Below are 53369 nucleotides of genomic sequence, written 5' to 3'. Positions count from 1 at the left end.
TTGCTTGAGCACCCATTACGAGTGCCCACACAGATTGTCTTGCTAAATTGTTAAAGAGCATTTTCGGCATTACCGTTTTGCGTCGCAAAAGCGCTTAATGCCTAAGGCGGATTTTTCGAACTCTTAAAGAGCTTGATACTACCACCTCAATGTCGCTTAAGACCTTGTCTCAAGCGGGGTGCGAATAATACGCCCCTCATATTTTTTGTCAAGATATTTCTCAAAATAATTCACTTATTTTTTTGAAATCCATTATCAGAAGAAAAGCAAATCATTACCGTTATTCTGACTGACTTATCGCTGCTTCAAGTGTTTACCCCTGACAGCGGAGGCGCATTCTACGGAACAATTTAATAAGTGCAAGTATTTTTTATCAAAAAATGGAAAAAATACTTATTTAGTCTACTATTCGTTCTATAAGCCCTGAAAGTGAATCTTTTTTCGACAAGTTCATACAAAAACTTTAGGCTTATCTAGTTAAAATTAAGTCATATGGCTTCTAGATCGAAATTTATAAATTTGCAGGTTTTACATTTTTGCTTTTTGTTGAAATCGGTAACTTAGTGAAGCTAGTTTGTAAAAACTAAGGGAATTTAGTAGCTTGATAACTGTATAAGACATCTTAAAAAATAATAGTTAAAACATAATACATGTTTAGTTATTTTCATTTCGCTAATTTTGGCGTGTAACATTTTTCAGATTTTTCTGGTGGAGTAAATAATATAATGACAAAAATAAAGCAGACCCTAATTCTAGGTTCAACCCTAAGTATCACTTCCTTTATATTACTATTTATCAATACGAGTAACTTACTAATCGCTTTAAGCCCTACTCTTTGTATAGCGATCTTGCTGCTATTTATTACTACTCAAAGTAAGTCTGCTCAAACTAGTTCAAGTGAAGCATTCAACAAAGTCAGTGCAAGCGTTACGCTATACATTGGCAATCTGCCTTACAAAGCAAATGAAGACGCTATAAAAAATTATTTTGAGAAGGTATCTAAAGTGATATCTGTGCGACTAATGAAAGACAAAAGAACAGGAAGAAAAAAAGGCTTTGGCTTTATAGAAGTAGAAAAAAGCGCCGCGAAAGCTGTTATCACTCAGCTCAACGACTCAGTGTTTATGGAGCGTAATTTGATTGTTCGTCCAGCCAAAGATAAAGTGGCTTAACTGCATCTAGCAAACCTAAATATGGATTAAATAAATTTTTCGTTAAACGAATGGAATTTGTTAATTGCCTGCAATAAGTCAGGGACTTGCACATCTTCCATTTGGTTGACGATACCATTAATAATTTGCTTATACTCAGAACGGCTAGCAAACTTAGCTTCAGCGCTACCAACAAAATCGTGTAAGTTTGCTACGTATTCAGCAACTTTTCTAAGCGCTTTTAATTCATTTGTATCATTGGCAGCATCAACATGTTTTATTTCTTCGTATATTGGTATAGTTGAAGCTTGATGTTCTTTGTTGATTATTTGCTTAGCAATAGAAATTATTTCATTTTCACTCGCGCCTTTGTTTTTCGCTCGTTGAAAGATGGTTTCTATATCTTGAATATAGAACTGATTAACTAACTCGTCCGCTTTGTTCACAATGTCGGCAACATTATCAAGCTCTTGATTAGCATAACTTCCAGTTACACTAAACAACAAATTACTTTTCGCTGTATTATACATCGCGCTATCTGTTTGCACTTCTTCCAGTGTATGCTGCATAAACTTTATCGACACAGATGCATTTTCATGCGAGAGATTTATCTTGAGTTCATTTAATGATTGATCGGTTCCTAAGAAATCTGCTTTGTGCTTTAATGCGGATAAATGATATATATCTTTAGGCAAATCATTAATTTCGCGAATGAGTGAAGCTTCGAAAGTATCGAGTTGTTTTATTATTTGACCTTCTGTGTTTAGGCCAAGTTCCTCTTTCGCATTTTTAACGCCTATCGAGATACCTTTGATTACTTCTTCTTTAAAATAAGTCACATCCCCTGTCGCGTTATTACCACTAAACGCACTAAACATCGTACTCTTAACTTCATTTAATATGTTTTCGCTGATACGAGCAACATTAGCTAGTCCATGACTCGCATATTCAAATTTCTTGCTATTGCTGTTTGTGGGTAGAGGAAGAGTTTGCTTAGGACGATCAAGCGCGTCTTCTATTGATTGAGACAATACCTTTGCTACTACTGACTCATTTGCCGCCACACGCTCATATTTATCAAAAGATGGTTGATTTACAGCTGTATGCGGTAAAACTTGGCGATCATAGCCAAATTTTGGTAGCGAATCGGTATTTGCACTTTTTACAGGCACAAATCGATCAATTTCATGTGTAGTCATGCTACTTACCTCTCTATCCTCAACTAATGTATCGGACAGCCTTCACAAAATCTTTAATTAAATCTTGGTATTTTTTTTTTCGAAGCTACAATCCCCGCTCAACATTCGAAAGAGGTATGTGTATGGCGAGCATGAACGAGAACTACGAAACGCAACTAAATAAAAAACACGAGTACTTATGTGAATTACTATCGCCATACTACCAAAATGACGTAGCAGTATTTAAGTCTTCTCCCAGTGGTTATCGGATGCGCGCCGAGTTTCGAGTATGGCATGAAGGCGTAGACTTGTTTCACATCATGTTTGATAAAGGCACGAAAGAAAAATACCGCGTTGATAACTTGCCCGCTGCATACCCTTTGATAAATAGTGCTATGGAAGTAATTATTCCCTTGCTAAAAGACAACCAAACCCTGCGCAAAAAGCTTTTTCAAATCGATTATTTGGCAACGACTAGTAATGAAATACTGATTTCTCTTATTTATCACAAAGCGCTCAACGAGGAATGGGAAGAAGAAGCCAAAGTACTGAAAAATTTGCTATCTGCCAAATTAAACACTTCACTCAACCTTATCGGTCGAGCAAAAAAACAAAAAATAGTCTTAAATCAAGATTATGTTACTGAGCGTTTAACTGTATTTAATAAGGCTTACTCATTTGTTCAAGTAGAAAATAGCTTTACGCAACCAAATGCCTTGATAAACCAACACATGATCGAGTGGTCGATAGAGCAACTGCGTGATGTAGAGGGTGATTTACTGGAGCTGTATTGTGGAGCAGGAAACTTTTCAGTGCCTTTAAGCGGATATTGCTCAAAAGTGTTGGCAACAGAAATATCCAAGACATCCGTCAATGCAGCACAGGTAAACATTCGCGATAACCATGTTGAAAATTTAACCATAGCAAGACTTTCGAGTGAAGAATTTGTCGAAGCTTTTAAGGGGCTTAGGACTTTTCGGCGCTTGGAGGGTATCAACTTAAACGACTATCAGTTTTCTTCTGTTCTCGTCGATCCACCAAGAGCAGGTTTGGACGAACAGACAATTAAACTAATTGCACAATTCAACTATGTATTATACATATCTTGCAATCCCTTAACTTTAGCGCAAAACCTGAAGGACTTAAATAAAACGCATAAAGTAGAGAAGCTAGCACTTTTTGATCAGTTCCCGTTTACACCTCACATTGAAACAGGCGTACTATTAGCTAAGCGTTAATTCAGTAAACTCAGGCAGTCTATTTGCTTTTATGGTTGACATACGCAAATGAACCCAACTGTACAAATCGAAGTTGCACTTTGACTCTTTCAGAGATCATTGGAATTTTTTGAAGATCCGTATCAAGCGCTTTTGCGCCGGCACTGAAGACCAAATTCACCATGGCTTCAGCCTGTAAACTTGCTATATCCCTAGGAAGGGACAAATTATCGACGATGTAGTCAGTCAACTCTTGCGTAAAATGTTGAATTTCTCGCATGACAGCGGCACGGAAAGCACTTGAAGTGCCGGTATGCTCACGAAGTAGTAACCTAAAAATATTTTTATTTTCTACAATGTATTCCATGAAGGTATCCACAGAAATATTGATGACACTACCGCCCGATTCCAAGCGCTGCCTAGCCTGTCGCATAAGTTGCCGCAAAGTTAAACCAGATTCATCTACTAAAGTTAAACCTAATTCATTGATATCACTAAAATGCCGATAAAACGAAGTGGGAGCAATACCTGCTGCACGCGCAACTTCACGCAAACTAATGGCAGTTAGACTCCTGTTTTCGTCAAGAAGAGAAAAAGCAGCATCGACAATACGCTGGCGCGTTTGTAATTTTTGTTGTTGTCTATTCATCTTGATAGAAGCTACATGAGTACGCTGATTGCTGCAAATAAATCTTGCCTTTGGAGTACCTAAAAGTATAATTAGCGTACAGTTGTACGCTGAAATTTTTAAGTGATATAAAGTGAAGAATACCGTGAAAAAACCACCAATTATCCCTCTCAACATAGCCGTATTTGCGATCACAACTGCAGTGACAATATTCGCAATGCCGCTTTGGATATATTTTAAAGGCATTGATCTAGCCGAAATCGCTACTGCAGTTTTTCTAGTATTCTTTACGGGGATGTCTATAACTGCTGGGTACCACAGACTATGGTCTCACAAAACTTATGACGCCCACTGGAGCGTGCGCTTGAGTTTAGCAATAGGCGGAGCAATGGCCGTTCAAAATAGTATTTTACACTGGTCAAGTGACCATAGGGTTCACCACCGCCATGTTGATATTAATGACAAAGACCCTTACTCCGCCAAACGCGGGTTTTGGTTTTCGCATATTGGGTGGATGTTAAGGGAATATCAAGCAGAGAGATATTCTGATTATTCCAATTGCCGTGACTTGCAAAAAGACAAAATAGTAATGTGGCAGCACAACTATTATGTTCCAATCGTACTCATGTCAAATTTTGGGATAACTGGCCTATTTGGTTGGTTAAATGGTGACATCATTGGCATGATACTGGTTGCGGGTTTTGCGCGCTTAGTCATTGTGCATCATGTGACATTTTTTATTAATTCTTTGGCGCATATATGGGGAAAAAGACCGTATACAGATACAAATACTGCTCGAGATAATGGCATACTAGCACTGTTTACTTTTGGAGAGGGTTATCACAACTATCACCATATTTTTGAGTATGATTACAGAAACGGCATCCGTTGGTGGCAATACGATCCAACTAAATGGTTGATAAGAAGCCTATCGTTGTTTGGCTTAACTAAGAATTTGCGTCGCACACCAGAAGAAAGAATAGAAAAAGCAAGGTTGCAAATGCAGTTGAAACACGCAAAATCAAAACTGCTTGACCTACCAAACGCGGAAGAGTTAATCGCTAGAATGCAAAAAGAGTACGACCTTCTAGTTCAAAAAATGGCTGAGTATTATTCTGCTAGGAAAAAATATGTTGCGAACAAAAAGGATAAGCTAAAAGCGTCTTACGATAAATTTGACATCGATTTCACTTACAAGGAACTCAAACAAAGCTTCAATTTGCAAAAAGAAAAGTGGCAGCAGATATATGTATTTCATATGACACCACTAGAATCATAAAAATAAGCGCTCTCTCAAAGCAAAAAAGCCTTCCAAATGGAAGGCTTTATATTTGTTGTAACCAAAGTTAGAAAATTAGTTTTTAATTTTCGTTAACTTAGCCAAACTCTCAGAAGTCTTATCTCGGTGCGCAATTACAGTAATATTTAAGGTCTTAGGATCCATTAATAAAGTAGCCATTACATAATCATTGGCACTTACTGTCTCATTCCAGAATGACTTCTGTGAATGATTAAAATTGTCACTTTTCTCAATCTTCGTACTGATACACTTAGCATTTACTTCAAATGTTTTTTTGTCCATGCAAGAAAAACTATTCTTGGCGTCAGTCGTGTTATCAGCAGCAATGACAGAGAATGTCGATAAGGCTAGCAGTATTGTTGCAAGTTTTCTCATAGACGTCTCCTCATAATCAACTTGTTGTAAAGTATACGTACATATAACTATAAAATCAACCAAAAACATAGTTATATTTCATTTATATGACAGCTGATTGAAAATATTATGAATTAATTGTGTTTTTGCCAGCAAAAATATGCAAATTCTTCAAAAATCACATTTATCACCATACAATTTGTTTATCGGCAAAAGAGCTATAAACATTTATTTGCAAAAAATAGGAAATTTTTAGCTTCAGAAGGTATTAAGTCAAATAACTTGGAACCCTAAATCGTTTTATCGAAATTGTAGGGGTAAAATGCTGACTGGGTTGTAGTTAGCTCAGTATGGTCGGTTAAAACCGAAGTTTTTTCATAGATGAAAAACTAAAGTGTAAAAGGATATGCATGCAGCTTTCTTAATGCTTCTCGAGCATATTAGGCACAAAACAATCCCGCCGTACTAACTAACCTGAACTCGGGATAACTATTGAGAAAAAAGGACGGTTAGATACCGTCCCCGTCGCCAAATTCATGCAGACCACATTCGCGTTTTAAGCCAAAAAAGCGAGTATCTTGTTCAGACATACCATCTTGAAGCGTTGTGGTTGAGTGCCAGTCACCAATAGAGACATAGCCTTTATCCCACAGAGGGTTATAAGGTAATTTATGTTTAGTCATGTATTGATGTAACTGTTTGTTTGATTGATCTACAATCGGGTGAACTTTAAATTGTTTTGCCTGCTTCTTAACAACATCCAATTCCATACGAGAATCAGATTGAGACCGCCGCAAGCCAGCAAACCAAGTACCGACTGACAATTCAGAGAGCGCTCGTTTCATTGGCTCAACTTTATTCATCGTATTGTACTTTTCGAGGCCCTCTACACCTTTTTCCCACAGTTGGCCGTATTTTGCTTCTTGCCAAGCAGGACTCTCTGCCGCCCGATATACTTTTAAATTCAAGTTAAACCGCGCGGTTAGTTCTTCAATAAATAGATAAGTTTCAGAAAACAAATAGCCAGTATCAGTCAATACTACAGGTATGTTTGGCGCAACTTCGTTCATCAAATGAAGCATAACTGCCGATTGAGCACCAAAGCTTGAAGATACGATATGCGTTGCGGGCAAATTTTTCATTGCCCACTCCACTCTTTCATGCACGGTCGCTGAATTTAATCGCTGATTAATTTCTAGCAAACGATTGGAATCTATATCGATATCGATCACTTCTAGCGTCGAAACCTGAGCTGCATTACTCATAAAAATCCTCAGCCGAATTCACGACTGGCTTAATAATACCTGCTCTAATAACAAAATCACCAAACGCTTCGTCATCATTGCGTTCTTTAGCCCATTGACCAACTAAGCCATCTACCACTTGCATGATTTCTACATCACTAATGTTTTCGCGATACATGCGAGGAATTCGGGTGCCTTCCCTATTCCCACCAATATGCAAATTGTACTTATTCGGCCCTTTACCGACTAAACCAATCTCAGCAAGCATAGCTCGCCCACATCCATTGGGACAACCGGTAATTCTATAGATGATACTTTCATCAGTCATCCCGTGTTTTGCTAAAATAGCTTCAAGCTCTGTTACCGCTTCAGGTAAATAACGCTCTGATTCTGCCATTGCCAATGGACAGGTTGGTAAGGAAACACATGCCATAGAATCTAAACGCTGTTTAGATACTGACTGCATTAAGCCATGTTTAATCGCAAGAGATTCGATGACTTCCTTTTGATTTTCAGGTACACCCGCTACGATAAGATTTTGATTTGCAGTTAAACGGAAATCACCTTTGTGTATCTTGGCGATTTCGCGTACACCTGTTTTTAAAGGTTTGCCGGGAAAATCTAATATACGGCCATTTTCGATAAATAGGGTCAAGTGATGTTTCCCATCGATGCCCTTTACCCAACCAAATCGGTCGCCACGCTCGGTAAACTCATAGGCTTTGCTAGCTTCAAACTTAAGTTCTGCACGACGCTCCACTTCGGCTTTAAATGTGTCTAAGCCAACGCGCTCAATGGTATATTTTGTTTTCGCATTTTTGCGATTTACCCGATTTCCCCAATCACGTTGTGTTGACACTACAGCAGCAGCGACATCAAGCGTTTTATCCAGCGAAATAAACCCTAGATCGTCGGCTTTTCTGGGAAAAGTCGAAGTGTCGCCATGGGTCATAGCCAAGCCACCACCGACCAAAACATTAAAACCTATAAGTTTGTCTCCGTCGGCAATTGCCACAAAGTTCAAATCATTTGCATGCACATCGACATCATTTAAAGGAGGAATAACTACGGTGGTTTTAAACTTTCTAGGTAAGTAGTTGTCACCCAATATCGGCTCTTCTTCTTGAGTGGAGTCTACTTTTTCTCCATCTAACCAAATCTCAGCATAGGCATTTGTCTTAGGTAACAAATGCTCGCTAATTTTTGCAGCCCATTCCCACGCCTCTTTATGAACTGAAGATTCTATGGGGTTACTGGTGCATAGTACGTTTCTGTTCACATCACCTGCTGTCGCAATAGAATCAATACCCGTTTTGTTGAGCGTTTGATGCATGTTTTTGATGTGCGGCTTTAACACACCATGAAACTGAAATGTCTGTCTCGTCGTTAGTCTGACGCTACCATACAAGGTGTTTTCTTCAGCAAATTTTTCGATAACTAACCATTGCTCCGGTGTGATAACGCCGCCGGGCAAGCGAGCGCGGAGCATTACATTGTGTAAAGGCTCAAGCTTTTGCTTGGTGCGCTCTGCTCTTATGTCTCTGTCATCTTGTTGATACATGCCGTGAAAGCGAATTAACTGAAAGTTATCAGCAGTAAATCCACCCGTAAGATCATCACTGAGATCCGCTTCGATTGTACCGCGAAGGTGCTGACTTTCGCGTTTTAATCTTTCGTTGTCAGAAAGTTTACCTTCTACAATTAGCTTACCTTTTTCGCTCATTAGTATACATCCTTCTGATAACGCTTAGCTTTACGCATTCCAACTAAATATTCTTTTGCTTCTTTTTCAGAACGCTTACCATGTGTTTGGATAAGTTCAATCAATGCTAGTTCTACATCTTTAGCCATTTTTAACGCGTCACCACATATGTATACGTGCGCCCCTGACTCCAACCACTCAAAAACTTCCTGACCATGTTGTTTAATACGATCTTGAACATAAATTTTTTCTTCTTGATCGCGAGAAAATGCCAGACTAATTTTTGTCAGCAGACCCGACTTTTTATACCCTTGCCACTCTGTTTGATACAGAAAATCTTGCGTAAAGTTGGGGTTACCAAAGAACAACCAATTTTTACCTTCGGCTTCTCTAGCATCGCGTTCCTGCATAAAAGCCCTAAAAGGCGCGATACCGGTTCCGGGGCCAATCATGATTACCGGTGTGTTGTCATCACTTGGCAGTCTAAAATTGTCATTATTTTCAACAAAGACCTTAACTTCAGCCCCTTCCTCAAGTCGAGTTGATAAAAAGCCTGAAGCGCCTCCTTGATGTTGGTATCCAAAAGCATCATATGCTACATGTGCAACCGTTAAATGTACTTCATCTTCAACCTCAGATTGAGACGATGCAATAGAATACAAACGTGGAGTTATAGCACGCATAGCATCTACCAAAGTTTGCGCACTGACTTTAGCTGGATATTTTTCAACGATATCAACAATTTGATGCTCGTCTAAAAATTTGCGCAAGGTTGCTTTGTCTGCTAATAAGCTGGCGAGTTCCTCATTGCCTGTGGCAGCTTGATATGCTTGAACAAAACCCGGATAGGTTAAAGTCAACTCTAGCCTTTCCGACAACGCAACAGAAAGTGGCATAGACTCATTGGCAACTGTGACTTCGTCATCTGCTTTAGTTTGCGTAGCAGCCATTATTTTGTCTACGACCGCACTATCATTTACAAACCAAACACCCAATGCATCGCCTGCTTGATATTGGATACCAGAATCTTCTAGCGATATTTCTATGTGACGAATATCTTTGACAGAGTCACGCCCAGTTATTTTTAAGCTTTCAGAAAGGGTAGCGGCGAAAGGATTTTGTTTAGTATATTGGCTTGATTGAGATGCTTGGCTAACAGCCTGAGTGGCAACTTGAGTAGCAGCACTAGAACTAGCCACTAGTGCTTCAAGCTTAACACTGAGCTGTTCAGTCCATGCAGCGATTGCACTTTCGTAGTCTACGTCACAATCCAAACGCTCGCTTAATGGCGTCGCACCCAATTTGTTCAGCCGTGTGTCAAAGTCTTTTCCAGTTTGGCAGAAAAACTCGTAGCTACTATCACCAAGTCCGACAACAGCATATTTTAAGTTGTTTAACTTAGGGGCTTTTTTACTGGCTAAAAATTCGTGAAGCTCCATTGCGTCGTCCGGTGCATCGCCTTCTCCATGCGTACTTACGAATACAATGAGATATGCCTCATCTTTAATTTTACGAGGCTTATAATCCGCCATGTTAACCAAGCTGACGTCAAGCCCTTTTGCTTTTAGTTGGTCAGCGTAATCACTTGCAGCATGTTTAGCATTCCCGGTTTGTGATCCATACAACACAGTAATTGATGCGGCTGGTGCATTATCGGCTATTGCAGGAGAGGTGACAGACACATTACCTTGAGCCATGCCAGCCAAAAATCCGCTAGTCCAAATCAATTGCTCTCGTGAAAGCTCAGAAACTGCTTGTGTAATTTTGTTTAACTGTTGCTCTTGCAAAGGAACAAAAGCACTCGATGAGTTATTCGTAGACATCAAAATATCGCTAATCTTATTTCATGCTAGGAGATTATCGATTTTTGTTGATAACGTAAAAGAATTAAAAATGATTTTTTATACAAATTAATGATGAAAGTTATCTTTTATCGTATGAAGTTTGATTACGATGGGAATGGATAGAATTAATACAAAGTTATCTCTACCCTTCTAAGAGAACGTCGCTTAGGCAAAAATGCCTAAGCTGTATTTTTCACAATTTGGCACAAGTTTTTTTTAGAAATGGACTTCAATTCCTGCAAAAGCACCATCAAACTCAAGATCTGCGAATATGCCGTCAATGTCTTCAATATCTAGAGCAGTCGATCGGTAACCCGCTTGTAATGTTAAATCAATGGCTAAAGACTCTACAAAACTATAGGTCAGCGCAACTTGATAATCGCTAATACTACTGTCATCAATAGATAAAAAACTGCCTTCTGCATAAACACCTAAACCCGTACCCGGCACGCCAAATGCCAACCGACCGTAAGCCATAGGTACAAATCCATCAAAATCTTCAATGGCACTGCGCTGCGTTTCACTATCGACGACAACAAACTCACCATCAACTTGTTTTGCATTTATACCAATATCAATGCTGGCAATATCATTATCCAAAATTTCGTAATACAAGATGTAGTCAGTTGTACTTAGATCAATATCTGTTTCTAGTAATGTATTTGCTGAGTAGACTTCATCACCAAATGTGAAGGTACTCGTCAGGCTTGTCCCCCCTTCGGTACTGTACTCTGTTTGTATCACTTTGATATTGGGTATAACTGGAATTAAATGCTCTAGAGCAAGGTAAAAACTGCTGTTTGTCTCGTCTTCAAAGCCAAATTGCGCTAGATTCTCATCGCGTGAAAACCCACCTTCAACGCCCATATTCCAGCCTTGTGCCCCCGCATAAACCCCTAATACTGTGTCAGCGCTTGAATTGCTAGACACTCCAATTAAGCCCAACATAGAGGAGAGCATAAGCAGTTTTTTCATGGTATTAACCTTGGTTGAGTAGTTCAGATAATTCGATGAGTGCGGCATTTGCTCTAGAAATGTAGTTCGCCATCACAAGAGAGTGGTTAGCGACCAAACCGAACCCGTCTCCATTTAAGATCATGGGGCTGAACACTGTCTCTTGCGTCGCCTCAAGCTCACGAATAATTTGTCGTAAACTAATAATAGCATTCTTTTTTAATAATACATCGGCAAAATCGTGTTCAATCGCAGCCAAAAAATGCAACAAAGCCCAACACGCTCCTCTGGCTTCATAAAAGTTGTTATCTAGCTTGAACCAGCTGGTTTTGTTTTCGACCGATGAGGGCTGCGGTGTTGAAGATGAGGCACTGGGGTCACCCGCTAGTTCAGTATTTAGCGACTCTGTACCCACACTCGCACTTAATTTCTGAGATAAACTACCCAGTCGTTTTTCTACTTGTTTTAAATAGTCTCTTAAATTGTCAGCTCTGGCATAAAATTGGCTGTTGGATTGCCCCACATTCGACAAACTATCTCTGTACGCGCGAAGAGATTGGAGTGCGTCGCTATATTCACCTTCAGTTGAAGGCAAAATCCATCGACTACTATCAAAATTTAGCTTAGGTTGAGCTTTTGCTAAGTCCTCATTCTCGAGTGATTGGCTCTGTGAACGACTAAAGTCTTTTCTCATGGCTAAAGCGAGATCTCTACTCATCTCTAGTACGCCAAATTCCCAACTTGGCATGTTGTCCATGACGATACCGGGTGGAGTAAGGTCATTAGTGATATAGCCGCCAGGCTTATTCAACATTGTATCAATGACATGGATTAACGCAGTGGTCGTCGTGTAACCCACCACGACTGATTGATGGTTTGTATGCGCTTCAGTGCGCGCTTTTTCACTCACATCACTTAAATCTGGCTCGAAACTCCACCACCAGCCAAGTAATGTAAGTAGCAATACAAACACACCGATTGCAATGGAAATATTTTTGCCATTTAGCAACGTCCGCATACACCCTCTCTAACTATTCGTAAGCCTATCCAGTGTACCTTTGTTAATATCTATATCGCAACAATAAGATAGCGAGGACATAAGCTAAACCAACCGCAAAGGGCACAAATAAAAACGTTGCCACTGCTCCGGCTCGAACCCACCAAGGGTTTACTTGTATTTCTTTGGCTAATCCAGCACACACACCCGCCACCTTTGCATTGTGAGGATCGCGGTAAAACTTATTGTTGTTAATGACCTTGTTCATATTGCCTACCTTTTTTCACTCAATATCTGCAGGCGTTAACCTGAGATATATACTTAACCATCCGTTTTTATTAACTTAAAATGGGTTAACAGCATAATGATTGCTGCTGACCCGACGTAGAACAACACAGGCGACAAAACAAGCCCGAGTAAATCCAGATTAACTAACATAACGCTATTCCTTTTTCAGCAGAGTTCAAACTGAATTAGTCGTCTGAATTTTGATTTTGGTTTAGATCTTCGTTCTGTTTGTTTTTGCGAACATTAGCAGTAATGTCTTTTATCGTAACTTTGCCAAGCTTGGTTGACTTTGTTTCCATCGCTGAATAGCTGGCCGACAATAAGTCTCTTTGTAAGCTTATTTTCATTTCTCGGTTAACTTCAGCAAGTGAACTTTTGACCAAACCAGTTAAGGCATTTTCGATAGGTGACTGCCCAGCATGAGCAGTAGTGGTAACAGTCATAGCAGCAACAAAAGTAGTAACAAGTAGTTTAAATTTAACGTTCATTTTAGTATTCCTATAAGTAAGTGTTAGTCATTGTGTAGGGGTTGCTGACTACTTTTTGAACCCGAACATCTGCTTACATCAGCATTACTTAACTCATAGCGAACAGTGTGCCAAACTTTTAATAAAATATTTTTACTATAAATATCAAAAGCTTAAAAATTATTCTCGCAGTACTTTGCTTGTTTTTAAAGTGAACAAAAAGAACATTGGTCAAATAAGCCATTTATAAATAGGAATTTTGACCAAAATATAGTTATTTATTTAAACTGTTTTGAACAGCCTCAAAAGCCATCTCTAGTAAGTAGGGATTTTCCCGTTCCTTGGGCGCATGTTGACTCAAAAATCGACGCCACACTTTTCCTCCTGGCTGCCCTTGAAACAAACCAAGTGTATGCCTTGCAATATGCCATGCTTTACTGCCATTTGAAATTTGTTCTCGCATGTAGTCGGTCATTTGCTCAAGCACCTCTTGCCGACTAATTACATTTTCCGATGAGTGGTAAATGACTTGGTCGACCTCTGACAATAAATAGGGATTGGTATACACTTCGCGCCCCAACATAACGCCGTCAACTAGCGCTAAGTGCCCTTGTGCTTCTTTCAGGCTTTTAATGCCACCGTTTATGGATATTTGTATATCAGGAAACTGCGCTTTTAAACGATATACTCGTTCATAATTTAATGGTGGGACTTCTCGGTTTTCTTTTGGACTCAAACCTTGTAACCAAGCTTTTCTTGCATGCACAATAAAATGCTCACACCCAGCCGCAACGATAGGCTCAACAAAGTTTGTTAAGCCTTCATCATCATCCATATCATCAATACCGATTCGACACTTAACAGTTATCGGGATATCAACACTATCTTTCATTGCGCTTACGCACTCAGCGACAACTTTCGGCTCTGCCATTAAACATGCGCCAAAACTACCATTTTTTACTCGATCTGAGGGGCAACCAACATTGATGTTTAGTTCATTGTACCCTCTTTGTTGAGCAATAATCGCGCAGCGCGCCATATCTTCGGGCTTACTGCCCCCCAGTTGCAGAACGAGAGGGTGCTCATGTGGATGAAAAGACAAGTAGTCGCCTTTGCCAAAAATAATGGCACCAGTCGTCACCATCTCTGTGTATAAAACCGCTTTTTTTGACAGTAAACGCAAAAAATAACGACAGTGTCTATCTGTCCAATCGAGCATTGGAGCGACAGAAAAACGATGATCAAGAGTAGAAATACTTGGACTCAATGGAAACCTTGCAATACGGGCTAAAATAGCAAAAACCGTATTGTATCATTTACCGATACTAACATAAGGGTTGAATTCAACTAATAACTGCAAAACAGTCGTTCTGGAATGTAAAAATAGACTACGAACCGGCAAAAAATCATACAAAATATAACCAAATCCTAGACAACACAGACACCTGTCTGTTATTTATACAGGGAAATACAAATAATCCTATGTGAAATATAGGTTTAATCTCAATCTGAATAGGCCAAAGAAGTAATGAATACATATACTCTACTATTTTTGGTTTGTACGAATTTGATTGCAGGATGCTCGGGCGGAAGCGCTGATTCACCTCCAACTCAAGTAAATGAAGTTCCGCCATCACCTCCTCCTGCGTCATCTTCAAGCGATAGCGGAAAAGTCACAGTTACCAGATTGAGTAGTGAACCATCTATTGTCCAAGCCAATTTTTGGCCCAGCGAAACCTTTGTTTTTAAGGGAAGTAAAGAAGCAAGACAAACAATAACTTCAGCCTTCACAAATGCAACATATACCTACCATGTTTACTTGCCCTCCCAATACAGCCAACAAAGTGATAAAGCGTTTCCCATGCTGCTTTTTACGGATGGAGAATGGTATGCCGAATTTCAATTTCGGGTGCTTGATTATGAACAAAGACAAATTATCGCCGTTGGCATCGAACATGGAGGTAGACGGGCAATTGATTACATTTTGCCCGGAGCGAGGTCATATCATTTATTCTTGACCGAAGAACTCATTCCGACGATTGAAGCCCAATATCGAATTTTAACTGATCACATCACTCTCAAAGGAGATTCAGGTGGAGGTAGCCAGACCTTGATCTCGATGCTCTTAGACGATCAGTCACCCCCAATATTTAGACACCATCTCGCCTTTGATCCCTACATTGCAGGTATCGGAAACATAAACACCCTCATTCAAGAGCGAGACACCCAATTTATGAATAAATCCTTGGTTGTAACGGGGATGCGCAAAGGTTTCCATCAGACTGTGGAACCATTTGTACAAAATTTAAAAAACAGCAGTCTGCAAAATTTGGATGTTTACCATGCTGTTTATGATCTTGAACACCAAGACGCTACTTGGTCTTCCTTTTCAAACGCCTTAGCAATTATATACGACGATTAACAAAGGGGTTATTTGCGCTTATCTATTCGTTTGCGCAGATACTCAATAATGTCCGCTGATTCATAAAGCCAGACGTCTCCCTCAGCTTGTTTGATACGCAAACAAGGCACTTGTCGCTTACCGCCTTGCTCGATTAATTCAGCTTGCCTGTTTGGCTCAGCAGAAATATTATGTTTGTTTATGCTAATTCCCTGTCCGCGCATAAACGACATGACAAAAAGACAATAGGGACAAGTGCTTCGGTGATACAAAGACAAGTCCTGAAAGGCAATCGTTGCTTTGGCAGATTCACGACTACTGCCAAAAAAACTAAAAAATAGATTACTTACCGCACTCAATATAGCCATTGAAAAATAAACTTACTACTACTCACAATAAGTCAATAGACCTGCCAGAAGGCAATATTCTTTCAAGCATGCCCTGTATTGCGAAATTAGAGGCTGCATTTGTATGTATGCTAGAATCCCGTTAACAGCACTATCGGGATGAGAGCGAAGAGTGCAAAGCATTCCGGTATGCCTCGAATGCAGGGATTGCAGAAGTCACAATACTCGCCGCAAGCACAATTGCCAATACAAGCAAAGTCTCAATACTCAATAAATTTGCACTCAAAAATAAACCATAATTTGACGCCAACCAATCATTGAGGACTACCAAAAGCAAGCTGATTAAGCCAACAGAGGCGATGATCGCCAACAATACCAATATCAACGCCTCAGCTAATACCAATGTAAAAATAGTTGCCGCGCCCGCTCCCAGTACTCTTAAGACTGCAATCTCATTTTTGCGTTGTTGCATGGATGCCAACAACATAGTCGATAGACCAAACAGCGAGGATATCAATACTAAAACACTAATAAAGCGTAGTAGGTTTTCAACCGTTCCCATCATTTGCCAAAGCTCACTCAGAGCAATCCCAGGTAATATAGCCATTAAGCGGTCATGCTTGTAGTTATTAATATCACGTTGTAATTTGAAGGTCGCAAATTTTGACGTTAGCCCAAGCATAACAGCCGTTACACTGTCTGGATTCAGAGGCAAGGCATGTGGGTCTTTTAACAATAGTTGTTGTTGCGAAGCGGGTAAATGGATGGCTTCAATAGCCTCTAAACTAATGTGCACCGTCTTATCAACGGGAGTCCCAGTGGCCGCCAATACACCAGTAATCGTAAACGGCGTCTTATCATGATTCACAAAACTAGTGCTACCAATGCCATGCGCGATGACGACTTGATCACCTAATTTGTAATTGAGCTTTTCTGCAACATCGGCACCAATGACCACATCGAATAAATGAGTAAATGCTTTGCCTTCTTCAAATGCTAAGCCTTGTTTGTTTCCGTACTTAAAATGCGCAAAGTATTGTTCATTTGTTCCCATTACGCGGTAGCCACGATGAGAGTCTCCCAAAGAGATCGGAATCGCCCATTCTACGAGTTTATTGTTTTTCAAAGTCTCATAACTTTCAAACTTAATATTGTTGGTTGGGCTGCCCATTCTAAACACTGAATAAAGAAGCAAGTTTAGCTGCCCACTTGGTGCCCCAGCAATAATATCGACGCCAGACACGGTTCGATTAAAACTGTTTTTGGCTTGCTGACGAACGTGTTCAACACTGAGTAAAACACTGATACTGATAAGTAGAGACAAAAAAGTCAAAAACACTGATTTGCGCCTACTACCCAAACTACTCCACGCAAGTGATACTAACATTCCGTCACGCCCTCACTACTTCTCAAACTCTTTATGTCCACAAACGTTTCAAAAAACCGGCGTAAATACAAATCATGACTAACAAAAACCAAAGTGGTCGAAGATGCATCACATATTTCGATGAGCAATTCCATAAATGCATCTCTTGCAGAAGCATCAAGTGCTGACGTTGGCTCGTCTACAAAGAGTAATTCAGGCCGATTTATCAATGCTCTGGCAATCGCCACGCGTTGTTGCTGACCGACGCTGAGTGTCCCAGCGGCCTGTTTCAATATTGTTTTCGGGAGCTGCAGTTTATCTAACAACTGTTCCGCGAAGGCTTGCACATTACCTTGCTTTTCATTAGCAAAATAAGCCGCCAACTGAATGTTTTTTAGCACACTCAAGTAAGGAATAAGATTGAACTGTTGAAATACAACTCCAATATGTTGTGCGCGAAACTTATCCCGTTGTCTAGCAGTTAAGCTTGAAAACGCTTGCCCCAGTAATTCGATACTGCCAGATTCAGGAGTCAATACGCCCGCAAGTAAGTTAAGTAATGTCGTTTTGCCAGAACCAGACTCCCCATGTAAAAACACACGCTCTGCGCTCGCCAGTTGCCACTGTTCAATAAAAAAAGCTGATTGTTCCCTAGCTTCATACCTGTGCACGACTCTATCAATATTTATCGCCAAATTAGCGTTAATGGCATCTGCTGCCGACTTCATTTTGTTGACTCCATTTTAATATCAAAAGCCACGGTGTGATTATACTTGGCAGTCCCCCTCAGTTTTGTCGCAAAAACGCTACGAGTATGTCCATATACGCTTTGATTTTTCATCCATGAAAAATAAATTTTGCGACAAAACTGAGGGGGACTGCCAAGTATAATCACACCGTGTATCAAAAGCGCGGGCTCCATAACCTCTAATATACTTTCAAAACCTGATATGTTATAACTCTACGCAACATATTTATTTAATCTATACTTGAAACGGAACAATGGCGATTCATTTTAACAGCAGATTTATACAGAGCGCATTCGTAATTGTGACTACAATACTTGCTTTTTCGAGCTTTGCTAAGAACGCATCAACTAGTGATTATCAAGAATTAGAGTGGATTGCGTTAATGCCACCTGATGATCTGCAAGCACTGTTAAACCCGCCAGAACATTTACTCGACATTCAGGATGGCTCTGCCTTAGATTCGGTCGATGCTTTGGTTAAACAAGAATTTGAAGACGAGAAATCAAAACGCTTTCAACAAGCTTTAGTGTCAACAGAGGTCGTCGAAACATACAAAGATAAAGCAATCCGAATCCCTGGTTTTGTCGTTCCACTTGAATCAAACGAAGCACAACGGGTAATTGAATTCTTTATAGTGCCTTACTTCGGAGCATGCTTACACATGCCACCTCCACCACCAAACCAGATCATACACGTCAAGCACGAAGAAGGCATTGAACTGGAGAGCATTCAAGATGCATTTTGGTTTGAAGGAACCTTGTCTATTGAAACCGTTGAAAACGACTTAGGTACGTCGGCATATCAGCTTAGCTTAGATAACTTATTACCGTTTAGGGGCTAACACAATGAAATCTCAACTTAACAAATTATTGATGCTGCTGCCAATGATACTTGTCACAGCCATACCCGCATCGGCTTGTGAATTCCATTATGGCGCCCCCCTTGGACAACTGCCTCAGTTTCACCCACTAGCACGACAAAATTTTACAAAAGATGCTTTTGAGGTTGTATCTTTAGAACATGTCAAAAAAACAGAGGTCAACGCTGGTGAGCAAGCGACTGTGAAAATAGCGTATAAAGTACCTACGAGTTATCGCAATGTGAACATCAGCTTTTCTGGTAGTGATGAAACGGTGGAATTTATCAGTGAGCCTCGTATTTCTGTCGACAACACGGCTGATACCTATTATTTGACCTATACTGTCGATAGACCGGGAACATTCAAAATCGCCGTTCAAATATACGGTTTCCGAGGGCAAACGCCATTTTCGACCACTCAGGTCATCGAGGTTTTAGCGAGTTAACCCTCTTATTTTGCTCAGGGAAAAGGTTAAATACACACTAAGCATTGTTGCTTGTGCTTTTGTTGGGGTCGGCTTAGGCTTTCTAATACTTAAAATATGGCCTACCGTAAAACACCTTACCTACACAAAGAGCTATGTATATCAAAGTGCGGATAGCGCCTTGTTGGAGAGGTTCAAATCCCTCAATATTCATGAATTACGTTGGCAGGATTTAATTCCCGAAACAGAAAGAGAATTATTGCGTCAGTATCAACAAAAAGACACAAGTTCTTTTGAAGATCAAATGATGCAATCCATTCGTGCGAGTATTGACAAAAAATACATAAACGCCATGCTTTCAACAAACACTGTCGATATTTGGCATGGTCGCGCTGTTTCGATATCGGGTTTTATTGTACCTATAGAAACAAATGAAAACCGTGCTATTACGCATTTTTTTGTTGTCCCTTACTATGGTGCTTGTATCCACTTTCCTCCACCGCCGCCGAACCAAATAATATATGCGCAAGTGGAAGATGGAATCAATATAGGTGAAATAGACAATCCGTTTACCTTTGTTGGGACCTTGAGCGAAGAGCTATTTGAAGATCCTATCGCCACCTCAGCGTATGTCTTAGACGTCGTGAGTATAGAGACGTTTTATGGGCAACCAGACGATTTCAGACAACATTGACGCTCAACAAAAAGCTTAATCTTGCGCTTGTATGCAACAATTCAACAATTCGCTTTCCCAAGCGGAAGCGACACTGTCAGCAATGATTTCGATGCGACTTTCTACGCAATCATCAAGTTCGATTTCCATGAGTTCATCATCTACGAGATTATAGCTAAATACCCCGTCATTGGTTATGACTATACCTTTAAGACGCTCAACATTAAGTGACTGAAACCACACAAGCAAGCGATGTCTATCAAAGACATGTTCAGCCGAAAAACGCCATCCCATACTTTCAAAACCTTCACCTTGATTTTTTGCAGACAAATAACCTGACTCGGGTAACACTGTATCACTTGCCAGCTCACTTTGCTTATCATGATGATGGTGTGCATGCCTTTTTTTGCGCAGATTTGCGGCAACCTGAGACTGTCCATCCAGCAATGAAGGCATTATTACACCTTGTTGAGTAAACACTACTTCAACAGCCTCTCCTCGTCGTTGCTTAATATAGTCAACAAGAGATGACGCATCATTATCTTCATAGAGATCTGCTTTGTTTCCAACGATAAGGTCAGCAATATCAATTTGCTGATTAAACGTGTCGTGATTTGTGTAACGCGTATCGCTAAGTTTTCTCGCATCAACAAGCGTAATATTTTTTTGGATATCCAGCACGTCTTGATAATGACTCGCAGACAACGATTCTAAGACTTCTCTGGGATGCCCCAAACCAGTGGGCTCTATGAGCAAGCGGCTAGGTCTAGATTGTGCCAATAGCTGATTGAGGGCAATTTGCATCGGCAAACCAGCCGCACAACACATACAACCTCCCGGTACCTCCCTCACGAATATACCAGTAGCCTTACGATGTTGACCTTCTAACAAGTCCCCGTCGATGCCAATTTCACCAAACTCATTGACTAATATCGCCCAGCGTTCACCCGCTGGTTTTGCCTTTAAGAGTGACAGTATAGTACTGGTTTTACCTACACCTAAAAAGCCACTAAAAATGTTAGTCGGAATGGCTCGCAATTTCATATTTACAAGCTGGCGGTTGGTTTTGCCTTTGTTAATTCACTCGAACCTTGTCCAGATTCTGTGATCCACTCTAGCTTGACAGCGCTAAGCGAAGGCATAGATTCGAATACCCCCAAAGCGATTTCACTGACTGGGGAGTCACAAGTAAAACGATATTCGACTTCTACATCATTGTGTTCTTCGTGATGATTATCATGATCGCTGTCGTGTTTGTCGTGCTCCTTGTCGTGACCATGTCCCTCATCATGCTTATGTGCATGATGATGTTTGTGCGCATTATCTTCACTATGATCTTGTGTATTTTCCAAGGAATGTTCACTGCTGACTAGGCGACAATCACCATTGAGTGACAGGACATCCTGATTACGTGCCAAGCGATGTGCGATTTTTTTTACTTTAGATTTTTGTGCCTTGGTTTCAGCTTCATGTTCAAAACCCAAGGCATCAGCGGCAGGCAACGAAAGATGAACGTGCCAATGACTACCCTCTTGTGCAATTTGCAGTTGACCTTGCCCATGCACATGCTCTTGCGCAAGTACTACATGAGTCGATGCTATCGCTAACAATCCTGCAGTTTTGATACCCAAGTTTTTCATAAAGACGCCTCTGTCATTCCGTTCTTATTGTTATAGTTTGTGGCTAAGACTTTTTAAGAAATTAGGCACAAAAATATCGTCAAACCCAGAAAAGATACAATATAACATTTCTTCGATTAAATGAAGTGTGTTAGCAAACAAGCAAATATTTGGGTAACTCGTCGATAGATAGGGGCTTAGGTAAACATGCTTTGACATATGGGAATGCCATACATTGATTGTAGTCATCATCACGTATGGACGAAGTCAACATTACAATCACGGTGGAATCAGGAATGCCCAATTTGCCATATCTTTCAAGAAATTCTATGCCGTTCATTCTCGGCATGTTGATATCTAAAAAAATACAATCAGGCACACAATCGCCTCCCAAAAGCATATTGATGGCTTCTTCTCCGTCGTAGGCCTTGTGAATTTTAGCACTAGGATCGTACTCAGCAATGGTATGAGCTGACAAAAATTGGTCAGCTTCACTGTCATCAACTATCAGTATAGATAAAGCCACGACTATTCATCTCCAGTGGACTGCGGTATGGTTAGACGAAAACATGCGCCTTTAGTTTGCTGAATGTATTCCACATCGCCCCCCAAAACATGGGCGCTTTTCTTAATCAAATACAAACCCAACCCTGAACCAAAAGCTATTTTGGGATGAAAGCGATTAAACATTTCAAAAAGCTTATGCTGTTGTTCTTTCGGAATACCTAAACCATTATCCGACACATCAATGATAACATGCTCGCTGTCAACCTTAGCTCGAATATTTATATATGCGTTTTCGACTTTAGGATCATGGTATTTGATGGCGTTAGAAATCAGGTTTTCGAGGATCATTCGAAAACGAGATTGCTTAACAATTACATGTTTAACAGTGTTTATGTCGAGCTGTTTTTCCACTCGGTCAAAGCCTTCCAATTGACACATACTCTCAAAAACTTGCTTGATGGTCATTTGCACATCTAGTCGTTGTTCATTTTCTTCAGCATTTTCCATCTCCGTTAACTTGAGAATATCTTGGATCAAGATTTCCAACTTACTGAGTGAATTTTCAATATGTCCAAGGCACTCAAGGGCTTTTCCATTGTTTCCTGCATCGATACTATTTTTTGCAATTCTGATTAAACCAAGAGAAGAAACAATCGGTGACCTGAGATCGTGAGAAGTGCGATATGCAAACTCCTCTAGTTCTATATTTGCGTTTAAGAGCTTTTTCTCTGCCTGTTTGCGCTCAGTTATATCAGAGATAAAAATGAAAAAATGCCCGTCTATATCTTCGCCAATCTGACTTATCGAGACCGAAAAGTATTTCTCTGTCGGTGACAAAATATGTTGATCAAATTCATGATTATCGGTCGATTGATAACAATAGAGTTGACGTTCACTGTCATAGTAGCGCTCCTTTAGAGAGGGCAATAATTCGGCAATATCTTTATCCACTAAATTGGCATATTTGAAGTTGAAAAAATCCGAAGCTGCACTATTTACCTTAATGATTTTACCACTGTCATCAAACACGATAATGCCATTGTGTGTTCTATCAAAAATTTCTTCTAGCTGGCTTTTGACTTGGGTATAACGTTGAAGGGTATTGTCTAACTCAACAGATTGTCTATTCAGTTCTTCTTCTCTTTTTGAGGCCGCACTCACGTCATTAATATAAATGATACATCCTTTGTTTTTACTGCCTTCCATAAGTGGTTTTATCACGACAGATTGTACAATATGGTACGGCGGGCGTGTCGCCAAAGACTTTTTAAATAAGGGAAACGTTGCTTTTAGTAGCTTATAAGACAGAATCGACGGAAAATTGAGGTTGACGGCTTTATCCACAGCTTTCTGAATACGCGTATTGTCCAGAGAGGGAAATACATCTAACCATGGTTTATTTTCGATGTTTTGAAAATCGATCAAGGAGGTATCGGATACAAAACGATTCCAAAACACTATTCTTTGCTTACTATCCAGCATAATTACGCCAGATTCTACTAAGTCTAGTATTTGAAGCGCATCATCAAATTGCATACGCACTGCCTCTATAAGCCCATACGCTTTGAAATAACATCGTATAACTTTTCCAAGTTACTTTTTGGTTGGAAAAACATCAACTGCGCTTTACTGTCTTTGTCGACAACGGTAAAACTAATCGTTAAGAATAAGATCATGTCTTCTGCATCACCAAACATGGTGCTTTGCGTCTCCAAGCTGGTGAATTTACCGTATTCGCACTCTGGAAGCTGAGTAATCAAATTCAGCCCTAATACTTGTGACAAAGCATAAATGACACCTGAAACCGCAACATTCGTTAAATCGAGTAACATTTCTTGCTCAGTTGCTGCAAACTTTATCAAATGCGCTTCGTTTTCTTCTAGTAAAGCATTCAACAGTTTCAAGCTTTCTGATTCACTAAAATAAAGTAAGGCTTCGCCGCTAATATCTCCCGCAAAAGCTTGGCGCACAAATATAGAGATACCTTGCGTGTCTTGATACTCACTTCTTTTTATTAATTCTGATTTTGGCACCATATTGACTTCTGGAACATGAAGTTGAATCTGGCTATTTGATATTTCAGCGAGCTCATCAATAACGTGACCCAGCCCTAAGTTCAAGGATTCCGCGAGAACGTCTAAAGATAATGCTTCTTTTTGACTATCCATCTTATAGCTCCCCACTTTTGGCAGAAAAAAACAAGCGCAACCTTTCCACAAAAGGCTCAACATCAGTGGGACTCAGTGCCTTATTGATATAGTTTAGGTCAATATCATCTGCCTTGCTCTGCAGTTCACTCGACTTATTGCCTGTCACTAGGGCAATTTGATTCACATCAACACCTTGTTCGATGAGTGTTTCCGCCGTTTCCAATCCGTTCGGTTCCCCCATATTTACGTCAAGTAAATACCAATCGACTTGCAGGCCTTCAGCAAATTTATCCAAGACTTCCTGTCCTGATTTCGCTTCAATATATTCAGCATTATCATATATTTGAGAAACCGCTTCTTTGAGTAACAAGCGCGCAAACATGCTATCGTCCGCAATCATAATCTTAGGCATACAAGCCTCCGTAATGAATTGTTATTTTCTGTCTAAACTGAAGTGTGGATAAGAATCGGCGCGATTGTTTGCTTTCTATTTCTTGCTTATCTAACGCGGCCATTTACGTTTATAACTTTGTAAATTTCAGCTACCTATCCTAAATTCAGCTTATACCTTGAATGCATTTATTCGCATTGATATTCGCATTGAAATAACTATCGGCACACGACTAATTTATCTTTATAAGAATAGGCTTAAAAATAGTGAAAAGTATCTGGCAAGATTGCATTGGCTAAAAGCGATATACAAATTCGGTTGCCCAAAGCACTGAATCTTTGCTTTCAACTGAAGCTGCTGAAGTAAGCACAAACGGAGGCAAGTATCCAGATCCAGTAATGTGATGCACTTCTGTAAATACAGACCAGCTTTTGTTTAGTTGATACTTTAAACCTATAGTCTTGGTTATGGCATTGTCAGCCCAGCTCTCAAGACCAAATGTACGTATCCGCTCACCGTTCTTGTCGTCAGCGTTCCTAAAATACCGTTCCCACCTGAGCAATATAGTAGTCGAAGCATTTAAGTTGTATCGTCCTTGCAAATAATACCCTTCCATAGGCCTTTGCGCGCCGACTGGATATTCCAATAATCGTCGAACACCAAAAACTCTGTACGCATATTCAGCGACTAATTCAAAAGTATTCCAATTTTTCTGCAAGGAATAGACGTAATGTGTAAATACTACTTCGCCGTCTACTACATTGATAGCGGGTAACTCTGGTGAAACACGCACGAAATCTCCAGGTGCAGCAAAATACATAGGCACATATTCACTGTATGAAAAAGATAGCAAGTAACCTGAATTTGACCAACGAAAGTCGGCCAAAAAAGCATCGTCCTCGTGCCATTTGCCGTTTACAAAAGAGCCGAAGCTAGTTTCATTTATACCGTCATCAAGATTTATCTCACCCAAAGACAGCTGAAATTGAAAATTGCCCACCTCTGTATCAAACGACGAATTAAGAGAAACACCATCGATAGACAACAATAAATTTCGAAATACATCAAGATAAACAGATTGCGGTAGTAAAATAGACGGTTTTGCTGTCGGAATGTCTCGAAATTCGTTATAAATTCCAGACTTACTCTTAACACGCCCCAGAGACAATGCGTGTTCTCCACTAAGCAACTGATTAGTAACATACGTGACATTTAAATAGTCAATTCGAGGTTTGTCGTCAGAAATGTTGTCACCAAACTCCCGATAACTTAGTTGTCCTTGGACCGAGAAATTATCATCAATAGAATAAGTAGCATTGACCGAAGCATCAATTATCAGCGCAGAGTCTCGTCCCTCTCCCAAAAAATTGTTGCGATTTACCGTTGCACTGCCTATCCCCAAAAACCCGTTCAACCTTATCTTGTCTCGTGTATTGCTGTATGCTTGATTTGATATCAGCATCAACGTGACAAGAATTGGTGCTAAGCCGAACATGAGGCGAACAAGTCCAGCCTTACAACACATGTAACTATTCTTCAATAAGCAATACATTTACTTGCTCCGATAATTCTTTGATATCACTCTCTTTCATCACCAAATACCCCAAGCCCGTTTTATTACCTAAAATGAAAGCGATGAGAGTGTCGTGATCATAAACTTCATCTGGCAAAGTACCTTTTCCCGCAAATACCCGCGCATCCCAAACTCTAGCGAGTTGATAAGGGAAAAAATCGAAAATCGCTTGAGTGAACCTAGTGGTATCAGGGCTATCCAAAGGAAGCGTAACTAAATTGACTTTTTTGCCAGAGGGCAGCAGTTGCTTGCGCAGCGAAAAGTAAGTATGCACATCGCCTACGTCTAAGGTGTCGATAGATTTGTTGTAAACAACAACTAATCTCCCCACTTGTTCGCACTGAGCAGGCGAGGAAAAAAGCACATAAAACAACGTTATACTTATAACAGTGAAAATTCGCAAAAGATTCTAGATTTACTTATCACGGATAGCAGTTTATTGTTGTAGCTTGAACTGTATCAGTTTAGCGTATTTTTTTACATACATAGTTATACTTATGATCTTTTCATTTTTAGTAAAGTAACTTTAAAGCATGTTCTGTCATACTTGATTCTGTATTAAATAATTCAAGAGAATCGGGTAACACACAGAGATTGCTTTCGCTAGGACATGAAACAAATATATGTAGTATGAGATAGGGATAATGAACGACAGGGACCTGATCGAAAACAAAAGGCTCCAGACTAAATCACTGTCATTCTTTGCTTTACCCAATGTTTTATTTGGTTTGAATTTTGGTGTACTTGGCGGGATGGCTAATGCTTTTTTCAGCGTATCGTTTTTTGGTAGCCTCACGCTGTATTTTGGGCAATTCTTCGTATTGCTTTGCTTAGTGATGCGCGGTATAAATTCGGCACTATTTGCGGTTGCCATATCCTCGTTAGTCACCGCAATCGTGGCTGATGACCCTTACTTAATTATCATTTTTGCCCTAGAAATACTTGTTGTTCATACGCTTCTACACCGAGGTTTGTTTCTCTTTCAGTCTGTGATGCTGTACTGGTTATTTATTGGCTTACCCTTATTATTGACTCTAACAGCACTCACGGTAGATACAGATATAGATATAGATGTATTATTCATAAATGCGCTCACGCGGGTTATCAACGCATTAATATGTGTATCGGTTGCAGCCTTATTTATGTGGTTTCTACCAATAAGGCTATCGAGTTGGAAGTACAAAACAAGACCACCAAAACTAGCGGCATTAATTTTCTCCCTCTGTGTTCTAACGGTCACCCTACCTGCATTACTTATGGCACTGTTTTTTATAAACCAAGCAGCAGAGCGAAATGAATCAGCGGTATCGCAGGCCATGCATACTAACGTTGCAAGAATAGCTTGGGCGACTGAACGACTATTGAGTGAAAATTTAAACGGCCTGGAAACCCTCGCAGACTACATTGCCAATACACGATCTCCTATTAGTGCAGACAACATACTATCGGCTACGCAGGAAAATCTACCTTCATTAAAGCGTATTTCGGTTTTCTCAAGTGAGGGGAAATTGTTACTCAGCACGCACAGAGAAACCACTCTTTCACCCAGAAACGGCAGCAATCACTTTGACTCTCCGCTTTTTCAAAAAACACGATCCAGCCTATCGCAATATGTGTCAGACGCTAAAATCGACAAACCATTTAGCGACGCTGCGGTCATTGTGCTTAGTGTGCCTGTAGTAAAAAATGATTCTTTTGCGGGAGTAGTGCAAGCTTCAATTAGCCTTGATGAACTTGATGACTTGGCTGATAGGGTTATCTCTGGAAAATTTTCGTATGTAATAGTAGACAAATACGCTCGTTCCTTGGCTTCAACGATGGTTGCCAGAAATTTGCTGTTGTCCAATTTCGATTACACGCCTGTAGCGCACCCCTTGATTAATACCTTGGAAGTCATAAATACTGCAAACTCTCAGTACTTGTTAAGTGAAGGCAGAACAAAAAGTGGCTGGTCTATTATCGTATTAGCCGATCCTAAGTTAGTGACAAGCCCCCTGATAGTAAACTTCTATGTGTTAATTTTATCTGCCGTCTTTGTAATTATCGCGTTTTCAATTGTCGCGAGCCAATTGTCAAAGAAGATCACTCGCCCCTTAGAGGACATTGCCGAAAACTATCCGAATAAAAACGTACACCCTCAAATCATGGAAGAAGCTCAGGTCAGCGATGAAATAGTCAAGCTTACTCATACCTTGATATCATCTCATGCTGTAATGAGCGATTTTCAAGCACAACTGAAAGAGCAGGTCGAAAACAAAACGCGACAACTTAAACAACTCAATAAAGAGCTATATTCACTGGCACAAAAAGACGGCCTAACACAATTATTAAATCGTTCGGGGTTTAACCGCTTTGCACTCACCTCATACCGAAATTGCGTGCGTAACCGGATTTCAATGTCGATGATTTTAGTGGATATTGACCACTTTAAACGAGTCAATGACACATATGGACATCCCTTTGGAGACAAGTGCATAAAAACAGTCGCCAAAACACTTCAAAAGCACTGCAAGCGTGATACAGATATTATTGGCCGTTTTGGCGGTGAAGAATTTATCATCATGATTGTAGGTGGGGAGATAAGCGAACATCACACCCGCATAAAGCTCATCACAGACTCAATTAGAAAAAATAGCTTTAATGTTAATAATCAGGAGGTTAACATTACAATCAGCGCAGGAATTTGCAGTATCCTCGATGATTTTTCAATAGATTTCGATGCGCTTATCAAATACGCTGATGAACAGCTATATTTGAGTAAGCGTACAGGAAGAGATAAAACTAGTATCCTTGTTCGATAGTCCAAGATAAACTAAACGACTGTAGAAAATGGAATTCTGTGTGAAGACTAGCGAATGAGTGTTGTAAAAACTTCAAACTTGTACAGAGACATACAAAAATGTCTGTTGTTGTGCTTGCTGACCATCGTCTCCACGCTTTTTTTCTCGTACAACTTATACGGGGAAGCGACACTGTTATTTGGCAGTGTTTTCGTCATTTTATCTTTACAAGTACTACCTCTACGTTATTCATTTATCGTTTTAATTGCCTCATTGTTTGCGCTATTACAATCGAATCAGCCGTCGTTTTTGATCATTTTTCATGCCCTAGAATATTTCGTGATCGCAGGCCTACTGTATAAACGAGTCTTCATAATTTTTGCTGCTTTTATACATTGGTTCTGTATCGGCATGCCTCTGCTGTTCCTATTTTTGTCTATCGCAACTGAACAATTGAGTGCAATTAACGCCATTATTACAATAAACACCGGCCTAAACGGACTATTAAATGCCGCGACTGCGGTCAGTATTTTGATTTTTGTCCCTAAAAAATACCAGTACGACAAGTTATCAAACGAACAACACAAATTAGCTTCAAATATATTCTCGCTTTGTGCTTCAATATTGACTTTACCGCTACTGATTCTCTCATTTGTTTACATTGAAAGTGCTACCGAGGACGATCAAATTACGCTAAAAAGTGAATTGGTATCTAGTAGCTCAGTAGTTTCTCAAATGACAGAAAGCTTTTTACAAACGCACAAACAAGTCATTGAGTATCATGCGCAGTTAGTAAGTTTGGGGGTGCCGTCACAGACAATTAATCAATCAATGGTTTTATCTCAGATAAATTATCCGGCATTTTTTAATATTACCACGGTCGATAGCGACGGGAACTTGTTGTATTTTGCGCCTGAAAACCTCAATGAAAGCGTCAATAGACTGCCTCAATCCTTAAAAAACATTGCTGATAGGCAGTACTTTATCGACGCAAAATTTGGCAGAGAAACGTCAATTTCCGAGGCGATATTGAGTAAAGGCATCGTTGTTGAACCGATGATATCTATAGCTTCCCCGACTTTCCAAAATGACGTTTTTTCGGGCATTGTTTTTGGCGCAATAAATTTAGCGGCAATTAACGAACTTAAAAATAACATTGAACAGTTAACCGAGCAGCCACGACTTGTCATTGTAGACTCAAAGGGTAAAACATTGTTTATCAATGGAGACTTTGAATTATCGCTACTGGAACAGTTCACGCCATTAATCTCTCCTCACTACATAAGCAAGGGCTTATTAGTCGTAAAAATGGATGGACAAAACTATTTTATCAACAAGACAATAAACCGATTCGGCTGGCAGATATATGTGTTGGATGATTTAGGTACTTATGCAAATCACTTAAAAACCAAGTACTTTCGTATTGGTATTGCAATCATCCTAGTAATTTCACTTTTTCTACTCTTTGCCTACAACCTGTCTACACGAATCACCGCGCCACTTGTTGAGCTACTCAACCCTGAAACGCAGGAAAAACCGGCAGAGCACTCAATATTGAGCGCAAGCAAAGAGTTTTCTGACGTTGCCAATAAACTAAAGCGTACACAGTTTTTGATGCAGAGCTTTGAAGATCGTCTAAAGCAGCAAGTGACCGAAAAAACCGTTCAACTCGAGCAACTAAATCTACAGTTAGCGGCACAAGCTCGTGAAGATGGTATGACTCAATTGCTCAACCGCAGTGGGTTCGAAGAATTAGCCTTAAATGCGATTAAAACCAGTTATCGTTTGGGCTTACCTTTTAGTTTGGCATTACTAGACATCGACTATTTCAAACAGATTAACGATACTTATGGTCATCCGTTTGGCGACAAATGCTTACAGGCTTTTTCAGCATTAATGCAACGAAATTGTAAACGGGATACTGATATTATAGGTCGTTATGGTGGCGAGGAATTCATTATTCTGATGAGTGGTAAGGACGTTGAGTCACATCATAAAATGATGCAGTCAATTCACGAGCAAACTGCCTTGCTCAAATTACATTCAGCCAGTGGCGAAGAGGTCACATTTACTGTCAGTATTGGCGTCTGTAGTATTCTCGGGAATGTCAATTTGACACTCCATGACATTGTTGAGCTGGCGGACGAACAACTGTACAAATGCAAAAGAGCCGGTCGTAATCGGGTTTCGGTAGTAAACTATGGCTTTAAGTCCGAAGATCCAAGTGAATAGAGGCTGGGCAAAAATAGCTTACTAAGGTCAATAGACCCTAGTAAATAAGCACAAGGAGCATCATTGAGTATGTGGGGTATTAAGTCTTTGTTTATTTTTCCAATTCATCTGCTTCTGCAACTTAGCAATATGAGTTTTTGGGGAATATTGGTTATTATACTTGGCTTTTTTAAACTGCTCCTGCCAATAAAGTCGCTTCAACCGACAATACTCAGCGTTATGCATTACTTTTATATGAGTTTTAGTGTGATTAGTGTCGCATTGATCAAAATATTCAACAAACCCGAATTAAATATCACGATTGATCGAGCACTTTCTGAGAATAAATGGTACCTAATTATCGCTAACCACATCAGTTATCTAGACATTATCTTGTTAATAAACTTCTGTAATAAACGCATCCCTCCTCCAAAGTTCTTCCTGAAAAAAGAACTAATTTGGCTTCCTATCGTTGGTTTAGCTGCTTGGGCCATGGATATGCCTTTTATGCAGAGATATAGCAAAAAATTTTTAGCACAGCACCCTCATTTGAAGGGCAAAGACATTGAGACCACGCGCCGTTCTTGCCAAAAGTATATAAATCAACCCACTACCGTTATCAATTTTGTAGAAGGCACGCGTTTTACAAGTAAAAAGCAAATCAGCAGCGGCAGTTCCTATACACATTTACTGCGTCCTAAAGCGGGAGGTATTGCATTTACCCTCGCTTCAATGGGAGAACTTTTTAGTGAAGTCCTCGATATTACCCTAGCCTACCCCAACACCAAGCACCCCATGATGGACATGCTAGGGGGTAGAATGAACAAAATAGTGATTGATGTGAAAACAATCCCAGTGCATAACAAGATCATTGGTGATTACTTTGAAAACGAGACCTTCAAGAAAAATTTCCAATTATGGCTTAATGAACGCTGGCAAGAAAAAGACCAACGTATCAGACAGTGGCTAAATTAAGCAGCACTAGCGGAACAAAAATAGATATGACGACAAGTACGCCAATTTTCTCTAAGTACATATTAAGCTTACTCGATTTACTCGATTTGAGTAAATATTCACTTGACTCTGCCCCATATCAGTTAATGAGTTTCTCTCTATTAATACTGGGGAGTATCATTATGTGGGCAGGAGTAAGGATTCTATTTTTATGGAAAATAACACGAATCGTTAGCCTGACAAAAACTGACTGGGATGACTACTTGTTACAGGTTGGCTTTTTTCGCCGATTAGCCCATCTTTTTCCTGGACTATTTTTGTATTACGCAAATGAAACTGTCAACTCAATGTCGAGTATTTCATATGCCTTAATCCACTTCAGTGCCAGCTTATACTTGATTGCAACAAGCTTTTTAGTACTGCAAGCTTTAATTAGTGGTATCGACAAAATATACCAAGCGTCGACATTCGCCAAAAAAGCGCCCATTACGGGTTTTGTGCAAGTTACTCGCTTACTCGTAACTATCGTCACTATATTTCTCATTATTTCGCTGCTAATTGGTCAGAGTCCTATCTATTTGTTGTCTGGACTGACCGCCATCGCTGCCGTTTTGTTGCTGATTTTTAAAGACACAATCTTAGGTTTTGTTGCAGGGATTCAAATCGCCGCAAATAGGATGTTTAATGAGGGGGACTGGATAGAAATCCCGAAATACGGTGTTGATGGCGACATAGAAGAAATCGGTTTAACAGTAGTAAAAGTACAAAATTGGGACAAGACTATCGCCACTATCCCGACATATGCATTAACGGCAGAGCCAGTAAAAAATTGGCAAGGCATGAAAAAAGCAGGAGGAAGGCGTATAAAACGTGCCATCAATATCGACATGGATAGCATTAGCTTTGCAACTCAATCAGATATAGAAGCATGGTCAAAATTTATATTGCTCGAGACTTATTTAAAAGACAAAACAAAACAGTTAGCCGACAATGTCAAACAAACGGAGTCCCAGAATAAAGATCTCATTAATACGCGCAAGCTAACCAACGTCGGCACTTTTCGCGCGTATATCGAAAATTATCTAAAGGAACACTCACTCATCAACCAGCAACTAACTTGTATGGTTCGTCAACTTAAACCGAGTGAAATTGGGTTGCCAATAGAAATTTATTGTTTTACAAAGACAACAGAGTGGATTGAATATGAACAAACACAAGCAGACATTTTTGACCATATATTGTCTTTAGCCCCTATATTTGGACTAAGCGTGTATCAAAGAATAGGTAACCACAGCAAGTGACTCCCTATCTTGTCAAAAAAATGAAGGGGTAGAATATAGCCCTTATAAATTATGCAAGTGCGTAAGCCATTACTGCAGTAATCACTAAACCTGTTACGCCAAAAAATCCATATTCTACACGCTCTTGCATGGCGGCAGCACCTTGCTTATTCGAAATAACACTCATAACAATACAACTTAACCCCAATATAAGCGCCAAAAACAAAACGCCCAATTTTAATGTGTTTAGAATGTCGTTCATAAAATACCTTATTCAATATTCGAGATGCGGTGAGATTCTATTAGACGTTCAGCGACGACAAAGCAGAATCACGCCCATATATTTTAAAGCTTTTCTAGGGTCTGTTGGCCTTTGGTGTACAGACCCTAGTGAGTATTATACGCAAAGTTTTGACTGTCTCCATGCTTCTACTGTCTTTTTTTAGATAATATGATCTTAGTCAAATTAACTAAATAATAAAAAAACTCACTATTTTTATCGTCAAAGTAGTAAATATATAAAAGAAGACAAGCGTAAGTAACTGATTTAAATAACGATAATTATTGGCTTAGTGATTGCTTTACATCCAAACATATAACATTGCGTATCAAGCCATAAAGGATCAAGATTCATGAAAAAATGTATATTCATTATTACAACACTGCTAAGTACCGCTAGCTTACATGCAAATGCTCATGACTTTAATAGCATCGGCAATAAGTGCGATATTAATTTTGAAGGAGAAGTACGCATCACCAATGGGCAAATTGCAATCCAACATGGGGAAAGTCAAACGCTCATCATCGAAAAGTCTGGGGAAGTACACCAAACAGGGCATTCACTAGATTTGAACAGCCAACAAAAAGATATTGCAAGCCGTTATTACAAACAAATTAACCAAGCAGTACCGCAAGCCGTTTCTCTCGCTGAAGATGCCGTTGAGATTGCCAATACAGCTTTAACAAAAGTATTTACCGGCTTTTTCGGAGACGATAGCCAGTTTGTCAAATCAATGAATGACAGTATTTTAGCCATTGAAAAAGAAGTGAAATCCGCAATATTCCCTGAAGATGGCGTGATTGTGTTTGGTAAGAGTGTTTTCACAGATGGCGGCAACGTTTCTGGTACCTTAGGCAAACAAATTGAAGATACTGTTGAAGCTTTGATCTCAGAAGGCATGGGGGAGATCTTTATGGCGCTTGGTCGGAGCATGCTGAATGGTGACGGTAATTTCTCTGACTTTGAAGCTAGAATGGAAAAGTTGGGTGCAGATATTGAATCGGAAGTAGAAACACAAGCCGCGAGCCTAGAACATAGTGCCAAGGCGTTTTGCGATTCACTCGTCGAACTAGACAAAACAGAAACGCAATTGCAAACTATTGAAGCATTTAAAAATATCGATATGATTAACGTCAAACAACGCACATAATCCAAAAATCTAGAGTGTAAATGAGAGTTACTATAATTGGCCTTGGTTGGTTGGGACATTCCTTAGCGCTTCGTCTGTCCCAACAAGGCGCTGATATTGTCGGCACTGTTAGACAAACAGAAAAACAGAAGCACCTAAATAGTAATGGTATTTGTACTCATTTATTCGACTGTTATCAGAGGATTGACAAGGCAACAGCAAATGCCTTGTTTTCTCAAAGGCATATTGTGATTAACATTGCTGCTGGCAGACGCAATATTGAACCTAAACGATACTTTGACGCCATCAAGTCACTGATTGACACAGCTAAAACTGAAGGTTGCAATAAGATACTGTTTGTCAGTACAAGCTCAGTTTTTGCTGAAGGTGCGGGTGTAGTGACGAACGACACACCCACTTCCCCAGAAACAGCGTCAGGGCAAGTCCATGCTGATATAGAAACTTATCTACTTTCTAGCTATTCACAAGCTACCGTCTTGCGCCTAGCAGGTTTAGTTGGACCTAACCCAGAAGTTGGCTATCGTCACCCCATATATTCACTGTCAAAGCGTAAATCCTTAGCAAACCCGCACGCGCCAGTAAACTTGGTGCATAAAGCCGACGTTATCGCAGCAATCCAATCTATTCTGATGAACAACTTTGATCGTCAGGTGTTTAACCTGTGCAGCCAAATACACCCCAGCAGGCAAGAGTATTATAGTTGGTGTGCACTAAAACTAGGCCTGCCTCTCCTAAATTTCGAGACAAAAACTACGGCCCAAAGCACAACGCAGCTTACCAAAACCAAAACAATTGAAGTTAAAGGCACACTCAAAGCATTGGGTATTGCGCTGCAATACCCCTCCCCTTTTGATATGTTACCTTAACCAACGATTGACACACCAAAGTATTTAAGTGCCACTGTATTCAAGAATATTGCTGCAAGAATAATAGGGATAAAGGTACCTAGTGAAAAGTCGACGTATTTTTGTACCCAAGTGTCTTTATATCCTTTGCTCCCCAGCGTCACTTCATCATTAAATTGTTTTTTGCGCCAACGGTAACTGACAAACAAACATATCAACAAACCATTTAAGGGTAGGATTGTGTCGTAAAACACATCATATACTAGATCAAAGAACGACTTATCGGCACCCGCATACACCATAAATTTAGTAAAAAACTCAACAAAGCCAAAGGACAGAGCACAAAATACTGAAAGCACAATAAGTAATACACCACAGATAATCAGTGAAGTTCTTCTTGTTACTTTTTTCTCACTCATCAGCGATGCCACAGGCACTTCAAATATAGACACTAAAGAGGTAATGGCTGCAAAAAATACTAACAAAAAGAAAATACTCGCGATTGCACTTGCTCCCACATAGCCCACTGAATTTTGCATTTCTAGAAAAATCTGAGGTAAGTAGGAAAAGATCATTGAGATAGAGCTTTCACTCAAAGAAGCCGTATCCACGCTAGGATTAAACGAAAATATAGCAGGCAATATCATCAGGCCAGCGGTAAACGCAACCGCTGTGTCAGTCAGTGCTACTAGTTTTGCCGACTGAGGTAAATCTGCTTTCTTATCGATATAACTACCGTAGGTTATCATTATGCCCATTCCTAAGGACAGCGAAAAGAAGGCTTGTGACAACGCACCATTTACCACACCAGCATCGATTTTTGAAAAATCAGGGACGAGATAAAACGTAACACCGGCCATGGCATTGTCGCGAGTCAGCACAAAAACAACCAACGCTAACAACATAATAAACAAAGCTGGCATTAATATTTTGGCGGCTTTCTCTATCCCCTGCTTTACGCCGCCTTGAAGAATAAAGTACACAATTAGCAGTACCCCAACCATGTAAGCGAACAAAGAATACGATGTGATGAAGGAGCCGAAGGTTTCAGGTTCGGCAAGCTTGTCCAGATTGCCTATCAGCGATTCGAGCAAATAACCAAAAATCCACACGGTAATCACTGAATAAAACACCGCTATCATAAAAGGGGTAACAATGGATAACCATCCTGCAAAGCGCCACCCGCAGCTGCCACCACTTAAGCTTGTGTATGCCCCTAGAGGATCCTTTTGACTGGCTCGACCCGCGGTCATTTCTGCCACCATAACAGGCAAACAAATAAAGCATACAAACAAGGCATACATAACTAAAAATGCACCGCCTCCATTTTTAGCCGCTCCTACAGGAAAACCGACCAAATTCCCTATACCCACTGCAGAACCTGCTGCCGCTAAAATAAAGCCCAACTTAGAGCCAAACTGTTCTCTACCACCTGCCATCAGCCATCCTTATTTATTATTTTTTTAACTTATATTGCCTTCACCTGTAAATCTGCCATTAACAAAGTCGTCATAAACCCTTCCATGGGGACTCCTAAAAGGCTTCCTTGCCTTTCAGGCTTTGTTAATGCCAGAATTACAGGTGAAGGAACTGTAAGCGTTTTGAATTTTTATTTATTTCAATGTGATGGTAGCAAGCATCTATACAAATGTCTGCCCCTCAATTTGAGCATGTAACACTAGCTTCAAAAAGTATGTTGAATATCCTAGCCTTACCAAGGAATAGGCTTTCCAGCCCAATCCAAAAAGTAAGGAGAATCTTCAAGCTCAAGTGCTTGTGTGAGCGCAACAAGTTGGTTTGCGGTAAATGCAGGGGTAAAAAGCTTCTCTGGTTTGACTCTTGATTGAAAGGGTTTTGATAGACCCGTATCAACCGTTCCAGGATGATAGCTTAGTAGTCGTGTATTCGGGCTGCGTCTGGCGTATTCTACGGCAGCACTTTTAATCACCATATTTAAGGCAGCTTTGGAACTTCTGTAGCCATACCAACCACCTAAATGATTGTCTTCAATACTGCCTACTCTGGCAGTAATTAGCGCGATTACCGCATAGTCTTTGTGCATGACGTTCACAAGATGCTTCAGCCAGAGTGAGGGCAACACGGTGTTAATTCGAAAATACTCCAAAAACTGTACCTCATGCATATCTTCCAGTCTTTTTTCAGGTTTAAGTTTACCGTCTCCACCAGTGTGCAAAACACCTGTGCAAATATAGACAGCATGAAATCGCTCCCCCATGCCTTTTATCTGTTGAATAAAACTAGCGATTGCTTCTTCGTTACTGTCAAGCGCAATATGCGTTACCCGTGTATCAGTATGATGAAGCTTTTTTTGACGCGATACTGCATTAATCGCGGTATAGCTAGGATCTTTTGATAAATTGTCGACTACTGCGCGGCCAATACCACCACTTGCACCTACCACTAAAACACGTTTTTGACTCATTTCAATTTGATCTCGCAGTTATCTTCACAACGTTTTTTGCCTGTTATCCAAAAAGAGAGCTTGTATCGATGCTTAGCGAACACCAGATAAGCTTTATCCGCGAACCAACGAAGTAGAGGCCACCGCAGCGGCGCATACAGCCACCCCACACCAACTAAACTCCACGCTTTGTGTGTCACATCCAAACCAATGTAAAGCTTGCCGTTTTCATCAATACCATGAATGCGTGCGTCAAGCTCATTAATGTCTAGGTCAGGAAATTTTCGGCTAAAATCACCTGCATGTATGTTTTCAAACTGCAGGTTATTTTCCTTGTCTTTTCGAATTAAATGCTGCATTTCTTTTACACACAGTGGGCATTTGCCATCATAAAAAATTGTAAAAGCCATATGCCCTTCCCTATTTATCTGAAATAACACTGTTCTTCGCAGCTAGATGATGCTAAAAATCACGGCGGGACATACTCGGTAGGTCACCCTCCTTTGTCGCAAATCCGCTGCGAGTATATCTATATACACTTTGATTTTTCATCCCTGAAAAATAAATTTTGCGACAAAGGAGGGTGACCTACCGAGTATATCCCGCCGTGCGCTTAACAAAGGTATATACTACAAATATTGTTAAACAGATGACTTGAAAATTGATATTGGTGTACACACTTCTGTAAGTAATATATTACAGGCAGGAAAACCCTATGTCAGAAGAGCGCATAACCCTAGCGGGCGGATGTTTTTGGTGTATCGAATCAGCATTTAACCAAATTGAAGGCGTGATCAGTGCTTTTTCTGGGTACGCTAATGGCGACACAGAGAACCCTACTTATGAAGCAGTTTGTACAGGTAATACTGGCCATGCTGAAGTTGTGCAAGTGAGTTTTGACACAAATATTATTTCGCGTAGAGAAATACTCGAAATTTTTTTTGCCTTGCATGACCCGACTCAACTCAACCGCCAAGGTAATGATATTGGCACGCAATACAGAGGAGGAATCTATTATACCTCAAATGAACAAAAAGAAGAGGCTGAAGCAATCTTGAAAGAAATGCGTGACGAAGAGATATACTTGGCACCCATCGTCACTGAAGTCAAAGCACTATCGTCTTATTTTCAGGCAGAGGACTATCACCAGGATTACTTTAACAATAATCCTGAAAATGTTTACTGCAACATGGTCGTTGCCCCAAAACTCGCAAAGTTCAAGAAAACCTTTGCGAAAAGACTTAAGGCATAAAGCGGCAAATGATAGGCTCAGTTTAACTTCTGCAGACTCTCATCTTATTCACAGACCCTAGTTAAACCAAGCATCATCAATTGCTAGCTGAAACAACAAGGGAGAAAATCTATCATAGGCGGTTTTGTCTTGGGGGCAGACGAGATTTTTGTGATAGTTTTCTTTCCACGGATCATTAACCAAATAAATCGTACCATCGGCAATGGCAACCCCCTCCAACGATGCGTTATCCATCAAATGAAAGGCAGCACAATTCTGACTGGTGTTTGACGGAGCAAAAAACTCAAGAGGGACGATTACTGTCTCCTTTTGCTTTTGGAGATCTATGATCCAAAGTTCATTGTCGTTTCTTGCCGCCGCGACTAAATAACCATCGCCATTTGAGCGATAAAACACATCCATACCGTTAATAGGGTGACTACCACTATCAAATGTTGGCAGTTTAAGCCCAGCATCCTTAACCCTTGCAAATAACAAGCTATCAAAAAAATCTGAAGACAGAGTAACACTGAATACGCGAGGTTGCCCCGCACCATCTTTTTCGAGACCCAACAACAGTTTTTTATCTTTGGTCAACGCTAGACCTTCAATTCCGTCATTTGGCAAATCAGCTAAGCCGTCATGTGTATCAAATTGAAGTGGTCTGACACCAATTACACGCAAAGCATCACCTTCCTGAACCAAGCGCACCAACAAAGTCGGGTAAGTGGTTGAATTTGAATCGCCATATTGACGCTGACATTCCCCACTCAACGGTTCGCCTCGGCTCGCATCTTCCGTTACCCAAATCCATGCATCGTCCAGATAAGGATCAGGTACTAATGCTTCATAATCTGGCTCTCCCGCCAAGTAGCTGTAAAAACATGAATTTTTAACGAACTCATCAAAAGCCATCCCTTCCGATTTGTTGATCACACGGGCGGAATTGGGATCGATCATATGCAGCCGTTTTATTTGACTCTCATCCGCGCTGGCATCGGAAACCGAATAAAGTACGCCATCCTTCATAACCAAGCCAGACGTCTGAGGATTGAGCATTGTGCTACCGTCTTTTTCGAGAATCCACTTTCCTTGTAGGGTATTGACTTGCGGCAGAGACGAGCACCCAAGGAGACTCATGATCATGCAGCACGCAAAGATTGATTTACTTTTATTCATTATTAAATCTAGCACCAGCACTTTTCTAATAGTCTCAGCATGTTATGCTATAACGCATAGATAACCAAGCCGTGAAATACAATTAATTGCCACTTCAAATGCAGTCTCTCCCCCTTATCATTGCCGGGCCAATATTAAGAGATACAACGGCGAGCAGCTTTAATGTTTGGCTGGTAAGTACACGAGCAATTCAGGCCAGTTTATTACTGTTTGACGAAGCACATGAATCTATCACACTCAAGTGCACAGAACAGCTTTCTTGGCCTATTGGAGAAGCCTGTTATATCCACCTATTTACCGCTGAACTAGGCAAAAACAAACTATGCGGTGGTAGTCGATATTATTACGACCTCAATATATCTGAACAAGGTGAGCTAAGCGCTTTACTGCCAGCGCTCACATACGAAAATCAAGGCTCAACTCTCCCTCGTTTTAGTTTTCTTTTCGCAAACAAGTTAACAAATGTCATTCATGGTTCGTGCAGAAAAGCTCACCACTATGCAAAAGACGCACTACCCCAACTCGCGAACTTAGTTTCTCCTACTCAAGCCAAACAGGATATTCCGGATCTCGTATTAATGACCGGTGACCAAGTCTATATTGATGATGTTGCCGGTCCAATGCTGCACGCCATTCAACAAACTATCACTTTGCTTGGACTATTTCATGAGGATATCTCAGGCAGTACGATAGCGTCATCTGCAGATCTTCTCGGTCACGCGCATTGTTTTTACGAACGCGCGTTGCTTTTGCCCAAAACCGAGGGAAACAAGGATTTGTCAAAAGCATTCTTTAAAGCCAAGCAAAAGCCGGTTTTTACCTCTGTTAATGCCGATAATCACCTGATCGCCTTAAATGAAATGTTAGCGCTGTATCTTTTGTCTTGGTCTTCTAGGCTGTGGTCATTCATTGATTTGCATCCACCACAATTAAAACCGGAGTATATAGAGCGCTACAACAAAGAAAAACAAAACATTGAAGCGTTCGTCGAAAGTTTACCTGCCGTCGAAAAGGCACTAGCACACGTGCCTGTTTACATGATATTTGATGACCACGATGTTACCGATGACTGGAATCTAACGCGCGGTTGGGAAGAACAAGTTTATGGCAACCCCTACTCACGACAAATCGTTGGCAACGCAATTTGCGCGTATTTTTTATGCCAAGGCATTGGCAACCCAAAGCAAAAACTAACGCCATTGATTGAGGCTGCAAACCAAACTTTTACTGAAGATGGAATAAAAAATCATCAAGCATTTTTGACGCAGCTCTTTGACTTTGACCAATGGCATTATAATTTGTCCACATCACCGCCTATCCATGTACTGGATACTCGCACACAGCGTTGGCGCAGCGAATCTAACCCAAACAAACCGTCTGGTCTAATGGACTGGGAGGGCTTATGCGAACTTCAGCAGAACATAATGGGTAAACAATCAGTGATTATGGTCTCAGCAGCACCAGTTTACGGTGTCAAGTTTATCGAAACGGTACAGCGTATTTTTACGGCATTTGGTGGCGCCTTAATGGTCGACGCCGAAAACTGGATGGCACACAAAGGTACAGCAAGTGTGATGCTGAATGTGTTTAGGCATATAAAAACTCCACCAAATTTCATTATTTTGTCAGGCGACGTACACTACTCTTTTGTATACGATGTGTCTTTGCGCTTTCGTCGGAACAGTCCTAAGATCGTGCAATTTACTTGCTCTGGCATTCACAACCAGTTCCCACAAAAACTTATTAATTTTTTCGACCGCTGCAACCGATTGTTATACGGGCATCGTTCACCTTTAAACTTTTTGACACAACGCAGAAACATGTCGGTCAAGCAACGCCAGCCAGAGAACCAGCATGGCGATGTTGTAAACGCTTGTGCCCTTGGTTTACTGCAGCTAAGCGAAGATGGCACCGAACAAACATGTAAATTAATTTGTGCTGATGGCAGCACGGTTGAATTTACTCAACAAACACAAGACTAAAATAACATGCGTATCGCGATTTTTTACGGCTCCACTACCTGCTATACAGAGATGGCGGGAGAGAAAATTCAAGAAACTCTGCATACTCTGACCGCGCAAACAATCCCTATGTTCAATATCAAAGATACCGCGCTAAAAAAGTGTGAAGAATTTGATTTCATTGTCTTTGGTATCTCAACTTGGGACTTTGGCGAGTTACAAGAAGACTGGGAATCAACCTGGGATGACATTCGTTCATTGCAGCTAACAGGCAAAAAAGTAGCGATTTATGGCCTTGGTGACCAACTGGGTTACGCTGATTGGTTTCAAGATGCTTTGGGTATGTTGCATGATGAAGTTGTCGCGCTGGACGCTGATATTATCGGCTATTGGCCTAACGAAGGTTACGAATTCGCTGCGTCAAAAGCCTTGACAGCAGACCAAACGTATTTTGTGGGTTTAAGTCTTGATGACGAAAACCAATTTGATTTGTCGCATGAGCGCATTCAACAATGGTGTACTCAGATTGTCGAAGAATACACGCAGTAGCTGTCTTTATATCTTTGTTGACTGAGAAAAATCAAAATTAGTGCAAAGTTTTTAACACTTAGCTCTATGCTTTTGTACCGGAATAGTTATACTATAAATATTATCGAATAGAAAAAAGAGCTGGAAAATGAAGAGAAAAAAACACACAGCCTCAGATGACGACGCGCAAATTGATATGACCCCGATGTTAGACATCGTGTTTATAATGTTAATATTCTTCATCGTAACCACAACCTTCTCATCAGAGCGTGGTTTGATGGCGAATAGACCTAAAGATAATCAAAACAATAATCAGCCTTCAAAAGCATTGTCCATACGCATCGATGCCAATGGTCAAATTCAAATGGGTGGACGTATTGTTGATATTCGCCGTGTAGTGGCTAACTCACAAACTTACCTAGCAGAAAATGACACAGATACTGCCGCTATTCAGGCTCACGAAGATACCGATCATGGCATTGTTGTGCAGGTCATGGATCAGGTAAAAATTGCCGGCATACAAAACGTTTCCGTTTTGGTCAAAAAAGACTAAACACGCAAATCAAAATAAAAAAAGCTGGCATATGCCAGTTTTTTTTTATGTCTGTAATTATCTATTAAGCTTTATTGTGGCGACTTTTATACAGGCTATAAAAAATACTGATTAAGTTGCATGTATTAAAGACCGTCCCGAAAATACTGCCTACCAATATCGAATACATTAGTCCAAGACCTTCAGCAAAAATAAACCACTGCTTTACGCGTTTAGCGCTGGTTAAAACAATAGAACCAATCGTAAAAATCAGTGAACTGGCATATGCAATGAATATTACCCATTCACTTCCCAACCACCACCACTCATAAGAGAAAAACGCGATGTTTGCTAATACAAAAAACACTAAAATGGGATTACCACGATAGTACAAGGCAATAATATTTCTGCTACATGCAAGTGCACAACTGATCCCCGCAGCCAATGCATTTATCATAAAAAAATGTGCACTCAAGCAGGCTAGCGCCGCTGCTGAAATAAGTAAATATTTATTCAGATCGTGCTGACGATAACCAATAAAATTAAGAATCACTGCGAGTGCACCCAAGCACTCAGCAAATATGAGATGATAATTCAAGCAGTAACCTTAGCGGTATTTTAGAATCCAGAAATAATTGAAGAGAATATTTGCTTTATAACAGCTTTTGACGCTTAAACCATTCATCATAACTTAATTCGAATGACTCATCCAAACAATCAGATGGATATGCATACAGACCAAACTTTTGACCTTCTTGATGAATCAGTACTATGGCGTATTTTGGCATTTTTTCAATCTTTTTGTGCATCGGATCCCAAATTGGGACGTTATAGTTGCCCAGCACGAGTATGGGTACGTTAAAACCTGAGATGTCAGTATAGTGATCGGCCACTGGGTTAGGAATGACGGCATATACACAGTGCATGGGTATGTTAACCTGTACCCCATCCCACCAAAATCTATTGACCTTAATTTTTTCAAACAAACTTCGCACACTTTCAGGCAATAGTAGATCCATAAACACAACTCCGTTATTAGTATTGGCAATGTTCCTAATGTCACTTTAGATACACAAATCAAAACGCCAAAGCCATGACGGCCTGTGTTGAGCCATTTTGGAAGGGCTTTTAACACGACTTTGGTTTATGCACCTAAATTTTAAGAAAACACTACCTATCTATTTAACACAACAATTTCTTTCTCACTCTTTATCCACCAATACTGCTATTTACTTTAGAATCAGTTTGTATATCCAAGCAAAATTAATGACGATAGTTATGAGACCTTAGCACTATCGAGAAGTAGCAAGCAGTGTTGCCGAGACCGTATCAGATCAAAGGCCGCTAAGCTAAAAAACTTGTAACCTCACCATTTCTCTTGCAACCTGAATCGCTCTTACCGGTCGATACTTTTTTAATCTCCCTATCAATAAAGGGCTTATCGCCACCAATACATAAGATGCAAACCTTTCCAAAGGGCGATTTATCTGACCAATCGAAGTACGGTCATCATGCAGCAATGGCGGTCTCACTGCCGAAGGGTTATTCAACTGAGGCATAGACAAAATCGCATTTTCTAATTCACCTTTTACGCGTAAGTAAAAATGACGACTCTTCGCGTTTGCTCCGACCGAGGATATCCATACAAAGCTTTTGACTCGCTGTGCGCGAGAAAGTTGCGCGGCAACGTGGATGAGTTGAAAATCGACTTTACGAAATGCTGATTTTGAACCCGCTTGTTTTATGGTCGTACCTAAACAACAATAAACATGGTCAACAGAAAAATAACCTTGATAATCTTGCAGATTTTCGAAATTTATAACGAGTGGTTCAATTTTGCCCGTAGGGTCAAAGTAGCGACTTGCCACTAGAGGGCTTCGTATCAGGCAAACAACCTTCTCATAGCGTTCATCCCAACACAATTCATTTACTAAGGCGCACCCCACAAGCCCTGTCGCCCCTAGTACTAAAGCACTTTTTTTATTATTCATATACGCACGCTTTATGGTACTCTTTTTTAGCCTTAATCTTAACGATAACTATAAATACTAAAAATGACAAAAACGACACTAAGATTTATTGCCACCAGCGTACTAATTACAGTACAAACTTTAACAAGCATCTCTGTATTGGCTAGTGACACCATTAGCATTGAGCGTATATTTCAATCACCTAGCCTCTCGGGCTCTGCTCCGAGTAAATTAAAATTGTCTCCTGATGGCGAGCGCGTCACCTTTATCAAAGGCAAAGCCACGGACTTTGAACGCTATGACCTATGGGAATACCACTTGAAAAGTGGCAAAACCCGTATTTTGTTCGACGCAGATGACTTACACACCGGCAACGAGAACTTATCTGACGAAGAAAAAGCCCGAAGAGAGCGGATGCGGGTGTACGGTAGTGGGATACTTGATTACGCTTGGTCCCCGCAAAGCGATGCCTTGGTTTTCCCACTCGCAGGCGATATTTACTACTACAAACTAGGTAACAAGGCCGCGAAAAAGCTAGTAGAAACACCAGAGTTCGAAACTGATGTACGCTTTTCTCCGAAAGGCAACTATATCACCTACATCCGCAATCAAAATCTTTATGTCACGCATATTGAAAGTGGTGTCGAAGAGGCTGTCACCACTGAAGGTGGCGGTGATATTAAATACGGCATGGCAGAATTTGTATCGCAGGAAGAGATGTCAAGAATGACCGGTTACTGGTGGTCACCTGATGAAAAACACCTTGCCGTTACCAAGGTAGATGAAAGCCCTGTGGATACCATTACCCGTTCAGAAATTTACGCAGACAGCATAAAAATGATTGAGCAAAAGTACCCTAAAGCAGGTACGAACAATGTGCAAATAGAACTGGCTGTGATTAACTTAGATGACAAGAGCAAAAGTTGGGTACCACTGAGTAATACAAAAGATATTTACTTAGCAAGAGTTAAGTGGATGCACCATAACGCCTTAACGTTTCAGGTACAATCAAGGGATCAAAAGCGCCTCGATTTAATGGCTTATCACCTTAACACCCAACAAGTAAGCACGCTAATAAGTGAAACAAGTCCAACATGGATTAATTTACATGATGATTTGTACTTCTCTAAGCAGCAACAAATTATCTGGGCATCTGAAAAAGACGGGTACAAACACCTGTATTTACATGACAATAATGGAAAACAGCTAACGCAGCTAACCTCTGGAGACTGGGTAGTAGACAGTATCTCAGCAATTGATTTTGAAAATGAGCTTATTTACTTTACTGGTCGCAAAGATAGTGTCACTGAACGTCATATATACAGTGTAAATATGCAAACAAAAAAAATCACTCGTTTATCAACACCCGGCTACTATCACAGCCCCACATTTAGTAAGGACGCCTCTGCCTACGTAAACAATCGTTCAAGTATCAATACCCCTCCACAAGTAAGCTTACACAATAGCGAAGGAAAACGCCTAACTTGGTTAAGTGAAAACAAAATCGACACTACCCACCCACTGGCAGATTTTCAGGCTCAATGGGTAAAACCGAGTTTTGGTAAGATCAGGTCTCAGGATAATACGACAGATTTACACTATCGTTTGTACACACCCAAAGAGCTAAAGGGAAAGCACCCCGTCATTGTTTATGTTTATGGAGGCCCTATTGCGCAAGTTGTTACCAATCGTTGGGCAGGCAACCGAGGTTTATTGTTTCAATATTGGGTAAATAAGGGCTACGTCGTATTTAGTATAGATAATCGTGGTTCCAACTATCGAGGCAAAGCCTTTGAGGATGTGCTCTACCGTGCCATGGGAGACATTGAGGTTAGCGACCAAATCAGTGGCGTTAACTTTTTAAAAAGTTTAGACTATGTTGACCCAAACCGAATTGGCGTATACGGACACAGTTATGGTGGCTACATGGCTCTAATGAGCATGTTTAAAGCTGGCGATTATTTTACAGCAGGGGTATCAGGCGCACCAGTAACTGACTGGCGGCTGTATGACACACACTACACAGAACGTTATATGGGTAACCCAAACATTGTAGACAAGGCGTACACTGACGCCAGTGTGTTTCCATACGCACATCAACTTAAAGGTGAATTGCTCATATACCATGGAATGGCTGACGACAATGTCTTGTTTACGCACAGCACAATGCTTTACAAACACCTTCAAGATCTGGCTTTGCCATTTCATACAATGGACTACCCAGGTAAAAAACACAGTATCCGTGGTAAACAAACGGGTACTCATCTATACAATACGATCACGCGATTTTTTGATACGCATTTGGACAACAGGCAACAACATTGAGCAGTATACAGTTTGCAGACATTCTTGCGGCACAACAGCGAATTTCACCTTACATAAAAAAGACCCCCATTTTGTCCTCTTCCATGCTCAACCAATGGCTTGGGCATGACATTTTTTTTAAAGCGGAGTGTATGCAAACCACAGGCGCTTTTAAACTAAGAGGGGCGACTAACTTCTTATTGAAAGCACTTGAAAACAACCACCGTCCTAACAAGATTGTTGCTAGTTCGTCGGGAAATCATGCTCAAGCCGTGGCCTACATCGGAAATAAACTCGGTATACCTACTTGTATTTATGCCAGCGAGAGTATATCGCCCATTAAAGCAAGTGCTACGCGTGCATATGGCGCAACACTGAAACTATACTCAAATAGACTTTTGGCTGACGAAGCCGTGAGAGAGGCTGCACAAGCCGATCACTGTGCTTGGATCAAACCTTTTAATGACGCCGATGTCGTTGCGGGTCAAGGCACGGTTATCGCCGAAAGCTTGTCTGAACTCGACAACATAGACGGTATATTTGCGCCTTGTGGCGGAGGTGGCTTATTGAGTGGTTCACTAATTGCCGCCCGCTCCTTATCACCCCATACACAGGTGATTGGAACAGAGCCGTTAGCAGCAAACGATGCTGCAGATTCATTGAGACAGGGAAAGATTGTGAATCTACCCACTGCACCAGAAACACTCGCTGACGGCGCGGCGACTCCGGCTGTCGGAGAAGTAACTTTCCCATATTTACAAGCCTTGGACGATTTTTATGAAGTAAATGAAGAGGCAATAAAATACTGGACCCAATGGTTGCACCATATACTCAAAGTACACGTTGAACCTACATGTGCTATGAGTATGGCAGCCGTCACAAGTTGGCTGGCTAAACAAACATCTCGAAAGCGCGTTCTGGTCATACTCAGTGGCGGAAACATCAGTGCCCAGTCCATGCAAATGATCTGGCAAGATGACTACTTAAGCGATTTGCCCAGTCTTTGATCTGGCAGTATCAACAAAGACATAAAGCCTTTGTTGGCGCACTAATCCAGCGTATCGTCAGCACGGTTCAAGCGTTCAGACCGAATCTAAGCAATGATTGCCCAAGTTATTGGTATAAGGTTTTTATCCAACGCGCTTCGTTAATAAAGTTCCACGTCCATGAATTCCACTTTGCATCCAAACCTTTTTCTATAATTTTGTCTTCAGACATACCTTCTTGTTTTAATTTTTGCACGTAGGCGTACGTTTCTTTGATCATTTCGACGAATATTTTCAAGTCTTGTTTGGTAGACAAAGGACCATGACCAGGAATGATTTTAGTATCTTCAGAAATACGCGACAGCAAGGTCTCAACTGACTCGATGTAACCTTTCACGTCTCCACCGGCTCCTAGGTCAATGTAGGGGAAGAGACCAGCAAAAAACAAATCGCCAGTATGCAGTACATTCGACTTTTCAAACCAAACAACACTGTCTCCATCAGTATGTCCTTTTTCTAAATGAATAACATGGATAGTATCGCCGTTTAAATGAAATTTTATGCCATCTTCATAAGTCACTACAGGTAGCGCCCCAACACTAATTTTTTCATTTGATGCAAGCCGAATTCGCACATTATCATGAGCAAAGACTGTTGCTCCTTTTTTCTTTTGAAAAAACTCGTTTGAGCCAGTGTGGTCACCATGATAGTGCGTATTGATGACATACTTGGTAGGCGAACCACTGAGAGCCTGTAAAGCTCTATCTATTTTTTCTGCCAATGGGGCGAACTGGTCATCAACAATTAACACACCATCATCTCCTGCAGATACACCAATGTTTCCACCTGCTCCCACTAACATGTAGACCGATTCAGCAACAGGAATCGTTTCTATTTTTACTTCTGCGAATCTATTTCGCGCTGTACAAGGTAAACTTGCGAAGATTACTACCAACAATACCAACCAGTTTTTCATTTATATTCCTTCTGTCGTAACGTGAGCTTATATGCGCCCACAAAAATATAGAGGATTAAACAATCCTCATTCTAAAGTGAGTGAGAGCTGTGTTGATTCGTCGTTCTTTTCAGCAACACCAATGTGTATGCCTAAAAGTCGAACAGACTTACCCTTTCCTCTTAAAAAAGCTTCATGCAATAGCGCCTTGAAAACCTCTTCATCAAGGTTTTGATGTTTTTGCTCTTTTGTTGTTTGGACAAAGTCCTCAAATTTTATTTTGACACCGACCTTATCTACTCTGCAAGCGTCAATATAAGCACGACCACGTTGTTTTAACTCAGGTAACAACTTGTTTATTAAGTATTGGTAAAGTTGATCACAATGCTTCAAGTTCGCGGAAAAAGTATGCTCTACACCCACCGATTTTCTGACTCTGGACACTTGTACCTTGCGATTGTCGATACCATTGCACTTACTCCAAAGCGACAAACCAAATTTACCAAACTGCTCTACTACCTTATGCTTAGCTAAATTTCGAATGTGACGTCCATGCGTCCATCCAAGCGCAGCGAGTTTTTCAAAGCTGACCTTCCCCACGCCTGGGATTTTCTGTAAAGGCAGATCCATCAAAAACGTATCCATTTCTTCAGGCTTGACCAAAAACTGCCCATTTGGTTTATTTAAATCTGATGCAATCTTCGCGACAAACTTCAAAGGCGCGATACCAGCAGACGCAGTCAACTGAAGCTCTTCATATATTGCTTGTCTAATTTCCTTGGCAATAAGGGTTGCTGAACCATTGCATGCTTCTGAATCAGTGACGTCTAAGTACGCTTCATCTAGAGACAATGGTTCAATTAAAGGCGTATAACGCGCAAAAATTTGCCTAATTTGCCCACTGATTTCTTTATAAATTGACATTCTTCCTGGCAAAACCACCAAGTCAGGACATTTTCTTATCGCAATTGCAGTCGGCATGGCAGAATGCACACCATATTTTCGAGCAATATAGTTGCAGGTAGACAGTACGCCCCTCTGACGCGAACGCCCTCCAACAGCAACGGGAAGTGATGCCAATTCTGGCCTGTCGCGTATTTCCACAGAAACGTAAAATGCGTCCATATCTATGTGTATAAACTTTTTCATTTTTAGGGTCTGTCGGTTTGGGTGTGCACCACATTGAGAAGCCAACTAAATATACTTGTATATTAATACAGCATAACCATTTATTACAGATCCGACTTTATAGTTGCGCTTGCTGAGAACTGACAGCTTTTTCTTACGTAAGCTCATGATAAATATTAACAGTTCGTTAATTTCGACAATCATCAGCAAGTTAATTCGTTCATTATTTAAGCAGAAAAGTAAATCCATATGATGTTACGAGCCATATTAAACATTGATTTAATCAACAAGTGGATGAACTATGAAAACTTTACTTTTTGTTGTCTTAACTGCTCTAAGTACAAGTGCACTAGCACACACAAAAACCGTATCGTATGAAGAATTTACTTTCACCGGTGATGTCGAATATTACAAGTTTTGTAAAGCCGCAGCGACAAACGACACTGATATGTTGCGACAAGCAATTAGACAAAAAGCGCAGAAAATATCACACAATGTCTACCGCAGAGCCATATTGCGGGCAGCTATCTCTGCTGAACGAGGAGTTAAGTGCAATGAAACGGACTTATTGACTTTTGCTTTAGAAAACAACTCAGCTGACGTTTACAACTACATTCGTCGCAAAACTTAAGTTCGGCGCTATCAATCCTGCTAGTTTTTCAGAAAACTCCAACCACAATGGCAGAGTTTATCTCTGCCAGTTGTGTTATAAAACTTTAATGCGCCTAACCAAGTATGCCGCCAGACCTTGATAAGGTTAGTAATACATTATTTCAATAAATGTAGTCGGACCATATACATTACTAGTAGACATGCTTCGCACTTGAAATACGTTTTCTCCCAAAGAGAGGTTCCATAAAAATTCCTCTCCATCAATTTGTTCCCAAATACCATTGCCAATCTTAACTTGATAGCTTTTAAAATTTTTCATATTGGTATTAAAGCTCATAGCAATCTCGCCTTTTGCGGCAAATCTCCACATATTGTCAATATATTGCTCCTCTGTCTTAATCCCATACTCTTTAAATATCTGTTGAACATTTGAATTTTCGTTTGGTAAAGCTGATAAAGAAACAACCACCTGATTCAGTTTTGGATAAGCAATGTCGAAAGAGTCAGTAAATAATGACTGCGTTGTTCTTCCCATTCCTTGAAATGTCAAAGCTGGAGCCTTGGACTCCATCATCAAGTAAAGATTTTGATATTCCCCATTTATGAAAACACTTGATACGTGAAACCCTAGATAATTACTCAAAAATAATTTGTATTCTTTCGCGGCCACAGCATGATCAAGATTGTTTGCACTGGCATATTTGGAAGTGGTAATAAAATCAATTTGCTCCAACTTTCCTTTGGCTTTCAGTAAATGAATGTCGTAAATATTCAAATACTCGCCTTCATTCATTGCGTAAATACTGAATTGAGGGTCAAAAAAGACCCACTTATTCAAACTATTAGACCATACTTCTGCCGCCACATGCCCTTTCCCCCAGCCACCATATGCAACATCGCTTGATTGCAGACCGACCGTTCTCGAGTAATGCCCCATTGCAGAGAGGATGTCAGCCATCACTTTGCCATACTCAACACAGCGATAACGCTCACCGCGTTCGTGCACGTTTTTAAGTATTTCCAAAGAACTCATCCCATGAGGGGCTTGATTAAAGCCGTCATGTTGCCATTGACTTGCAACCCAATCCATAACTTGAATAAATAGTTGCGGATCAGATAAGTTTTGAAATTTTGCGCGTTCAAACACATACGCGCTAAGTTTTGGGTTTTGGGTCGTCTCTAGTCCCTTAGGATGTGCAAAGGTGGAAGACTGAAAGTTATTGGTAGCTGTAACCTCTATTTTTTTTAACTCATTGCAGCTAGAGGAAAAAGCAATAAATGAAAAAAGTAAAATAAAGCATTTTGCCAAGTTCATAGGCAGCATAGAATATCCTTATAATTTTTTAGCGGTTTCAGCGCAATATTAATGACTTAGGACGACCTTAGTCAAATGATGTGCGAACCTTTTTTTGGCTATGCTCTCTTTTAGTTTTCATACCGAAACTCGATTCATTAACCTGTATACAACATTGCCACATCACATCTTTTGTAGTGGCCGCCATACTGGCGCATGATATCCTGACTATGCTCAAAACCTAACTTCTCGTATAGGTGAATAGCCGCTTCACATTTTTTGTTGGTGAGCAGGTAAAGTTTATTAACCTTCATTTGCTCGGCTTGAGCAATTACATGTTGCAATAAGCGCTCCCCTATTCTGTGGCCGCGCATAGCGCTCAAT

At 40.4% G+C, this 53369-nt stretch carries 54 protein-coding genes (1 of these 54 only partly in view); 20 read left to right on the top strand and 34 right to left on the bottom strand.

Features of this window, described 5'->3' with window-relative positions; translation table 11 throughout:
• Positions 1-725: 725 nt before the first annotated feature.
• Positions 726-1172: an RNA recognition motif domain-containing protein gene (locus ACFOHL_RS06520; RefSeq protein ID WP_376919403.1), complete on the top strand. Its 447-nt coding sequence runs from the start codon at positions 726-728 to the stop codon at positions 1170-1172.
• 26 nt (positions 1173-1198) lie between these two features.
• On the opposite strand, the gene ACFOHL_RS06515 is transcribed toward ACFOHL_RS06520, so the two are convergent.
• Positions 1199-2350, bottom strand: a complete 1152-nt coding sequence (locus tag ACFOHL_RS06515) for a hypothetical protein (RefSeq protein ID WP_376919402.1) — start codon at positions 2348-2350, stop codon at positions 1199-1201.
• 122 nt (positions 2351-2472) lie between these two features.
• Here ACFOHL_RS06515 and trmA point away from each other — a divergent pair, with 122 nt between their 5' ends.
• A complete protein-coding gene (gene trmA / locus ACFOHL_RS06510; RefSeq protein ID WP_376919401.1) occupies positions 2473-3567 on the top strand; it encodes a tRNA (uridine(54)-C5)-methyltransferase TrmA in 1095 nt (364 codons plus the stop codon).
• Between the two features lie 19 nt (positions 3568-3586).
• On the opposite strand, the gene fabR is transcribed toward trmA, so the two are convergent.
• The gene (gene fabR, locus ACFOHL_RS06505) at positions 3587-4195 is read right to left on the bottom strand and encodes an HTH-type transcriptional repressor FabR (protein ID WP_376919400.1); all 609 of its coding nucleotides are present in this window, start codon (positions 4193-4195) and stop codon (positions 3587-3589) included.
• 124 nt (positions 4196-4319) lie between these two features.
• Between fabR and ACFOHL_RS06500 the strand changes: the two genes are divergently transcribed.
• Positions 4320-5453, top strand: coding sequence for an acyl-CoA desaturase (locus ACFOHL_RS06500; RefSeq protein WP_376919399.1), 1134 nt, complete (start codon positions 4320-4322; stop codon positions 5451-5453).
• Positions 5454-5528: 75 nt separating this feature from the next.
• On the opposite strand, the gene ACFOHL_RS06495 is transcribed toward ACFOHL_RS06500, so the two are convergent.
• The 9 genes from ACFOHL_RS06495 to dusA all read right to left on the bottom strand — a co-directional run bounded on the left by ACFOHL_RS06495 (position 5529) and on the right by dusA (position 14591).
• Entirely contained in the window at positions 5529-5849 is a 321-nt protein-coding gene (locus ACFOHL_RS06495; RefSeq protein ID WP_376919398.1) for a hypothetical protein, read from the bottom strand.
• Between the two features lie 488 nt (positions 5850-6337).
• A complete protein-coding gene (locus ACFOHL_RS06490) occupies positions 6338-7093 on the bottom strand; it encodes a phosphoadenylyl-sulfate reductase (protein WP_376919397.1) in 756 nt (251 codons plus the stop codon).
• A complete protein-coding gene (gene cysI / locus ACFOHL_RS06485; protein ID WP_376919396.1) occupies positions 7086-8795 on the bottom strand; it encodes an assimilatory sulfite reductase (NADPH) hemoprotein subunit in 1710 nt (569 codons plus the stop codon). The genes ACFOHL_RS06490 and cysI overlap by 8 nt, the downstream gene beginning before the upstream one ends.
• Positions 8795-10597 (bottom strand): assimilatory sulfite reductase (NADPH) flavoprotein subunit, encoded by a 1803-nt coding sequence (locus ACFOHL_RS06480; RefSeq protein ID WP_376919395.1) that lies wholly within the window; start codon positions 10595-10597, stop codon positions 8795-8797. The genes cysI and ACFOHL_RS06480 overlap by 1 nt, the downstream gene beginning before the upstream one ends.
• 237 nt (positions 10598-10834) lie before the next feature.
• Positions 10835-11593, bottom strand: a complete 759-nt coding sequence (locus ACFOHL_RS06475; RefSeq protein WP_376919394.1) for a TIGR04219 family outer membrane beta-barrel protein — start codon at positions 11591-11593, stop codon at positions 10835-10837.
• A 4-nt stretch (positions 11594-11597) separates the two neighbouring features.
• Entirely contained in the window at positions 11598-12590 is a 993-nt protein-coding gene (locus tag ACFOHL_RS06470; RefSeq protein ID WP_376919393.1) for a DUF2333 family protein, read from the bottom strand.
• Between the two features lie 43 nt (positions 12591-12633).
• Positions 12634-12837: a PspC domain-containing protein gene (locus ACFOHL_RS06465; RefSeq protein WP_376919392.1), complete on the bottom strand. Its 204-nt coding sequence runs from the start codon at positions 12835-12837 to the stop codon at positions 12634-12636.
• A 205-nt stretch (positions 12838-13042) separates the two neighbouring features.
• On the bottom strand, positions 13043-13345 hold the full coding sequence (locus tag ACFOHL_RS06460; RefSeq protein ID WP_376919391.1) for a hypothetical protein: 303 nt from the start codon (positions 13343-13345) through the stop codon (positions 13043-13045).
• 253 nt (positions 13346-13598) lie between these two features.
• On the bottom strand, positions 13599-14591 hold the full coding sequence (gene dusA, locus ACFOHL_RS06455) for a tRNA dihydrouridine(20/20a) synthase DusA (RefSeq protein WP_376919390.1): 993 nt from the start codon (positions 14589-14591) through the stop codon (positions 13599-13601).
• Between the two features lie 261 nt (positions 14592-14852).
• Between dusA and ACFOHL_RS06450 the strand changes: the two genes are divergently transcribed.
• Positions 14853-15746, top strand: coding sequence for an alpha/beta hydrolase-fold protein (locus ACFOHL_RS06450; RefSeq protein ID WP_376919389.1), 894 nt, complete (start codon positions 14853-14855; stop codon positions 15744-15746).
• An 8-nt stretch (positions 15747-15754) separates the two neighbouring features.
• Here ACFOHL_RS06450 and ACFOHL_RS06445 read toward each other — a convergent pair whose 3' ends face one another.
• From ACFOHL_RS06445 to ACFOHL_RS06435, 3 genes are all read right to left on the bottom strand, one after another.
• Positions 15755-16093 carry a glutaredoxin family protein gene (locus ACFOHL_RS06445; RefSeq protein WP_376919388.1) on the bottom strand — a complete coding sequence of 113 codons (339 nt, stop codon included), beginning with the start codon at positions 16091-16093 and terminating at the stop codon, positions 15755-15757.
• Between the two features lie 130 nt (positions 16094-16223).
• Positions 16224-17459 (bottom strand): ABC transporter permease, encoded by a 1236-nt coding sequence (locus ACFOHL_RS06440; protein WP_376919387.1) that lies wholly within the window; start codon positions 17457-17459, stop codon positions 16224-16226.
• Entirely contained in the window at positions 17453-18166 is a 714-nt protein-coding gene (locus tag ACFOHL_RS06435) for an ABC transporter ATP-binding protein (protein ID WP_376919386.1), read from the bottom strand. Before ACFOHL_RS06435 ends, ACFOHL_RS06440 begins: the two co-directional genes overlap by 7 nt.
• A 322-nt stretch (positions 18167-18488) precedes the next feature.
• On the opposite strand from ACFOHL_RS06435, the gene ACFOHL_RS06430 reads away from it, so the two are divergent.
• From ACFOHL_RS06430 to ACFOHL_RS06420, 3 genes are all read left to right on the top strand, one after another.
• Positions 18489-19028, top strand: coding sequence for a DUF3299 domain-containing protein (locus ACFOHL_RS06430; protein WP_376919385.1), 540 nt, complete (start codon positions 18489-18491; stop codon positions 19026-19028).
• 4 nt (positions 19029-19032) lie between these two features.
• The gene (locus ACFOHL_RS06425; protein WP_376919384.1) at positions 19033-19491 is read left to right on the top strand and encodes a hypothetical protein; all 459 of its coding nucleotides are present in this window, start codon (positions 19033-19035) and stop codon (positions 19489-19491) included.
• A gap of 163 nt (positions 19492-19654) precedes the next feature.
• Entirely contained in the window at positions 19655-20164 is a 510-nt protein-coding gene (locus ACFOHL_RS06420; protein WP_376919383.1) for a DUF3299 domain-containing protein, read from the top strand.
• Positions 20165-20179: 15 nt separating this feature from the next.
• Here the strand turns inward: ACFOHL_RS06420 and ACFOHL_RS06415 are convergent, their stop codons facing one another.
• The 8 genes from ACFOHL_RS06415 to ACFOHL_RS06380 form a co-directional block, all read right to left on the bottom strand.
• Entirely contained in the window at positions 20180-21187 is a 1008-nt protein-coding gene (locus tag ACFOHL_RS06415) for a CobW family GTP-binding protein (protein ID WP_376919382.1), read from the bottom strand.
• 2 nt (positions 21188-21189) lie between these two features.
• A complete protein-coding gene (locus ACFOHL_RS06410; protein ID WP_376919381.1) occupies positions 21190-21783 on the bottom strand; it encodes a ZrgA family zinc uptake protein in 594 nt (197 codons plus the stop codon).
• Positions 21784-21913: 130 nt separating this feature from the next.
• Positions 21914-22288 carry a response regulator gene (locus ACFOHL_RS06405; RefSeq protein WP_376919380.1) on the bottom strand — a complete coding sequence of 125 codons (375 nt, stop codon included), beginning with the start codon at positions 22286-22288 and terminating at the stop codon, positions 21914-21916.
• A 2-nt stretch (positions 22289-22290) separates the two neighbouring features.
• Positions 22291-23805: a PAS domain-containing sensor histidine kinase gene (locus ACFOHL_RS06400; RefSeq protein WP_376919379.1), complete on the bottom strand. Its 1515-nt coding sequence runs from the start codon at positions 23803-23805 to the stop codon at positions 22291-22293.
• An 11-nt stretch (positions 23806-23816) separates the two neighbouring features.
• Positions 23817-24437 carry a hypothetical protein gene (locus ACFOHL_RS06395; protein ID WP_376919378.1) on the bottom strand — a complete coding sequence of 207 codons (621 nt, stop codon included), beginning with the start codon at positions 24435-24437 and terminating at the stop codon, positions 23817-23819.
• A 1-nt stretch (position 24438) separates the two neighbouring features.
• A complete protein-coding gene (locus ACFOHL_RS06390; RefSeq protein ID WP_376919377.1) occupies positions 24439-24831 on the bottom strand; it encodes a response regulator transcription factor in 393 nt (130 codons plus the stop codon).
• Between the two features lie 274 nt (positions 24832-25105).
• Positions 25106-26305, bottom strand: a complete 1200-nt coding sequence (locus ACFOHL_RS06385; RefSeq protein WP_376919376.1) for a hypothetical protein — start codon at positions 26303-26305, stop codon at positions 25106-25108.
• 34 nt (positions 26306-26339) lie between these two features.
• A complete protein-coding gene (locus ACFOHL_RS06380; protein ID WP_376919375.1) occupies positions 26340-26714 on the bottom strand; it encodes a hypothetical protein in 375 nt (124 codons plus the stop codon).
• Positions 26715-27027: 313 nt separating this feature from the next.
• On the opposite strand from ACFOHL_RS06380, the gene ACFOHL_RS06375 reads away from it, so the two are divergent.
• The 4 genes from ACFOHL_RS06375 (at position 27028) to ACFOHL_RS06360 (ending at position 33629) form a co-directional block, all read left to right on the top strand.
• Positions 27028-29184 (top strand): sensor domain-containing diguanylate cyclase, encoded by a 2157-nt coding sequence (locus ACFOHL_RS06375; protein WP_376919374.1) that lies wholly within the window; start codon positions 27028-27030, stop codon positions 29182-29184.
• A gap of 390 nt (positions 29185-29574) precedes the next feature.
• Positions 29575-31395, top strand: coding sequence for a sensor domain-containing diguanylate cyclase (locus ACFOHL_RS06370; protein ID WP_376919373.1), 1821 nt, complete (start codon positions 29575-29577; stop codon positions 31393-31395).
• A gap of 69 nt (positions 31396-31464) precedes the next feature.
• The gene (locus ACFOHL_RS06365; RefSeq protein WP_376919408.1) at positions 31465-32349 is read left to right on the top strand and encodes an acyltransferase; all 885 of its coding nucleotides are present in this window, start codon (positions 31465-31467) and stop codon (positions 32347-32349) included.
• 26 nt (positions 32350-32375) lie between these two features.
• The gene (locus ACFOHL_RS06360) at positions 32376-33629 is read left to right on the top strand and encodes a mechanosensitive ion channel family protein (RefSeq protein ID WP_376919372.1); all 1254 of its coding nucleotides are present in this window, start codon (positions 32376-32378) and stop codon (positions 33627-33629) included.
• A gap of 49 nt (positions 33630-33678) precedes the next feature.
• On the opposite strand, the gene ACFOHL_RS06355 is transcribed toward ACFOHL_RS06360, so the two are convergent.
• Positions 33679-33870, bottom strand: a complete 192-nt coding sequence (locus ACFOHL_RS06355) for a hypothetical protein (protein WP_376919371.1) — start codon at positions 33868-33870, stop codon at positions 33679-33681.
• Positions 33871-34240: 370 nt separating this feature from the next.
• Between ACFOHL_RS06355 and ACFOHL_RS06350 the strand changes: the two genes are divergently transcribed.
• Positions 34241-35038, top strand: coding sequence for a DUF2884 family protein (locus ACFOHL_RS06350; RefSeq protein ID WP_376919370.1), 798 nt, complete (start codon positions 34241-34243; stop codon positions 35036-35038).
• Positions 35039-35058: 20 nt separating this feature from the next.
• Positions 35059-35904: an NAD-dependent epimerase/dehydratase family protein gene (locus tag ACFOHL_RS06345; protein WP_376919369.1), complete on the top strand. Its 846-nt coding sequence runs from the start codon at positions 35059-35061 to the stop codon at positions 35902-35904.
• Here ACFOHL_RS06345 and ACFOHL_RS06340 read toward each other — a convergent pair.
• From ACFOHL_RS06340 to ACFOHL_RS06330, 3 genes are all read right to left on the bottom strand, one after another.
• Positions 35901-37322, bottom strand: a complete 1422-nt coding sequence (locus ACFOHL_RS06340; protein ID WP_376919368.1) for a sodium-dependent transporter — start codon at positions 37320-37322, stop codon at positions 35901-35903. The two genes, ACFOHL_RS06345 and ACFOHL_RS06340, sit on opposite strands and share 4 nt — an antisense overlap.
• A 272-nt stretch (positions 37323-37594) precedes the next feature.
• Entirely contained in the window at positions 37595-38326 is a 732-nt protein-coding gene (locus ACFOHL_RS06335; RefSeq protein ID WP_376919367.1) for an SDR family NAD(P)-dependent oxidoreductase, read from the bottom strand.
• Entirely contained in the window at positions 38323-38715 is a 393-nt protein-coding gene (locus ACFOHL_RS06330; RefSeq protein WP_376919366.1) for a thiol-disulfide oxidoreductase DCC family protein, read from the bottom strand. Before ACFOHL_RS06330 ends, ACFOHL_RS06335 begins: the two co-directional genes overlap by 4 nt.
• Before the next feature lie 305 nt (positions 38716-39020).
• Here ACFOHL_RS06330 and msrA point away from each other — a divergent pair, with 305 nt between their 5' ends.
• On the top strand, positions 39021-39557 hold the full coding sequence (gene msrA / locus ACFOHL_RS06325; RefSeq protein ID WP_376919365.1) for a peptide-methionine (S)-S-oxide reductase MsrA: 537 nt from the start codon (positions 39021-39023) through the stop codon (positions 39555-39557).
• 57 nt (positions 39558-39614) lie between these two features.
• Here msrA and ACFOHL_RS06320 read toward each other — a convergent pair whose 3' ends face one another.
• Positions 39615-40715, bottom strand: a complete 1101-nt coding sequence (locus ACFOHL_RS06320; protein WP_376919364.1) for a hypothetical protein — start codon at positions 40713-40715, stop codon at positions 39615-39617.
• Positions 40716-40813: 98 nt separating this feature from the next.
• On the opposite strand from ACFOHL_RS06320, the gene ACFOHL_RS06315 reads away from it, so the two are divergent.
• The 3 genes from ACFOHL_RS06315 to ACFOHL_RS06305 all read left to right on the top strand — a co-directional run bounded on the left by ACFOHL_RS06315 (position 40814) and on the right by ACFOHL_RS06305 (position 43757).
• Complete coding sequence (locus ACFOHL_RS06315) at positions 40814-42697, top strand: alkaline phosphatase D family protein (RefSeq protein ID WP_376919363.1); 1884 nt, start codon at positions 40814-40816, stop codon at positions 42695-42697.
• Positions 42698-42703: 6 nt separating this feature from the next.
• A complete protein-coding gene (gene fldB / locus ACFOHL_RS06310) occupies positions 42704-43225 on the top strand; it encodes a flavodoxin FldB (protein WP_376919362.1) in 522 nt (173 codons plus the stop codon).
• 127 nt (positions 43226-43352) lie between these two features.
• Positions 43353-43757: an ExbD/TolR family protein gene (locus ACFOHL_RS06305; protein ID WP_376919361.1), complete on the top strand. Its 405-nt coding sequence runs from the start codon at positions 43353-43355 to the stop codon at positions 43755-43757.
• Positions 43758-43821: 64 nt separating this feature from the next.
• Here ACFOHL_RS06305 and ACFOHL_RS06300 read toward each other — a convergent pair whose 3' ends face one another.
• The 3 genes from ACFOHL_RS06300 to ACFOHL_RS06290 all read right to left on the bottom strand — a co-directional run bounded on the left by ACFOHL_RS06300 (position 43822) and on the right by ACFOHL_RS06290 (position 45727).
• The gene (locus tag ACFOHL_RS06300) at positions 43822-44334 is read right to left on the bottom strand and encodes a YgjV family protein (protein WP_376919360.1); all 513 of its coding nucleotides are present in this window, start codon (positions 44332-44334) and stop codon (positions 43822-43824) included.
• Between the two features lie 55 nt (positions 44335-44389).
• A complete protein-coding gene (locus tag ACFOHL_RS06295; RefSeq protein WP_376919359.1) occupies positions 44390-44755 on the bottom strand; it encodes a hypothetical protein in 366 nt (121 codons plus the stop codon).
• A gap of 330 nt (positions 44756-45085) precedes the next feature.
• Positions 45086-45727, bottom strand: coding sequence for an NAD(P)H-binding protein (locus ACFOHL_RS06290; RefSeq protein ID WP_376919358.1), 642 nt, complete (start codon positions 45725-45727; stop codon positions 45086-45088).
• Between the two features lie 63 nt (positions 45728-45790).
• Here ACFOHL_RS06290 and ACFOHL_RS06285 point away from each other — a divergent pair, with 63 nt between their 5' ends.
• Positions 45791-48031, top strand: coding sequence for a S9 family peptidase (locus ACFOHL_RS06285; RefSeq protein WP_376919357.1), 2241 nt, complete (start codon positions 45791-45793; stop codon positions 48029-48031).
• On the top strand, positions 48028-49017 hold the full coding sequence (locus ACFOHL_RS06280; RefSeq protein WP_376919356.1) for a serine/threonine dehydratase: 990 nt from the start codon (positions 48028-48030) through the stop codon (positions 49015-49017). The genes ACFOHL_RS06285 and ACFOHL_RS06280 overlap by 4 nt, the downstream gene beginning before the upstream one ends.
• A 106-nt stretch (positions 49018-49123) precedes the next feature.
• On the opposite strand, the gene ACFOHL_RS06275 is transcribed toward ACFOHL_RS06280, so the two are convergent.
• Together ACFOHL_RS06275 and dinB are read right to left on the bottom strand one after the other, a co-directional pair.
• A complete protein-coding gene (locus ACFOHL_RS06275) occupies positions 49124-49972 on the bottom strand; it encodes an MBL fold metallo-hydrolase (RefSeq protein ID WP_376919355.1) in 849 nt (282 codons plus the stop codon).
• 66 nt (positions 49973-50038) lie between these two features.
• Complete coding sequence (dinB, locus tag ACFOHL_RS06270; RefSeq protein WP_376919354.1) at positions 50039-51100, bottom strand: DNA polymerase IV; 1062 nt, start codon at positions 51098-51100, stop codon at positions 50039-50041.
• Between the two features lie 280 nt (positions 51101-51380).
• Here dinB and ACFOHL_RS06265 point away from each other — a divergent pair, with 280 nt between their 5' ends.
• Positions 51381-51710, top strand: coding sequence for a DUF3718 domain-containing protein (locus ACFOHL_RS06265; RefSeq protein ID WP_376919353.1), 330 nt, complete (start codon positions 51381-51383; stop codon positions 51708-51710).
• A gap of 126 nt (positions 51711-51836) precedes the next feature.
• Here ACFOHL_RS06265 and ACFOHL_RS06260 read toward each other — a convergent pair whose 3' ends face one another.
• Together ACFOHL_RS06260 and ACFOHL_RS06255 are read right to left on the bottom strand one after the other, a co-directional pair.
• Positions 51837-53015 carry a hypothetical protein gene (locus tag ACFOHL_RS06260; protein ID WP_376919352.1) on the bottom strand — a complete coding sequence of 393 codons (1179 nt, stop codon included), beginning with the start codon at positions 53013-53015 and terminating at the stop codon, positions 51837-51839.
• Positions 53016-53143: 128 nt separating this feature from the next.
• Positions 53144-53369: the 3' portion of a bifunctional helix-turn-helix transcriptional regulator/GNAT family N-acetyltransferase gene (locus ACFOHL_RS06255; protein WP_376919351.1), read on the bottom strand. Its footprint extends 734 nt past the window's final position; 226 of the gene's 960 nt are visible here — the last part of the coding sequence; the start codon falls outside the window, past its right edge; the stop codon is at positions 53144-53146.

The sequence above is a fragment of the Agaribacter flavus genome, assembly GCF_042646125.1.
In the GTDB taxonomy this organism is placed as follows: domain Bacteria; phylum Pseudomonadota; class Gammaproteobacteria; order Enterobacterales; family Alteromonadaceae; genus Glaciecola; species Glaciecola flavus.
The sequence above is the reverse complement of the archived record's forward strand: the minus strand, read 5'-3'. Positions and strand labels throughout refer to the sequence as shown.

Excerpts from the sequence above, each read along its gene's own strand:
- ACFOHL_RS06520 (WP_376919403.1), top strand. The coding sequence starts at position 726 with ATGACAAAAATAAAGCAGACCCTAATTCTAGGTTCAACCCTAAGTATC.
- ACFOHL_RS06515 (WP_376919402.1), bottom strand. The coding sequence starts at position 2,350 with ATGACTACACATGAAATTGATCGATTTGTGCCTGTAAAAAGTGCAAAT.
- trmA (WP_376919401.1), top strand. The coding sequence starts at position 2,473 with ATGGCGAGCATGAACGAGAACTACGAAACGCAACTAAATAAAAAACAC.
- fabR (WP_376919400.1), bottom strand. The coding sequence starts at position 4,195 with ATGAATAGACAACAACAAAAATTACAAACGCGCCAGCGTATTGTCGAT.
- ACFOHL_RS06495 (WP_376919398.1), bottom strand. The coding sequence starts at position 5,849 with ATGAGAAAACTTGCAACAATACTGCTAGCCTTATCGACATTCTCTGTC.
- ACFOHL_RS06490 (WP_376919397.1), bottom strand. The coding sequence starts at position 7,093 with ATGAGTAATGCAGCTCAGGTTTCGACGCTAGAAGTGATCGATATCGAT.
- cysI (WP_376919396.1), bottom strand. The coding sequence starts at position 8,795 with ATGAGCGAAAAAGGTAAGCTAATTGTAGAAGGTAAACTTTCTGACAAC.
- ACFOHL_RS06480 (WP_376919395.1), bottom strand. The coding sequence starts at position 10,597 with ATGTCTACGAATAACTCATCGAGTGCTTTTGTTCCTTTGCAAGAGCAA.
- ACFOHL_RS06475 (WP_376919394.1), bottom strand. The coding sequence starts at position 11,593 with ATGAAAAAACTGCTTATGCTCTCCTCTATGTTGGGCTTAATTGGAGTG.
- ACFOHL_RS06470 (WP_376919393.1), bottom strand. The coding sequence starts at position 12,590 with ATGCGGACGTTGCTAAATGGCAAAAATATTTCCATTGCAATCGGTGTG.
- ACFOHL_RS06465 (WP_376919392.1), bottom strand. The coding sequence starts at position 12,837 with ATGAACAAGGTCATTAACAACAATAAGTTTTACCGCGATCCTCACAAT.
- ACFOHL_RS06460 (WP_376919391.1), bottom strand. The coding sequence starts at position 13,345 with ATGAACGTTAAATTTAAACTACTTGTTACTACTTTTGTTGCTGCTATG.
- ACFOHL_RS06450 (WP_376919389.1), top strand. The coding sequence starts at position 14,853 with ATGAATACATATACTCTACTATTTTTGGTTTGTACGAATTTGATTGCA.
- ACFOHL_RS06445 (WP_376919388.1), bottom strand. The coding sequence starts at position 16,093 with ATGGCTATATTGAGTGCGGTAAGTAATCTATTTTTTAGTTTTTTTGGC.
- ACFOHL_RS06440 (WP_376919387.1), bottom strand. The coding sequence starts at position 17,459 with ATGTTAGTATCACTTGCGTGGAGTAGTTTGGGTAGTAGGCGCAAATCA.
- ACFOHL_RS06435 (WP_376919386.1), bottom strand. The coding sequence starts at position 18,166 with ATGAAGTCGGCAGCAGATGCCATTAACGCTAATTTGGCGATAAATATT.
- ACFOHL_RS06425 (WP_376919384.1), top strand. The coding sequence starts at position 19,033 with ATGAAATCTCAACTTAACAAATTATTGATGCTGCTGCCAATGATACTT.
- ACFOHL_RS06415 (WP_376919382.1), bottom strand. The coding sequence starts at position 21,187 with ATGAAATTGCGAGCCATTCCGACTAACATTTTTAGTGGCTTTTTAGGT.
- ACFOHL_RS06410 (WP_376919381.1), bottom strand. The coding sequence starts at position 21,783 with ATGAAAAACTTGGGTATCAAAACTGCAGGATTGTTAGCGATAGCATCG.
- ACFOHL_RS06400 (WP_376919379.1), bottom strand. The coding sequence starts at position 23,805 with ATGCAATTTGATGATGCGCTTCAAATACTAGACTTAGTAGAATCTGGC.
- ACFOHL_RS06395 (WP_376919378.1), bottom strand. The coding sequence starts at position 24,437 with ATGGATAGTCAAAAAGAAGCATTATCTTTAGACGTTCTCGCGGAATCC.
- ACFOHL_RS06390 (WP_376919377.1), bottom strand. The coding sequence starts at position 24,831 with ATGCCTAAGATTATGATTGCGGACGATAGCATGTTTGCGCGCTTGTTA.
- ACFOHL_RS06385 (WP_376919376.1), bottom strand. The coding sequence starts at position 26,305 with ATGTTCGGCTTAGCACCAATTCTTGTCACGTTGATGCTGATATCAAAT.
- ACFOHL_RS06375 (WP_376919374.1), top strand. The coding sequence starts at position 27,028 with ATGAACGACAGGGACCTGATCGAAAACAAAAGGCTCCAGACTAAATCA.
- ACFOHL_RS06370 (WP_376919373.1), top strand. The coding sequence starts at position 29,575 with ATGCCTCTGCTGTTCCTATTTTTGTCTATCGCAACTGAACAATTGAGT.
- ACFOHL_RS06365 (WP_376919408.1), top strand. The coding sequence starts at position 31,465 with ATGTGGGGTATTAAGTCTTTGTTTATTTTTCCAATTCATCTGCTTCTG.
- ACFOHL_RS06360 (WP_376919372.1), top strand. The coding sequence starts at position 32,376 with ATGACGACAAGTACGCCAATTTTCTCTAAGTACATATTAAGCTTACTC.
- ACFOHL_RS06355 (WP_376919371.1), bottom strand. The coding sequence starts at position 33,870 with ATGAACGACATTCTAAACACATTAAAATTGGGCGTTTTGTTTTTGGCG.
- ACFOHL_RS06350 (WP_376919370.1), top strand. The coding sequence starts at position 34,241 with ATGAAAAAATGTATATTCATTATTACAACACTGCTAAGTACCGCTAGC.
- ACFOHL_RS06345 (WP_376919369.1), top strand. The coding sequence starts at position 35,059 with ATGAGAGTTACTATAATTGGCCTTGGTTGGTTGGGACATTCCTTAGCG.
- ACFOHL_RS06340 (WP_376919368.1), bottom strand. The coding sequence starts at position 37,322 with ATGGCAGGTGGTAGAGAACAGTTTGGCTCTAAGTTGGGCTTTATTTTA.
- ACFOHL_RS06335 (WP_376919367.1), bottom strand. The coding sequence starts at position 38,326 with ATGAGTCAAAAACGTGTTTTAGTGGTAGGTGCAAGTGGTGGTATTGGC.
- ACFOHL_RS06330 (WP_376919366.1), bottom strand. The coding sequence starts at position 38,715 with ATGGCTTTTACAATTTTTTATGATGGCAAATGCCCACTGTGTGTAAAA.
- msrA (WP_376919365.1), top strand. The coding sequence starts at position 39,021 with ATGTCAGAAGAGCGCATAACCCTAGCGGGCGGATGTTTTTGGTGTATC.
- ACFOHL_RS06320 (WP_376919364.1), bottom strand. The coding sequence starts at position 40,715 with ATGAATAAAAGTAAATCAATCTTTGCGTGCTGCATGATCATGAGTCTC.
- ACFOHL_RS06315 (WP_376919363.1), top strand. The coding sequence starts at position 40,814 with ATGCAGTCTCTCCCCCTTATCATTGCCGGGCCAATATTAAGAGATACA.
- fldB (WP_376919362.1), top strand. The coding sequence starts at position 42,704 with ATGCGTATCGCGATTTTTTACGGCTCCACTACCTGCTATACAGAGATG.
- ACFOHL_RS06305 (WP_376919361.1), top strand. The coding sequence starts at position 43,353 with ATGAAGAGAAAAAAACACACAGCCTCAGATGACGACGCGCAAATTGAT.
- ACFOHL_RS06295 (WP_376919359.1), bottom strand. The coding sequence starts at position 44,755 with ATGGATCTACTATTGCCTGAAAGTGTGCGAAGTTTGTTTGAAAAAATT.
- ACFOHL_RS06290 (WP_376919358.1), bottom strand. The coding sequence starts at position 45,727 with ATGAATAATAAAAAAAGTGCTTTAGTACTAGGGGCGACAGGGCTTGTG.
- ACFOHL_RS06285 (WP_376919357.1), top strand. The coding sequence starts at position 45,791 with ATGACAAAAACGACACTAAGATTTATTGCCACCAGCGTACTAATTACA.
- ACFOHL_RS06275 (WP_376919355.1), bottom strand. The coding sequence starts at position 49,972 with ATGAAAAACTGGTTGGTATTGTTGGTAGTAATCTTCGCAAGTTTACCT.
- dinB (WP_376919354.1), bottom strand. The coding sequence starts at position 51,100 with ATGAAAAAGTTTATACACATAGATATGGACGCATTTTACGTTTCTGTG.
- ACFOHL_RS06265 (WP_376919353.1), top strand. The coding sequence starts at position 51,381 with ATGAAAACTTTACTTTTTGTTGTCTTAACTGCTCTAAGTACAAGTGCA.
- ACFOHL_RS06260 (WP_376919352.1), bottom strand. The coding sequence starts at position 53,015 with ATGCTGCCTATGAACTTGGCAAAATGCTTTATTTTACTTTTTTCATTT.